This is a genomic window from Streptomyces sp. NPDC087215, from assembly GCF_044744885.1.
Taxonomy (GTDB): Bacteria; Actinomycetota; Actinomycetes; order Streptomycetales; family Streptomycetaceae; genus Streptomyces.
On record NZ_JBIUZD010000002.1, the window covers coordinates 506,264 to 561,890 of the forward strand.

The following is a 55,627-nucleotide window of genomic DNA, read 5'->3' on the forward strand; positions in this document are numbered from 1 at the left end:
TGAATCCAGCACTGGTTGGAACGGTTCACGCGGTGCCGGACGCTCTGGGTCTGTTCCCTGCGGCGCGGGAAGCGACTGGCCCTCATGTTCATGCGGGTCAGCGGCGATGGCGGGTGGATTTCCCCGGAGTGCAGCCCGACTCGTCTGCCGGTCAGACCCCTGACCAGAGGAAACGCAGGTCAGGGGGCTTTTCGTCAGCCTCGTGCCGGGGGCGATGTCAGGGGTGGTGTCAGGGGCGGCGTATCTCGAAGAGGAAGCAGCCGTGTTCCACCGCCCGTACGTGGACCAGGGTCGTCTCCGGGTTCTCGAAGGCTTCCGTGAGGGCTTCGTCCAGGGGCTTCGTGGTGTCGTCCGGGAGGTGGAGGAGACGGCCGCCGGTGATGCGGCCCGCCGTGTCGTAGCGGCGGAGGGTGCGGAGGGCGCCCGCGTGGGTGAAGGGGTACGTCCCCGAGGGGCGCGGGCCCTCGCAGGGGGCCGCGTGGACGAAGACCGGGCCCTGCTCGTCGTACGCCCCCGGTTCCGCGCCCGTCTCCGCCGCCCAGCGGCGCAGCGGGGCGTACGAGACGAGCGCGATCCGCTCGTCCCGCTCCGCGCGCCGCAGGCAGCAGCGCAGCGGCTCCCCGCCCTCGGGCGCGGTGTACGGCGCGCAGGGCCGCCCCGCGTCGTCGGACGTCCGCAGTTCGGCGAGGGCCCCGGCCGGGATCGGGCGGGCCGTGTACGTGGTGGTCAGGGGTGCGGTCTCGGTGCTCATGCCCTCAGGTTCCCGCCGTGCCGCTCCGTCCGCTGGCGTGATTCGGACCTCGCGCTCCGGCCGCCGCCCTTCCGCCGCGCGCAGCCGTTCCGTCAGGACCCGGGCGCGTTCGCGGAGTCCCGGCGGGTCCAGCACCTCGAAGTCGTGTCCGAGCGGCAGGACATGCAGTCGGTGGCCGTCGCCGACGCCCTGACCCAGTGCACCGCGTGCACCGGGTGCCCGAGGGGCCGGAGCCGTTCGACACCGCGCCGGACCGCGCGGGGGGGGGCGTCACCCCGAGCCGGTCGGCCGGTTCGGGGCCCGGCCGCGTGCGGCGCCCCTGGAGCAGCCCGGAGAGGGGAGTGCTCGCTCGGTCGTGCCCCGCCGTCGCCCGTTCCGTCCATGGGCGCGCCTCAGCAGAGACGTGGGGAAGGCGGACCGATTCTGCGCCTCTTCTGTCAGGGTGAGGTCAGGGACCCGGGCCGACCCCTCAGGGCCGCCCGTAGCCCCTCCTCGTACCCGCCCCGCCCCGAACGGAGCCCTCTGATGAGCCGCGCTTTCCAGGTCACCTTCGACGCCCACGACCCCCGGGCGCTGTCCTCCTTCTGGCGTGACGCGCTCGGTTACGTGCACCCCGGACCGCCCGGGGTGGAGCTGCCCGAGGGCGCCGACCCGCTCGCCGCCTGGGACGACTTCCTCGCCCGGATCGGCGTTCCGGAGGACCAGCGCAACACCCGGTCCGCCATCGAGGACCCGGACGGGCACGGCCCCCGGGTGTTCTTCCAGCGGGTGCCGGAGGACAAGGCCGCCAAGAACCGCGTCCACCTCGACGTCCGCGCGGCCCCCGGGCTCACCGGGGAGGCGCGGATGGCCGCCCTGGAGACCGAGTCCGAGCGGCTCGTCGGGCTGGGCGCCACCCGGGTGCGCCGTTTCGATCCCGCGCCCCCGATGAGCGCCGGATTCCTCGTGATGGCCGACCCCGAGGGCAACGAGTTCTGCCTCGACTGAGGCGGCTCCGGCGCCTCCGTACCGCTCGGGCTTCTCCGTCCCTTACGGGGGTCCCCTCTCCTTACGGGCCCCTTGTCCCTTACGGGGACCCGTAAGCCCCTACGGGTTTCTCTCAGGCCAGGACCTCGACCGTCCACCGGGCGTCGCGGTCGTCCGTGCGGACGAAGATCCGCTTGGGCCGTGCGGACCGGTCCTCGAACAGGTCGCGGCCGAGGGCCAGACCGTTCTGGTCGATCGTGTACGTCCCGTCCCGCAGGCCGCTCAGCGAGGTGATCGTGGTGGCGCCGCCCTCGGCGTCCACCCGCTGGATGCGCCAGACCGAGGCGGGGGAGTCGTCGGGGCGGACGGCGACGGGCGCGCGTTCGGTGCCCTCCGTGACGACCGTGCCCTCCGTGCCCTTCGCGGTGAGGCGGAAACCGCCGTCCTCCGAAGTGACCAGCCACTCCACCGCGCGGGACGGATCGTCGGGGCAGGCGATGAGGGCCTCGCCGTCCACCCCGACCGGGGCGCCCTTCGCGTACAGCTTGACGATCTTGCCGGGTTTCGGCATCTCTCCTCCTGGATCCATGGGGCCGATACCCGCACCCTGCCCCCGAGGGCTCGCCGAAGGGCTGGTGAACACACAGGTCATAGGCTGTGTGGCGCTGAGAAGTCGCCGGAGAGGGGACGGCTCCGCGCGCCTCGCGGCAGCATCGGGGACCGGGGACCGGACCAGTTGCCGGAGCCGGAATCCGGGCATGAACCAGGGCGAAGGGGGATGCTGCCCCTGCACCCCGCTGGTGCCGACGACCCGGTCGGCACCGGTGCCGCCGCCATGTCGGTCATCCGGGGCAGCCCGCCGGGGCCGCTCGGCGCGTGTCGCGCGTCCGGGGTCCGGCGCGGTGTACGGCTGGGGCATGACCCTCTCCGTGGACCAGCTCAGCGATCCCGCCGTACGCGCCTTCGTCACGGCCCTCAACGCCAACGACCGCGCGGCCTTCCGGGGCGCCCTGGCGCCCGGCGCGACCATGTCCGACGACGGGTCCGACCGGGACCTGGCGGAGTGGACGGAGCGGGAGGTGTTCTCCTCGGGCGGGCACATGGAGATCGAGTCCGAGGCGGACGGCGGCCTGGAACTCGTCGCCCTCTACCGCAACGACACCTGGGGCGAGATGCGGACCAGCTGGCGCTTCACCGTCACCGACGGCGCCGTCGCCCGCTTCGAGACGGGCCAGGCCTGACGGACCGGTGACCCCGGCCGCCGGGAGACGAAGGGCCGGGAGCGAAGGGCCGGGAGACGAAGGACCGGACGTGCCGGGCGCGTCGGACCCCGGACGTCGTACCCGTAGCCCCCGGCCCGGCGCGGGGACCCGAAGCACCCGACCCGGAGCAAGGCCCCGTCCCGACACTCCCGTCCCCCTGCCCGTCCTGCCCGGCTACCCGTCCGCGAGCATCGGGTCGTACGTCGTGGTCCGGCGGCGCGCGGACATGAAGGACAGGAAGTCGCGGACGAAGGCGGCGCGCGTGTACGTGCCCCGGGCGGCGGAGTCGTCGCGGTGGAACGCGGTACGGAACAGCGTCCGGTACTCGTCCGCGTCGATGGTCCCGTCACCGTTCGCGTCGGTCACGTCGAAGAGGACCTCGGCGACCCGGACGAGCGCGGGCCCCGCGAGCGACGGCACGGCCCCGGCGTACTCCCCGGCACTGATCCGCCCGTCGCCGTTCGTGTCGAGGGCCGTCTGGAGTTCGCGCCACCAGTCGGCGAAGGCCTGGTAGAGCCGGGTCTCCTCGGGCTCGTCCAGATCGAGCCGGGTGGCCAGTTCGCGGGCCATCGCGGCGAGGTCGGGCCAGTCGAGGTACCCGTCGCCCGTCTGGTCGAGGACCTCCCGGAAGAACTCCTCCGCCGAACGCCGTACCCCTTCCTCGGCCCGCGCGGACCCACCCGCCGCCGGGCCCGGCCCCGGCTCTCCGCCCGCCGGGGCGAAGGGGGCGGCGAGCCGGATCAGGGCCCCGGCCCGCTTCACCCGCTCGTGCAGACCGGTGACGGCCCGGACCCGGGGGTCGTCGCTCTCCGGCGACAGCGAGAGCAGCTCGATGACCGCCTCGGCGCGCAGCCAGCCGTCCGGCAGGAAGCGGGCGAGCCCGGCGGCGACGTAGGCGCCCTGCATCAGGGTCCGTGCGCCGGGCGTCTCCGGCAGCCCGGCGCGCCGCCGGTACGACTCCGGCAGGGAGGCGACGGTGAGCGTGCCGATGACCGGCCCGACGAGCGACCGGCCCGCCGCCCAGAGCGTCGGCATCCCGCTGAGCAGCGCCGGTACGGGAAGGTGGTCGAAGAGCCGGTACAGGATGACGCGGGCCGCCTCGGTGTCCTCCAGCACCTCCTCCACGGTCCGGTCGAAGTACGGCCAGAAGTCGTGGAGTTCCTCCGGCAGGTGCCCGGCGCCGTCGCCCATCGCGGAGTGGAAGGCCAGGAACTCGGCGTACAGGCGCTCCATGGTCTCCTGCGCCATCGGCTGGCCGCTCATCCGGAACATGGTGACGGCGCTCTCGAACAGCGTCGCCGTCACCCACGCCCGCGCGCCCGGGTCCATGGCGTCGTACGGGCGGTCCCGGGCGTCGCTCCCGGCCATCCGGGCGTGCAGCCGGTTGAGCCGCGCTGCCTCCCGCCGCCGCACCTCCTCCTCGGCGCCGAACATCCGCCGCATACTCAGGAAGGTGTTCCGCAGACGGCGCCAAGGATGGGCCACGAAGGTCGAGTTGTCGGTCAGGGCCGCGCCGATCTGCGGGTGGGCCGCCTCCAGGACGGTCGCGCGGACCATCGCCAGCGCCCACCGGGGATCGTCGAACATCGTGTCGAACAGCGAGCCCGGCCCGAACAGGGGCGGCCCGTCCGCGTGGGCTTCGGTACGGGTCTGCGTCATTCGGTCTCCGTTCGTCGGGACGGGACACCGCCGAAGCGGCGCTCCCGTCGCGCGTAGGTGTGCAGGCACTCGGCGAAGTGCGCCGCGCGGAAGTCCGGCCACAGCACCTGCGGGAAGAGCCATTCCGCGTAGGCGACCTGCCAGAGCATGAAGTTCGAGATGCGCTGCTCGCCGGAGGTACGGATCACCAGATCCACGTCCGGGGTGTCGGGGAAGGGCAGATGGGCCGCGAACAGATCCTCGGTCAGGGCGTCGGCCGGTGTCCCGCTGCGGATCAGCGAGCGGGCCGCCTCGACGATGTCCCGCCGTCCGCCGTGGTCGAAGGCGACGGTCAGCGTCATGCCCCGGTTGGCTCCGGTCAGCGTCTCCAAGTCGTGGAAGTCACGGGCCAGTTCACGCGGGACGCGGGGGTCCGTCACCCCGAGGAACCGGCATCGGACACCGCGCGCGAGCAGCAGCGGCGCGTGTCTGCGGACCGCCCGGCGCACCAGGCGCATCAGTTGGTCCACCTCGTCCTCGGGGCGGGTCCAGTTCTCGGTGGAGAAGGCGAACAGGCTCAGCCACCCGACACCGGCGGACCTGGCCGCCTCGACGACGTCGATGACCGTGGTCTCGGCCGCCCGGTGGCCCTCGGTGCGGGGCAGCGAACGGCGGGCCGCCCAGCGCCCGTTGCCGTCCATCACACAGGCCACGTGCCGGGGTGCGGCGCGCGGCCCCCGGCCGTCCGCCCGCTCCGCCGCCCCGACGCGCCCGTACGCGCCGCCGTGTTCCGTCATGACCGCCCCCCGCCCCTCGTGCGCCCCCACCCGGACGGGATTGTGGCAGCGCGGGACGGTCGCGGGGGCGTGCGGCAATGAGCTTCACCCTTGGCGCGTACGTCCGGTTGAGGGGGGTCCCGTGAGGTGAGGCCTCGGAACCTCGATGTGATTCCTGGTCACGCAGTGCTCGGGTCGAATGGAGCCATCCCGCCACCGGCGACTCGGAGCACGCACGGCGGCGGCCCCGGGGCGCGGGGGCCCGGGGCCCGGGGCCCGGCGGGGGTCCGTCCGGTCCCGCCGGTGCGTTCGGTGCGGCCGGTCCCGCCGGTGCGACCGGTCAGCCTGGCCCGGCTATCGAGCCGGTCCCGGTCCGGCCCCGGTCCCGGTCCGGCCCCGGCCTGGCCCCGGCGGGTGGGGCGAGACCCGAGAGGCTCGTCATGGCCCCATGGCCCCATGGCCCCATGGCCCCATGGCCCCATGGCCCCATGGCCCCATGGCCCCATGGCCCCATGGCCCCATGGCCCCATGGCCCCCTGGCCCCATGGCCCCCTGGCCGTCTCCCGGCCCCGTCCCGACCGGCGGGCTAGCCGCGCCCGATGTACGGCATCCCCGTCGCCATCACCGTCGCGAACTGCACGTTCGCCTCCAAGGGCAGGGCCGCCATGTGCACCACCGTCGCCGCCACGTCCGCCGCGTCCATCACGGGCTCCGGCGCGAGCCGCCCGTCGGCCTGGAGGATGCCGGTCTGCATACGGGCCGTCATCTCCGTCGCCGCGTTCCCGATGTCCAGCTGGCCGCAGGCGATCCGGTACGGGCGCCCGTCGAGGGACAGGGACTTGGTGAGACCCGTCATCGCGTGCTTCGTCGCCGTGTACGCGATCGAGTGCGGGCGCGGCGCATGGGCCGAGACGGAGCCGTTGTTGATGATCCGGCCGCCCTGCGGGTCCTGCTCCTTCATGAGCCGGAAGGCGGCCTGGGCGCAGAGGAACGCGCCCGTCAGATTGACGTCCACGACCGTCCGCCAGGTGTCCGGGTCGAGGTCCTCGACCGGGACGCCGCCGCCCGCGAACGTACCGGCGTTGTTGAAGAGCAGGTCCACGCGCGCGTACCGGTCCCGTACCGCAGCGAACAGGTCCGCGACCCGTTCCGGAGAGGTCACGTCCGTCGGCATGACCAGGAAGTCGCCGTCCGGAGCGGCTGCGGCCGTCTCCTCCAGGGCCTCCGCCCGGCGCCCCGCGAGGGCCACCGACCACCCGGCCGAGGCCAGGGCGAGCGCCACGCTCCGGCCGATCCCCGACCCCGCTCCCGTCACCACTGCGATGCTCATGGCCGGGCAGCGTACGCGAGACGCACGTCGAGTGGAATCACCATTCCGACAGGCGGATGTCCGGAGCCCGGCGGCGAGCGGGCCCCCTTGGCGGGGTGCGCGGGGTGCGGGGGAGCGCACGGGACCTACGGGCTGTACGTGCCCCTACGGGCACGGCCCCTCGCAGGTCCACGCCCCCCTACGGGTACGGGCCCACGGCGTCCACCAAAGGTCCGGCCGGTCCCTCAGGGGTCGCCGGGTCTCCTACCGGCCTCGAGCCCCCACGGGCAAGCCCCCACGAGCAAGCCCCCACGGGCTCCCAACCCCTAAAGCCCTCCCGCGTCCTCCTGCGGATAGCGGACGCCGATGCGGGTGCGGATCGCGTCGAGGGTCCGCATCACCGCGAGGGAGCCGTCGAGCGGGACGAGCGGGGACTCCGTCTCGCCCGCGCGCAGACAGCGCATCACCTCGGCCGCCTCGTGCCGCAGGGAGTGCGGGTCGTCGCCGGACACGAACTCCTCCGGTTCGTGGCCGTGCCTGCGCAGGGTGAAGCGCTCCGGGTAGAAGAAGCCGCGCGGGACGTCGATCCGGCCCAGCGAGCCCGTCACCGACGCCGTCAGCGGGGTGTCCGCCACGATCGAGCAGGACAGCAGCGCGGAGGCGCCGGTGTCCGCCCAGCCGAGGAGCGCGCCCGTGTTCAGGTCGACGCCCTCGGGGGAGAGCAGCGCGTGGGCGTGGACCGTGTCCGGCTCGCCCAGGAGCAGCTGCGCGAACGACACCGGGTACACCCCGAGGTCCAGCAGCGCCCCGCCGCCCACGGCCGGGTCCCGCAGCCGGTGGTCCGGGGCGAACGGGCCCGCGAGCCCGAAGTCCGCCTGCACCGTCCTGACCTCGCCGATCGCCCCGTCACGGACCAGTTCCGCGAGGCGGCGGACCAGCGGGCTGCAGTACATCCACATGGCCTCCATCAGGAAGACGCCCCGCTCACGGGAGAGCGCGACGAGCTCCGCCGCCTCGCGGGCGTTCAGGGTGAGGGCCTTCTCGCACAGGACCGCCCGGCCGGCCGTGAGGGCGCGGCCCGCGGCCTCCCGGTGCGCGTGATGGGGGGTGGCCACGTAGACCACGTCCACGTCGTCGTCGGCGAAGAGCCCTTCCCAATCGCCGTACGCCCGGGGGATGCCGAACCGGTCGGCGAAGGACTTCGCCGAAGCCCCGGTACGGGACGCCACGGCGACGACCTCCGCGCCGTCGAGCGCCAGCAGGTCGGAGGTGAACCGTTCCGCTATGCCGCCCGTCGCCAGGATTCCCCAGCGAACTGTCTTCCCCATGTTCCCCACCCGTCCCGCAGAGTTCCCGACCATGCCGGTCGAGCTGAGAGCATAGGCAAGGATTCAACGAATGGGAGCTGTCGATGCCGGAGAGCGGTCAGAACACGACGCCGGGACACATAGCCACCGCCGCCCCGGCCCCCGGAAGCCCCGGAGGCGAGGCGGCCGAAGCGCCGGGGACCACCGCGACCGGCGGGACAGCCGGGACCACCACGACAGCCGCGGCCACCGCGACGACCGGGGCCCCCGTCCCGATCGCCCCCACCGCCGCCCGCCGGACCGGCCTCCTCGTCACCCTCGTCCTGGGCGGGCTCACCGCCCTCCCGCCGCTCTCCATGGACATGTACCTCCCGGCGCTCCCGGAGGTCACCGGCGCGCTGGGAGCCCCCGCCGCCACCGTGCAGCTCACCCTCACCGCCTGCCTCGCGGGCATGGCCCTCGGACAGCTCGTCGTCGGCCCCATGAGCGACAGGTGGGGGCGCCGCCGCCCGCTGCTCATCGGCATGGTCGTGTACGTCCTCGCCACCGCCGTCTGCGCCCTCGCGCCCACCGCCGAGCTCCTCATCGGCTTCCGGCTGCTCCAGGGCCTCGCGGGCGCCGCGGGCATCGTCATCGCCCGAGCGGTCGTCCGCGACCTCTACGACGGCGTGGAGATGGCCCGCTTCTTCTCCACCCTGATGCTGATCTCCGGGGTCGCCCCGATCATCGCGCCGCTCATCGGCGGCCAGATCCTGCGGATCACCGACTGGCGGGGCGTCTTCCACGTCCTCACCGTGATCGGCGTCCTCCTCACCTTCGTCGTCTGGCGCTTCCTCGGCGAGACGCTGCCGCCGGAGCGCAGGCACGAGGGAGGCGTGGGCGAGGCCCTGCGCACCATGAAGGGGCTCCTCGCCGACCGGGTCTTCACCGGGTACATGCTGACCGGCGGGTTCGCCTTCGCGGCGCTCTTCGCGTACATCTCGGCCTCGCCGTTCGTCGTCCAGGAGATCTACGGTGCCTCGCCGCAGACCTTCAGCCTCCTCTTCGGCCTCAACTCCATCGGGCTCGTCGCCGTCGGCCAGGTCAACGGAAAGCTGCTGGTCGGCCGGGTCAGCCTCGACAAGGCCCTCGGCTGGGGCCTCGGCATCATCCTGCTCGCCGGAATCGCGCTGCTCCTGATGACCAGCGGAGTCTTCGGCGAGGTCGGGCTCGTACCGGTGGCCGCCGGACTCTTCGTCCTGATGTCCGCGATGGGCCTCGCCATGCCGAACACCAACGCCCAGGCCCTGATGCGCACCCCGCACGCCGCCGGGTCCGCCTCCGCCCTGCTGGGCACCACGTCCTTCCTCGTCGGCGCGGTGGCCTCGCCGCTGGTCGGCATCGCGGGCGAGCACACCGCCGTCCCGATGGCCGTCGTCCAGCTGAGCTGCGGCGTCCTCGCCCTCGCCTGCTTCCTGGGCCTGTGCCAGCCGTGGCGGACGGCCCGCACGAAGACCGCGACGGGGGCATAGGCCCCGGACGGGGGCGGCCTCCCGCTCCCACGGCCCGGCCTCCCGGCCGCTTCCGCCCTCTCCCCGGATGCCTCGGCCGCCCGGCCGCCCGGCCGCTCCCGTCCCACGGCCCGACCTCCCGGCCCACCCGCCGTCCTCATGCGCGCCCCCGCGTGAGGGCCCCCGCGTGAGGGCCCCCGCGTGAGGGCCCCGCCCCTGCGCGACCCCGAGCCACCCCCGCCCTCCACCCCACCGGCCCCGCCTAGACTGTCTCGGTGAACGTCTCCGCCCCCTCCGCCGACTCCCTGCGCGCCGCCCTCGCCGGGCTCCTTGACGGGCTGCCGCCCAACCGGGCCGCCCAGGCCGTCGAGCGGCTGATCGCCAACTACCGGGGCACCACCCCGACGGACGTCCCCGTGCTGCGCGACCGCTCCGACGTCGCCGCCTACGCCGCCTACCGGATGCCGGCGACCTTCGAGGCGGTACGCGGCGCCCTCGGCGCCCTGCGCGGGGCCGCGCCCGACTGGGAACCCCGTACCCACACCGATGTCGGCGGCGGCACGGGCGCGGCGAGCTGGGCCGTCGCCGAGGCGTGGGGGGAGCGTCCGCCGCGCACCACCGTCCTCGACTGGGCCGAACCCGCCCTGGCGCTCGGCCGTGAACTCGCGGCCGGTGCCCTGGACGCCGAGTGGCGCACCGCCCGGATCGGCGGCGCGCTCCGCCTGGCGGACACGGACCTCGTCACCGTCTCGTACGTCCTCAAGGAACTCACCCCCGCCGACCGGACGGCGCTGGTGACCGAGGCGGCGCGGGCGGCCGGGACCGTGGTGGTCGTCGAGCCCGGCACCCCCGACGGGTACGAGCGGATCATCGCGGCCCGCACCCTCCTCGTCGACGCCGGGTTCACCGTCGCCGCGCCCTGCCCGCACAGCGGGGCCTGCCCGATCGAGCCCGGCACGGACTGGTGCCACTTCGCGGCCCGGGTCAGCCGGTCCTCGCTGCACCGGCAGGTGAAGGGCGGCTCGCTGCCGTACGAGGACGAGAAGTACGCGTACGTGGCGGCGACCCGGTTCCCGGTGACGCCCGCCGTCTCCCGTGTCACCCGCAGGCCGCAGATCCGCAAGGGCCTGGTCCTGCTCGAACTGTGCGGCCCGGACGGCCTCGCCCGCGAGACGGTGACCAAGCGCCACGGCCCGCTCTACAAGCAGGCCAGGGACACCGAGTGGGGCGACGTGTGGCCGCCGGAGGACATGGACTGAACCCGCCGCCCGGTTCACGGCCGGGGCTCACCCCTCGGCGGTGAGTTCCAGGCAGGCGGGGAGGGCGCGGAAGACGCGTCCGACGTCCCGCAGCAGGGCCCGCGGGCCGCCCCGGCCGCCGGTGCCGACCCAGTCGCGTGCGGCGATGTCCCAGCCGGTGGCCGTGAGTTCCGCGAGGACCCGGGGCCTGAGGTCGTCCGGCGGCAGCCCGAGGGCGGCGGTCAGCAGGTCCCCGGTCCGCCGGGCGCCCCCGGCCCGGTGGAGCGCCAGGGGGGCGAGCAGCGCGGGTTCCCCGAGGGCGAGCCGCCGGGTGGCCGCGTACCGTCCGGTCCACTCCGGGCCGAGCGCGGTGACCGTTCCGCACAGGGTCTCCCGGAGTTCCCCGAGGACCGGGCCGGACAGGGCGCGGCGGCCGAGGGCGGCGGCGAAGGCCGACCACAGCTCGGCCTCGGCCTCGGTGGCGGCGGCCTCCTTCGTGGGGAAGGTGCGGAAGAAGGTGCTCTTCGAGACCTCCACGGCGTCCACCAGATCGTCCACCGTCGTCGCGTCGAGTCCGCGCTCGGCGAAGAGGCGCAGCGCGGTGTCGGCGAGGGCGCGGCGGGTGCGGAGCTTCTTCCGCTCCCGGAGCGGCAGCGGGCGGGCGTCGGCGGGGACGGGGGGAACCATGGCCGCACCCTATCCGCGAAGAACACCCTTTCCACCCCTCTGACCTGGGTAGTTGCCCGCGCGGGGAGGGGCAGGTCCGGCCGTCCCCGTGAGGGCGGCCGTCCCCGCGCGGGCGGGTGTCCTACGGGCGCAGCTCCTGGGTGCAGCACTTCACGCTGCCGCCGCCCTTGAGGAGTTCGCCGAGGTCCATCCCCAGGGGTTCGAAGCCGCGTCGGCGCAGTGGCTCGAAGAGGCCCACGGCCGCCTGCGGCAGCAGTACGTGACGGCCGTCGCTCACCGCGTTGAGCCCGAGGGCCGCCGCGTCCTCGGCCGACGCGACCAGCGCGTCCGGGAAGAGCCGGGCGAGCACCGCGCGGCTGCCGGGCGAGAAGGCGTCCGGGTAGTACATGACCTCGTCCGCCGCGTCGTCCAGGACGCACAGCGCGGTGTCCAGGTGGTAGTAGCGCGGGTCCACGAGGTCCAGTCCGACGACCGGGCGGCCGAAGAACTCCTGCGCCTCGCCCTGGGCGAGCGGACTGGACCGGAAGCCGCGCCCGGCCAGGATCCAGGAGGCGGTGACGGCGAAGTCGCCCTCGCCCTCGTTGACGTGCTCCGGGACCCGTACGGCGTCGTCGGCCCAGCCGTTCCCGTGGAACCACGCCAGGTGCCGGGCGGCCTCCGCCTCGCGCTCGGGGTGGGCGAACCGGGCGCCCAGCACCCGGCCCCCGACGACCGTGGCGCCGTTGGCGGCGAAGACCATGTCCGGCAGGGCGGGATCGGGCGCGAGCAGCTCGACGGTGTGGCCGAGTGCCCGGTAGCGGTCGCGCAGGTCCTCCCACTGGGTGAGGGCGAGCGGCAGGTCGACCGGTTTCGTGGGGTCCATCCAGGGGTTGATGGAGTACGTCACCGTGAAGTGCGCGGGTGGGCACATCAGGTAACGGCGGGGCGAGGGCACGCGCGGGGTGGTGCGCAAGGAGGGCTCCTCACGGACGGGCGGACGGAAGGGCCGGTGGGCGGAGGTTCCGCCGGATCGGTGGACCCCATGGTCCGCCTTCGGAGCCGCGCGCGCTGTGGACCGTTCGGGTGGTTCACCCCCACCCGGCCCCGTAGGGGACCGGGTGCCTCCGCCCGCACGGGACAGGGCGGCCCGCGCTCGTACGGGACCGAGTCCCCCCGACCCTCACGGGACGGACCGAGCCGCCCACGTCCGGCAGGGGGGACCCGCTCCGCCCGTACGGCGACGGCCCACCGCCCGTGAGACGGGTCACCCCACCCGTAGGGGTCGGCCCTGCCCCTACGGGGTCCCTCCCACCCCCACGGGATTCCCCCGCCCCTACGGGGTCCCTCCCGCCCCCACGGGATTCCCCCGCCCCTACGGATCCCCCGCCCACCCGAAGCCATCACGCGAGACGGCGCGTCTCGTCCGCTGGTAGATTGGCTTCATGTCCGACACCAAGGCCCCCGACGCCTCACGCCGCAGCGAGCGTTCCCGACGTGCCATCTTCGACGCCGCCCTCGCGCTCGTCTCCGAGAGCGGCTACGCGAAGACCACCGTCGAGGGCATCGCCGCCCGCGCGGGCGTCGGCAAGCAGACCATCTACCGCTGGTGGCCCTCCAGGGCGGCCGTGCTCCTCGACGCCTTCCTCGACCTCCAGGACCGGGCGGCCGAGGCCCACGGCGGCGACGCCGGGAGCGGCATCCCCGACACCGGGGACCTCGCCGCCGACCTCCGGTACGTGCTGCGCGCCACCGTCGACGAGCTGAACGACCCCGCCGTCGACGGCCCCACCCGCGCCCTCGCCGCCGAGGGGATCGTCGACCCCGAGCTGGGCGCCCGCTTCACCGAAGCCCTGCTCGAACCCCAGCTCCAGCACTACGTCCGCCGTCTGGAGGCCGCGCGGGCCGCCGGTGAGATCGACCCGGACGTGGACCCGCGCACCGCCCTCGAACTCCTCGTCGGCCCGCTCCACCACCGGTGGCTCCACCGCACCCTGCCGCTGACCCACGCCTACGCCGACTCCCTCGTGGACCTCGCCCTGCGCGGCCTCGCGCCCAGGCCCTGACGCGTCTCGCGGTACCCCGGTTCCGCACTCCGGTCACCCGGGGCGCAGGATGGTGGGACCATGGGCAGAGCCGAACGGGCGAGCATGAGGTGTGAGGGGATAGATGGGCGACGGCATCGGCCGCTACCGCGGCACGGAGAGCAAACTCGCACAGTGGCTGCGCAGGCGCCCCGGACGCACCGCGGCCGACGACGGGAACGACCGCGAGAAGCTGCTCCTGGCCGTCGCCGCCGCGGGGATGCCCCTGGCCCCCGCCGCGTACCCCGTCGGCTACAGCTGTTCCTGTGAGCGGATCGGCTGTCCCACCCCCGCCCGGCACCCCGTCTCCTTCGCCTGGCAGACGCAGTCGACCACCGACCGCGCCCAGATCGAGCGCTGGGCGCGCAACGAGCCCGAGGCGAACTTCATCACCGCCACCGGCATGGTCCACGACGTCCTCGACGTGCCCCTCGCCGCGGGCCGCGCCGCCCTGGAGCGACTGCTCGCCGAGGGCGTCGAGGTCGGCCCGGTCGCCGAGTCCGCCGACCTCGACACCGTCGGCGGCCGGATGCTCTTCTTCACCGCGACCCGGGGCACCCCCGAGGACGAGGACGAGTGGTGGCCGTGCGAGCTGGACTGTCATCCGGAGACCATGGACGAGCATCCGGGACTCCGCTGGCACTGCCGGGGCAGTTACGTGCTCCTGCCCCCGGCCCGCCTCCCCGGTGACGAGAGCGCCCACCCGGTCGTCGCCTGGCTCCGGGGCCCCGAGCACCCGCTGCCCGACCCGCTGAACCTCCTGGAGACCCTCCAGGACTTCTGCGCCCGCCATGTCGCCGAGCGCGAGGCGGACGGTGACGGCGAGCACTCCGACCACGAGATCGCCTGGCCGCTGACCCGCTGACCCGTTGATCCACACCGGCCCCACCCGGCGCGCACGGTTCGCGCACGGTTCGTCCACGGCCCGTCCGGTGGACGGCGACCGTCGCGCTACGAGCCCTGCGCCCCCACCACGCCCTGGAGCCGGGCGAGGACCGTGACCCCGTCGTCTTTCCGGCCCGTGCCGCCCGCCGGACGCACCAGGGCCACCTGGTCGGAGACCCACTCCTTGGTGACGGTGTTCTTGACCTGGCCGGTCAGCAGCGCCTTGACGTCGGGATCGACCTTCGGCCGGTAGCCCGGCGCCGCCGTCTGCCGCTCGAAGGACCGGGTGGAGAAGAAGACGAACGCGCCGCCGTCCTTCGTCCGCAGCCCGAACGGGGCGAAGTCGCCCCGGTCCGTGGCCTGGTCCAGGTACTGGGTGACGAGCCCCGGCCGCTGGGCCGCGCCCTGCCGCCGCTCCCGCAGCAGGGACGTGTGGGGCCCGGCGGCGAACGGCCCCGGACCGCCCTTCCGGAGGGCGGCGACGTACTCCTCGCCGAGCTTCCCCGGCGCGACCGCCAGACCGTCGGCGTCCGCCGCGACCGGCACCGCGAACCCGCCCTCCTCGGCGAACACGGGCACCTGGGACGACCCGAGGATCACCAGATGCGCGGCCTCCCACGGCTGCCGGGGCCCGTCGCGCACGAAGAGCAGCAGCCAGCGCTGGTCGCCCGCGCCCCGGTCGACGTCCACATCGGGATCGGTGTCCGCGACGAACCAGCGCGGCCAGCCCGCCTTGCGGGGCAGGACGAACCGCGCGTCCGTCAGTTCCAGGGGCCGGTGGCCCGTGTTCCCGCCCGGCTGGGTGGCCGCCCGCGCGCGCAGCCCCGCCTGGTTGATCTCCCCGAGCGGACCGGTGACCCGGCTCGCGGACAGGGCGGGGTCGTTGGCCTTGTCGGCCCGGTTGTAGGCCGCGGTGAAATCGGCGAGGGCCCGCGCCGCCTCGGCCTCCGTCGCCGGGGGCAGCAGCGCCAGCTCACCGTGGACGGTGACGCAGCCGCCCGCCGTCAGAGCCAGGACGACGGCCGTGGCCGCCGCGCCCAGGAGCCGTGTGTGCCGCCGCGCCGACGACCGCTCACGCGCTCGTTCCGGCGTTCGCCCCAGCCTCAGCCGTCTCATCGGTCGCCTTCTGCTTCTTCACCCGCGCGGACGGACCCGACCCTATCGGGGCGAGGAACAGCGCGAGCGTCGGGACCAGATACAGCGCCCACACCGTGACCTGGAGGACCGTCGGGTCCGGCTGGAAGTTGAACACGCCCTTCAGGAGCGTGCCGTACCAGCTGTCCGGCGGGATCGTCGCCGAGACGTCGAAGGCCCTGTCCGCGAGACCGCCGAGGAAACGTGCCTCCTGGAGGTCGTGGACGCCGTACGCGAGGACGCCCGCCGCCACCACGACCAGCATCCCGCCGGTCCAGGTGAAGAACTTCGCCAGGTTGATCCGCAGCGCGCCCCGGTAGAACAGCCAGCCGAGCAGCACCGCCGTGAGCAGGCCCAGGAGCACCCCGGCCAGCGGCGCGTAGGTGCCGTCGGAGGAGGCCCGTACCGACGCCCACACGAAGAGCGCCGTCTCCAGGCCCTCGCGGCCCACCGCGAGGAAGGCGGTGGCGACCAGCGCGCCCGTGCCCATCTGCAGGGCCGCGTCCAGCCTTCCGTGCAGCTCCGACCTCAGGTGCCGGGCCGTGCGCCGCATCCAGAAGACCATCCAGGTCACCAGGACGACGGCGACGATCGACAGCGAGCCGCCGAGCAGTTCCTGCGCCTCGAACGTCAGCTCCTGGGAGCCGAATTCGAGACCCGCGCCGAAGGCGAGGGCCACGGCGACGGCCACCCCGATGCCGATCCAGATCGGCTTCAGGGCGTCCCGGCGGCCGGTCTTCACCAGATAGGCGATGAGGATGCAGACGACCAGGCTGGCTTCGAGGCCCTCGCGCAGGCCGATCAGATAGTTACCGAACACGTCGGTGCTCCTTCTCCGTCAGCTCCGTCAGGAGAACAGCGCCCGGCCCCACCAGTCGTCCTTGTCCCGGACGCCCGGCGGGACCGCGAACAGCGCGGAACCCACGTGCTGGATGTATTCGTTGAGGGCGTCCGCGCGGGCCAGCGAGGTCTGCACGGGGATGAAACCGGTCCGGACGTCCTTCTGGTACGCCAGGAAGAACAGGCCCGCGTCCAGGCGCCCGAGACCGTCCGTGCCGTCCGTGAAGGAGTAGCCGCGCCGCAGGATCGTCGCCCCGGCGTTGGTGTCGGGGTGCGCCAGCCGGACGTGCGAGTCCGGCTTCAGCGCCTTCAGGAACGGCTCGTCGTGCTCCTTGGCCTTGCCGACGGCCGCGCCCTCCTTCTTGTCGCGGCCGAAGACGTCCTCCTGCTCGACGAGCGAGGTGCGGTCCCAGGTCTCGATGTGCATCCGGATGCGGCGGGCCACCAGGTACGAGCCGCCGTCCATCCAGGCGGCACCGCCCCGGGCGTCCTCGCCGGAGACCCAGACGTGCTCGTCGAGCCGTCCGGTCTCGGTGCCCGCGATGTTCCGGGTGCCGTCCTTGAAGCCGAAGAGGTTGCGGGGGGTCTGGGCGTCCGGGGTCGTCGAGGACGTCTTGCCGAAGCCGAGCTGCGACCAGCGCACGGCGACCTTGCCGAAGCCGATCCTGGCCAGGTTGCGGATGGCGTGCACGGCGACCTGCGGGTCGTCCGCACAGGCCTGGACGCAGAGGTCGCCGCCGCTGCGGGCCGGGTCGAGGTTGTCACCGGGGAACCGGGGCAGTTCCACCAGGGCGGCGGGACGGCGGTCCTCCAGACCGAAGCGCCCGTCGAAGAGCGAGGGCCCGAAGCCGAGGGTGAGGGTGAGCCGGGACGGCTTGAGGCCGAGGGCCTCGCCGGTGTCGTCCGGGGGAGCCTCCGGCAGCCCGCCGTACGCCCCCTCTCCGACCTCGGCACCGGCCGTCATCCGCTCGGCGGCCCGGGTCCAGTCCTTGAGGAGCCGGACGAGTTCCGCGCGGTCCTCCGTCGTCACGTCGAAGGAGGCGAAGTGCAGCCGGTCCTGGACGGCGGTGGCGATGCCCGCCTGGTGCGCCCCGTGGAACGGCACGGCCGCGCCGCTGTCGGCCACCGGGGCCCGGGTGTCCCCGCGGTGGACCAGGGCGGCGGCGCCCCCGGCCGCGGCGGCACCGAGCGCGAGCCCCGCACCGCCCCAGCCGATGACACTGCGGCGGGAGGGCGCGGGAGCCCCGGCCGCCTCCGGTGCGTCCGTCTCGTCTGCCATGCCCGCCGTCCCCGCCATGTCCGCCGTCCCCGCCATGTCCGCGTTCCCGTCCCTGCCGACCCGGCGACTACTTGACGACGGCGGCGGCGAGCTTGGAGAGCGGCTCGGCGAGGGCGTTGACGCCGTCGGACAGCTCCTTGCGTTCGGCCTTGCCGACCTTGTCGTACGAGGTGAAGTCGTAACCGCTCTTGTCGGCGCGGTACTTGTCGAGGAGCGTGTTCAGCGCGGCGAACTGCTTGTCGAGTTCGGCGACGAGCTCCGGGTCGTTCTTCTGAGCGACCGGCTTGAGCAGGTCGAAGGACTTCTGCGCACCCTCGACGTTCGCCTTGAAGTCGACGAGGTCGGTGTGCGAGTAGCGCTCCTCCTCGCCGGTGACCTTGCCGCTGGCGACCTCGTCCAGGAGCTCCTTGGCGCCGTTGGCCATGGAGGTCGGGGTGATCTCGGCCTTGCCGACCCGCTTCACCCAGTCCGCGAGGTCCTTGTCGAGGGTGTCGGCGAGGCCCTTCTCGGCGGTGCCGATCTTCTTGTCGTGCCAGAGCGCCTTCTCCAGGCGGTGCCAGCCGGTCCAGTCCTTCGCCGGGTCCTGGCCCTCCTCCAGACCGTCCTCGCGGACGTCGACCTTGGGGTCGATGTCGCCGAAGGACTCCGCGACCGGCTCGGTGCGCTCCCAGCCGATGCGGGACTCGGCGTAGGCCTTCTTCGCGGCCTCGACGTCACCGGCGCGGACGGCGTCGGTGAAGACCTTCGCCTTGGGGAGGGTCGCCTCGGCCTGGGCCTGCACGTACTGGCGGTAGGCGGCGACGGCCGCGTCCATCTCGGGGGAGCGCTCGGGGCCCTTGGCGCCGCCGCCGGTGGCCCTGACCTGCTGGCGGATGCCGTCGCCCTTCATGCCGGGCTTGCAGGCGATCTCGTAGTCGCCGGCCTTGATCTCGGCGGTCAGGCCCGCCTTGGTGCCGGGGCCTATGTTCTCGCGCTCGGTGACGATCCGGTCGTCCGGGTAGAGGACGTAGACCTCGGTGACCTTGGAGCCGCGGTTCTCCACGTTCAGCTTCACGTGCCCGGCCGGGAACTCCTTCTTCGAGACCTCGCAGGAGTCGTCCTTGGCGACGACGGTGATCGTGCCGTCGCCCGCCTCCGCGCCGCTCTTCTGGGTGCAGCCCGTGACGGCGGCCAGAGCCGCCGCGGTCGCGGCGGCGGTGACGACGGAGAGGCGGACGGCTCGCATGGGGACTCCAGGAACACGGGACGGCTGAGGCGGACCTAACTTAACCGAGGCTTACCTCAGCCATACCCGCCCGTCCAGTGATTCACCTCTCAGCTCCGACAGACCGGACACGAGGGGATAACGAGGGTTCCACGGGGTCTTCATGGCAAGGTCAAGGGACGGTCAAGGGTGGGCGCATTGCTGGGTATTGTCCTGATTCCGATTACTCGGAAGTACGTTTCGGTACGACGAGCGGAACGCCGGTCCCCGGGTGCGGGAACACCTCCACCGGCTGCCGGTACACCCGGCTCAACAGCTCCGCGTCCAGCACCTCCGACGGGGGGCCCTCGGCAGTGATCCGGCCGCCGTGCAGCACCCCGATCCGGTCCGCGTGCGCCGCCGCGAGCCCGAGGTCGTGCAGTACGACCACCACCGCGTCCCCGGCCGCCGCCCGCTCCCGGCAGACCCGCAGGACCAGTTCCTGGTGCCGCAGGTCCAGGGCCGCGGTCGGCTCGTCGAGCAGCAGCAGACCGGTCCGCTGGGCGAGGACCCGGGCCAGCGCGACCCGCGCCCGCTCGCCGCCGGAGAGCCCGGAGAAGGGCCGCCCGGCGAACTCCTCGACCTCGGTGGCCGCCATCGCCGCGGCGACGGCCGCCTCGTCCTCGTCCTCCCGCTCGGTGCCCGCCCAGGGCGCCCGGCCCATCCGTACGACCTCGCCGACCGGGAACGGGAAGGCGAGCGCCGCGGACTGCGGCAGCACCGAGCGCCGCAGGGCCAGTTCGCCGGGGGACCAGTCGCCCGCGGGGCGGCCCCCGATCCGTATCTCCCCGGAGGCGGGGGCGATGTCGGCGGCCAGCGCGCCGAGCAGGGTCGACTTCCCGGCCCCGTTCGGGCCCACCAGGGCCAGCACCTCCCCGGCCCGCACCCGGACGCCGACCCCGTCGAGCACCGCCCGCCGCCCGAGCGAGACCCGCAGGCCGACCGCCTCGGCGACCACCTCGCCGGGAGCGGCGGGGGAGGGCAGCGCACGCGTGCGCCGCTCGGGAAGCAGGGCGCGCAGCCGTACGGCCGCCAGGGAGGCCACTGATGCCTTGGACGCCTTGGACGCCTTGGGCGTCATGGATGCCCGGGGCGTCACGGCCGTCACAGATGCCTCGGCCGCGCCGGTCGCCCCGGATGCCTCGGGCACCTCGTCCACCTCGTCCACCTTGTCCACCTCAGCCGTACCGGCCGCACCGGTCGTCCTGGATGCTGCGGATGTCATGCCCAACCACCTTGCCTGCGACGGGTCCTGCGCAGCAGCCAGAAGAAGAACGGGCTGCCGATGAGGGCGGTGAGGACGCCCAGGGGGAGTTCGGCCGGAGCCGCGACCGTACGGGCCGCGAGGTCGCCGGCGGTGAGGACGACCGCCCCGCCGAGCGCGCTGCCCGGCACCAGGAAGCGGTGCCCGGGGCCGTTCGCCATCCGCAGCAGGTGCGGGACGAGCAGCCCGACGAAGGTGATGATCCCGGCCACCGCGACCGCCGCCGCCGTGAGCAGCGCGACCACCAGGATCAGCGCGATCCGCAGCCGCTCCACGTCCACGCCCAGGTGCCGGGCGGGCCGTTCGCCGAGGGCGAGCAGGTCGAGCCTGCGGGCGTAGAAGGGGGCGACGGCCAGACCGAGGAGGGCGCACGGCAGTACGGCGAGGACCTTGGGCCAGGTGGCCTGGGCGAGCGAACCGAGCTGCCAGAAGGTGATCTGGGTGACCTGCGCGTTGTCGGCGAAGAAGATGAAGAGGCCGATGAGGGCGCCCGCGAAGGCGTTGACCGCGATGCCGGTGAGGATCAGCGTCACGACTTCCGTACGGCCGCCGGAACGGGAGAGCGCGTACACCAGGAGCACGGTCGCGAGCCCGGCGACGAAGGCGCAGAAGGACACCGTCCAGTTGCCGAGGAAGGTGAGTCCGAGCGAGATGGCGCCGACCGCGCCGACGGCCGCGCCCGCCGAGATGCCGATGACGCCCGGCTCGGCCAGCGGATTGCCGAACACGCCCTGCATGAGGGCGCCCGCGCAGCCGAGCGAGGCACCGACGAGGACGGCGAGGACGACCCGGGGGAGCCGGATGTTCCACAGGACGCTCTCGGCGGTCCGGTCGAGCGCCTGCCCGCCGAGCCCGATCCGGTGCTGGACGGAGGACAGGACGTCGCCGAGCGGGATCTCGTACGCCCCGATCCCGGCGGAGAGCAGGGCAAGCAGCAGCAGGACGCCGAGCAGACCGACGGTGAGGAGGGGCGTGGTGCGGCGGGCGGCGCGGCTCCCGGGGGCGGGTCCGGCGGCCTTCGCCGCGGCCGGTGCGGGGGCGGGGTCCGCGGCCTTCGCCGCGGCCGTTCCGGGGGCCGCCCCCGGCGGGGGCGCCGTCCCGGGTTCCGGCGGGGTCTCCTGGAGCGCGGTCACTTGCCCTCCCCGTACAACTGGGCGACCAGGGACTTCAGGACCCGGTCCGTGCGCGGGCCGTAGTTGAGGAGGACGCCGTCGTCGACGCTGACGACCCGGCGGTCCGCCCCGGCGGGGGTCTCGGCGATGCCGGGGATCTTCACCAGGCCGTCGACCCCGCCGACGGAGCCGAGGCCCTTGCTCATGACGAGGATCGCGTCGGGCGCGGCCTTCGCCAGGGCTTCGCTGGTGATGGCGGTGAAGTCCTTGGTCAGACCGGACTCCTTGCCCGCGTCGACCGCCCCGGCGGCCTCCAGGAGGGAGCTCGCGCCGGACTCGGCCCCGCCGAGGAGGTAGACGGCGGCCGAGCCCCGGAGGTACAGGAACGCCACCCGGGGGTGCTCGGCGCGGGCCGGGATCCCCTTCCGCACGGCGTCGATCCGCTCCTGGGTGCGCTTCTTCAGCGTCTCGCCGGAGCCGGGCACGCCGAGGGCGGCGGCGACCGCGCCGATCCGGGTGCCGACGTCCGCGAGCCCCTTGGCGGGGGCCACGACGACGAGCGGGACGCCCGCGTCCCGGATCTGGGCGATGGCCTCGGCCGGTCCCGTGGTGCCCTCGGCGATGACCAGGGTGGGCCGCAGCGAGAGCACGCTCTCGGCGGAGACGTCATGGGCCCGGGTCACCACCGGGAGCCCGTCGGCCTGTTCGAAGGTCGCGGTGACGTCCTTGGCGACGACGTGCCCGCCGAGGCCGAGGGTGAAGACGATCTCGCTGAGGGAGCCGCTGAGCGGGACGACCCGCTCGGTGGACGTGACGGTGACCCTGCGGCCGTCGGCGGAAGGGACGGTGACGGGGAGTCGGGGCGTGGCCGGGTCGGCGATCGGCTCGACCCGGTCAGGGCCGGTGGAAGCCGGACCGGACGCACTTGCTCCGGTTCCGTTTCCCGCTCCGTCCGGGCCTGCTCGGTCGCTCCCTCCGCCACAGCCTGTTGCCGCGAGGGCAAGCGCGAGCACTGCTGTCAGTGCTCCCGCGAGGCGAGTTCTGCGCACCGGACACCGTCCTGTCTTCGTTCCGCTTCGTAGGTCCATGAGCTTGACCGCCCCGGAGGGCTCCCCCCTGGGCCGGATGTAGCTTAGGTTAGCCTTACCTCAGTTCCTAGTCCTCGGAGGGGTTCCATGCCGCTGCCCAGACCTGCCCGCGTGCTCGCCGTGACCCTGTTCACGGCGCTGCTCGCCGCCCTCCTTCCCGCAGGTGCCGCCCACGCGGAGAGCCGTACGGTGCAGGGCGGACGGCTCGACTGGGGCATCAAGTCCTCCTTCCAGAGCTATGTCACCGGGCCCATCGCCCAGGGCAGTTGGGGCCTCACCGGCGGAGCCGCCACGGTCGGCGGCAGCCAGTTCCGCTTCCACTCGGCCCGGGGCTCGTACGACCCCGCCACCGGCGCCTTCGAAGCCGCCTTCTCCGGCGGCGTCCGCTTCACCGGCCACCGCAAGCCCGACGGCGGCAACGAACTGGACCTCAGCATCAGCCGCCCCCGGATCGTGATCAGGGACGGCCGCGGCACCCTCTACGCCGACATGGCGAGCAAGGCCAAGGGCAGCGGCCGGACGACCAGTTCCGCGCAGGTCCCGCTCGCCACCCTCGCCGTCGGCGGCATCGACATGCGCGGCGGCGGCAGCCCCGTCTCCCTCACCGGCGTGCCCGCCACCCTCACCGCGCAGGGCGCCACCGCCTTCGCCGGGTACTACCCGGCGGGCACCCGGCTCGACCCGGTCAGCCTCACCGTCGACGTCAGGGCCCCGAGGGCCACGGCCCCCAGCACGGCGCCGACCACCGCCCCGCCCGCCCCGACCGGCTCCACGAGCCCCTCGGCCACCAAGGCCCCCACCACCGGGAGCCTCCGCGCCGCCGCCGTGGACTGGGGCGTCCGCCGCACCTTCCGCGAGTACGTCACCGGCGCCGTCTCCCAGGGCCGGTGGACCTTCGCGGACGGCGCCCAGGACGGCGGCGCGCTCTTCCGCTTCCCCTCGGGCAAGGGCGCGTACGACCCCGGGAAGGGCACCCTCGACGCCGCCTTCGCGGGCAGCGTCCGCTTCACCGGCGCCCACCTCGACCTCACCCTCGGCAAGGTCACGGTGAAGGTCACCGGCGGCACCGGCACCCTCAGCGCCGACGTCACCAGCGCCGGGAAGACCGACCGGGCCGTCCCCCTCGTCACCTTCACCGCCCGGAACCTCACCCCGAGGAACGGCCTCGCCGTCGTCACCGAGGCCCCCGCCACCCTCACCGAGGGCGGCGCCGAGGCCTTCGGCGGGATGTACCGCGCCGGGACCGCGATGGACCCGGTGTCCCTCGCCGTCGCCGTCGACGCCGGGGCCGCCCTGCCCGCGCTCCCCGACCTCGGCAGCGACGCCGCCCCGTCCGCCGCCCCGTCCGCCTCCGCCGCCCCGGCCGCCCCGGCCACCCCGTCAGCCCCGGCGGCCCCGGCGTCCGCCGCTGCCGGGGCCTCCGCGCCGTCCCTGGGCCTGTACCTCGCGATCGGCGCGGGCGTCCTGCTCGTCGCCGCGCTCGGCGTCCTCGTTGCCGTACGCCGCCGTCGTACCGGCGGCGACAGCCCCGCGGCCTGAGCCTCCCGAACCTCCCTCCCGCGCACCCCCCTTCGCGCACGCGTCCCCCACTAGGAGAAACCCGTCATGGCCATCCCCTTGCGCCGATCCGTCACCCTGGCCGCCGCCGTCGCCACGGCCGCCGCCCTGGGCGCGGGCGCCGTCGCCCTCGCCCTGCCCGCCGCGGCCGAGGGCGCGCCGCCGATGACGCTGGTCGACGGCACGCTCGACTGGGGCGTCAAGCAGTCGTTCCGCTCGTACCTCGCCCAGCCGTTCGCCCACGGCAGGACCACGGTCGGGGAAGGCGCCCGCCAGGCCGAGGGCAACGGCGTCTTCACCTTCGTCGAGGGCACCGGTACGTACGACACGGGCACCCACGGCACCGCCAACTCCTTCAAGGGCACGGTCCGCTTCGAGGCCCACCAGGGCGCCCTCGACATCCGCGTCTCGGACGTCAGGCTGAGGACGAAGGGCTCGGCCGCGCCGACCGGCGAGATCATCGCCGACGTCGTGACCAAGGAGAAGGACGGCTCCTTCACCACCCACGACGACATCGACTTCGCGGCCCTCGACATGAGCCAGGTCAGGCCGGGCCGGGGCGCGGACGGCGCCATGATCTTCAAGGACATACCGGCGAAGCTGACGAAGGACGGCGCGGCGGCGTTCGCGGGCTTCTACAAGGAGGGTGACGCCCTGGACGCGGCGACCCTCACGGTGAAGGTCGGCAGCCGCCCGACGACCCCGCCGACCACGCCCCCGCCGACGACGGAGCCTCCGACCACGCCGCCGACGACCCCGCCGACGACGGAGCCCCCCACCACGCCGCCGACCACGCCTCCGACGACGGAGCCGCCCACCACGCCCCCCACCACGCCTCCGCCCACCACTCAGCCCCCGACCACGCCTCCGCCCACCACGCCTCCGCCCACCACTCAGCCCCCGACCACGCCCCCGCCCACCACGCCCCCGCCCACCACGGCCCCTCCGACGACCGCCCCGCCCACCACCGAGCCCCCCGCCACGACGGTCGACGGCAAGCTGACCTGGGGCGTGAAGCAGAGCTGGCAGCGGTACGTCGGACAGATCTGCGGCGGCAAGATCACCGCGGCCGACGGCGCGGAGCGGAACGGCGCCGCCTACGACTTCGGCTTCCTCAAGGCCGACCTCGACTCCGACGCCCGCAAGCTCGACGCCTCCTTCTCCGGCAAGGTCTCCTTCGTCTGCGACGCGCACGGCATCGACTGGACCGTCGGCGGCCTCCAGGTGAAGGCGTCCGGCACCACCGGCACCCTGCTCGCCGACGTCACCGGCGCGCAGGGCGCCCGGAAGGGCGTGGCCCTCGCCTCCCTCGACCTCTCCAAGGCCGACTGGGCCGCGGACAAGGGCGTCGTGACCCTCGCCGGGATCCCGGCGACGCTGACCGAGGCCGGTTCGGCGACCTTCAGCGCCCCGGGCGGCCAGGGCGGCTACCTCGCCGGCACCGAGTTGGACCCGCTGACCGTCAGCATCGCGCTCGACGGCGACGCCACCCTGCCCCCGGGCACCGGCGGCACGGGCGGCGACGGAGGCACGGACGGCTCGGGCGGCACCGGCGGCGACGGCTCCGCCACCACGGGCGGCGGAAGCTTCGGCGGCGGAACCGTCGGCGGCGGAGGCACGGTCGGCGGCGGCAGCGTGGGCGGCTCCTCCCCGACGGGCGGCTCCGGCGCCCTCGCCGCCACCGGCTCGGACGTCCCGACCACCCTCCTCATCACCGCCTCCGCCCTCACCGTGGCGGCGGGCGCGGGTGTCGTCGTCGCCGTGCGCCGCCGAGCGCAGGGCTCCTGAACCACCACCCCGACACGGCAGGGCCGCACCCGTTCTCCGGGTGCGGCCCTGCCGCCTTCTCCTGGATGCTTCAATTCCGCCATGAACACGACCGCGTACGGCACCGCCACCGAGATCGACGTCCTCCGGGTCTTCTGTGCGGGCGACGGCCGGTACGGCAACGCCCTCGGAGTCGTACGGGACGCCCGCACCCACCCCGACGAGACCTCCCGGCAGGCACTCGCCAGGGAACTCGGATTCAGCGAGACGGTGTTCGTGGACGACCCGGAGCGCGGGATCGTCGACATCTACACCCCCGGACTGCGGCTGCCGTTCGCCGGACACCCGCTCGTCGGCGCCGCCTGGCTGCTCGACCTGGAGGTCGTCCAGCCGCCCGCGGGCGAGGTGTGGGTGCGCGGCGACGGCGAGTTCACCTGGATCGAGGCGCGCGCCGAGTGGGCGCCGCCGAGGACCCTGCGCCAGTACGGCTCCGCCGCCGAGGTCGAGGCCCTCGCCGTGCCCGAGCCGGGGGAGTGGATCTACGCCTGGGCCTGGGAGGAGGAGGCGGCGGGCCGGATCAGGGCGCGGGCCTTCCCCGGACGCGGCGACGGCATCGACGAGGACGAGGCGACCGGCGCGGCGGCGCTGCTGCTCACGGCGGAGCTGGGCCGGGCCCTGAACATCACGCAGGGCCGGGGTTCGCAGCTGCTCACTGCCCCCGGCCCTGACGGAATCGTGGAACTCGGCGGACGGGTCCGCCTGGAGGGAACGCTCACGCGCTGAGCGGGAACTCACCGCCCAGCTGCCCGAAGAGGGCACTGTTGAAGTCGAAGGCGCGCTTGCACTCGTCGACGATCCGCTGCTTCTCCAGGTCGTCGGCGTCCACCCCGTCGAGCAGCTCCCGGTAGGCGCGCTTGAACGCGGCGGGGTTGGCGATGCCCTCGAAGACGTAGAAGCGGACGCCGTCGCCCTTGCGGTCGAAGCCCCAGGTGCGCTCCGCCTTGTCGCGGATGATCTGACCGCCCGACAGGTCGCCGAGGTAGCGGGTGTAGTGGTGGGCGACGTATCCGGCGGGCCAGTCGCGGGCGCACTCGGTGATCCGCTCGGCGTAGGCGACGGTGGCGGGCAGCGGGGAGACCCCGGCGCGCCAGTCGGGGCCCCGCAGATGGGCCAGGTCCCGCTCCAGGGCCTCGGTGCGGAACAGCTCGGGCTGGACGAAGGGCCCGGCGACCGGGTCCGCGCGCAGGGCCTCCGCGCCCTCCTCCAGGGCGCGGTACACGAACCACAGCTGCTCGGTGTAGCGGGCGTAGGCGTCGACGGCGAGCCGCCCGCCGAGCAGGTCACCCATGAAGGACGACGTCTCCGCCTCGGTGTGCTGTTCGTGCGAAGCCGTGCGGATGAGCGTCGAGAAAGGGGTGTCCAAGACATGCCTCCGGGACCGATGGGACGGGAACCAGTGACGATCCTGCCAAGTTAGGCTTGCCTAAGTCAACTGGTTCCCGACGTCCTGTCGGTAAAAGGAATACCCCGTGTGAGGGTCAGGGCAACGTCAGGATCTCGGCCCCGTCGTCGGTCACCACGAGCGTGTGCTCGAACTGGGCGGTCCGCTTCCGGTCCTTGGTCACCACGGTCCAGCCGTCGTCCCACAGGTCGTAGTCGTGGGTGCCGAGCGTCAGCATCGGCTCGATCGTGAAGGTCATGCCCTTCTTGATCTCGGTGGTGTGGTGGGGCGAGTCGTAGTGCGGCACGATCAGACCGGAGTGGAACGACGAGTTGATCCCGTGCCCGGTGAAGTCCCGCACGACGCCGTAGCCGAAGCGCTTGGCGTACGACTCGATGACCCGGCCGATGATGTTGATCTGACGGCCCGGCCGCACTGCCTTGATCGCCCGGTTCAGGGACTCCCGGGTCCGCTCCACGAGCAGCCGCGACTCCTCGTCGACGTCGCCGCAGAGATAGGTGGCGTTGTTGTCGCCGTGGACTCCGTGGATGTACGCCGTGACGTCCAGGTTCACGATGTCGCCGTCCCGCAGGACGGTCGAGTCCGGGATGCCGTGGCAGATGACCTCGTTGACCGAGGAGCACAGCGACTTCGGGAACCCGCGGTAACCCAGCGTGGACGGATAGGCGCCGTGGTCGCACATGAACTCGTGCGCGACCCGGTCGAGCTCGTCGGTGGTGACCCCCGGAGCGATGTGCTTGGCGGCCTCCTCCATCGCCTGCGCGGCGATGCGGCCGGCGATCCGCATCCGCTCGACGGTGTCGGAGTCCTGCACCTCGGGCCCGGTGTACGGGGTCGGGGCGGGCTTCCCGACGTACTCGGGGCGGCGGATGGAGCCCGGGACGGAACGATGGGGGGAGAGTTCCCCCGGTACGAGAAGCGACTGGCCAGACATGCCAGCGAGTCTAACGACCGGGTCTGGGGCAGCATGGTCCCGAGGGAAGGAGCCGACGACGATGGCCCTGTTCAAGAAGCGCACCGTGGGCAAACCGGGCGAATGGTACTACTGCCTGGAGCACAAGAAGGTCGAAGAGGGCCCCGAGTGCCCGGCGAAGAACCGCTTCGGCCCCTACGCCAGCCGCGAGGAGGCCGCCCACGCCATGGAGACCGCCCGCGAGCGGAACCTGGAGTGGGAGACCGACCCCCGCTGGCACGACAAGAACCGTACGGAGGGCGACCCGGACTAGCCGGACCGCGCGGGAAGGGCGCCGGGGCGGTCCGGGGCGGTGGCGGTGGGCGGTCCGGGCGGTTCCGGTCGGTCCGGGCGGGCCGTTCAGACGGGGTCCGGCGCTCCCCGGCGTTCCGGCGTCTCCTGGTGGTCCGGGGCTTCCCGGTGGTCCGTCCTCCGGGCCGCGTCCTGCTGGGCGCGGCGCCGCCGCGAGTCCTCGTCCGTGGCGGAGTCGTACGTGAGGAGCTTCGGCAGCGCAAGACAGAGCAGGCCCACCGAGGCCACACAGGCCACACCGCCCGTCCAGACCGCCGTCCGGGTGCCGGTCCAGCCCGCCATCGCACCCGCCCTGACCTGGCCGAGCTGCGGACCCACGCTGTACGAGAGCACCTCGATGCCCGCGAGCCTGCCGCGCAGCTCCTCCGGGATCGTCTGGTTCCAGATGGTCGCCCGGCCCAGCCCGCTCAGCATGTCCCCGGCCCCGGCGAACGCCAGACAGACCAGCACCGCCCACACGTTCCCGAACCAGCCGGCCGCCGCGATCGCCACACCCCATCCGGCGGCCCCGCCGACCACGAGCAGCCCGTGCCGCCGCACCCCCGACGTCCAGCCGCTGGTCAGCCCCAGCACCAGCGAGCCCACCGAGCCCGCCGCGTACATCAGCCCCAGCGACCAGTCGGCGTCCAGTTCGTCCGCGAGGAACGGGAAGATCGCGTTCGGGAAGGCGAAGAACATCGCCGCCATGTCGACCGCGTACGTCCCCAGGAGCACCGGCCGCGACCAGGCGTACCGCGCCCCCTCCGCGATGCCCCGCAGCGAGGGCTTCTCCGCGTCGTGCGCCGGAGGGGCCGGGGAGAGCCTGGTGCACAGCAGCACCGACACGGCGAAACCGGCGATCGTCACCCCGTACGCGGGCGCGTGCCCCGCGTACGCCACGACCAGGCCCGCCAGCGCCGGGCCCGCGATCGAGCCCATCTGCCAGCGCAGCGAGTTCAGCGCCGCCGCCGCCGTCTGGTGCTCGTGCGGCACGATCCGGGCCAGCAGCGAGTCCAGCGCCGGGCGCTGGAGGCCCGCGAGCGCCGAGACGCCCGCCGCGACCACGTACAGCGGCCAGAGCAGCGGTTCCGGGAGCAGCGCGTTGACCAGCAGGAGCAGGGCGAGCAGCCCGAGGCCCGCCTCCGTCGCCAGGATCACCTTCCGCCGGTCCACCGCGTCGGCGAGCGCCCCGCCGTACAGGCCGAACACCACCAGCGGCACCAGTTCCACCGCGCCCATCGCGCCGACCGCGAGCGGTGAGCCCGTCAGCTCCTTGATCTGGAGCGGCAGGGCGATCATCGCCATGGCGCCGCTGAAGTACGTGACGAGGCCCTGGACCCACAACAGCCGGAAGTCGGCGGAGGCGCGCCAGGGCGCGAGGTCGGGCAGCAGGGCGGAGAGTCTGGCGAGCGCGGGGGACACGAGGGGCCATGTTCCGACTCCCCGGGTACTCCGGGCAACCGATTAAGGAGCCATCCGGGTCACCCCCCGCCCGCCACTTGGGCTCCACCAGTCACTCGGGCGCCAGCTGTCACCCGGGCGCCCCCGTCACTTCGGCGTCAGCTGTCACCCGGGCTCCGCTAGCCACTCGGGCCCCAGCTGTCACCCAGGGACCCACCTGCCCCCAGGACTCCGCTGGTCACTCGGGCCTCAACTGTCACTCGGGCTCCGCTGGTCCCCCAGACCTCAGCTTTCACCAGAGCCCCACCCGCCCCCCTGGGCTCCACCAGCCCTTGGGCCCCAGCCGTCACCCCGGCCGCCAGCCGTCCCGGGCGGTTCAGGCCCCCGGTCGGTGGCGCCTACCCCTCACCACCGGTTCGGCGGCGGGGCCGTCAGGCGGTCCGCCAGGTCCGCCAGGCGGTCGCGGAAGCGGCGGGCGCCCCGGGGCGACGGCAGGCTGTTCTCCCCGGCCGCCGCGCTCACCAGGTGCTGGACCGTGTCCAGGTCCACCTCCGACCCCTCCGTCACCGTCAGCGTCTCGTGCGCGAGACCCCGCACCTCCGGGTCGCCGCCGTCCAGCGACAGCACCGTCGCCCCCGCCCGCCGGGCGTCGTGCACCCGCTGGAGCAGCCCCTCGTGCGGCCGCTCCGGCGCCACCATCAGCAGCGTCTCCCCGCGCCCCGCCGCCTCCAGCCGCCCCAGGCCGACCGCCAGATGCGCCGGGGCGCCCGGCAGCACCCGGTGCCGCACCAGCGTCGGCGCCAGCTCCGGCTGCCCCGACCAGGCGGCCTCGTCGACCAGGTGCGCGGTCAGGTGCCACGGCTCGTACTCCTCCGTGCCGACCAGCAGCAGCCCGCCCCGGTGCGGGACCACCGACGACCGGAGCGCCCCCGCGAACCGGCGGGCCGCCCCCGGCCACTCCGTCCCGGCGAGCACTTCCCGCAGCAACGCGACCCTCACGGCATCCATGCGCCCGCATTCTGCCCGGCACCGGAGCCGCCGCGCGGGCGGTCGCACGGGTTCCACCCGTACGGGGCTCCCGGCACCCGACCGGTCGGTAATGTCGGCCCCATGACTTCCTCCAGCGACCCCACCGCACCCGCCGCCCCCGCCAAGGCGGCGGCCAAGGACCCCTGGGACCTCCCCGACGTCTCCGGCCTGGTCGTCGGCGTCCTCGGCGGCACCGGCGACCAGGGCCGGGGCCTCGCCTTCCGGCTCGCCAAAGCCGGCCAGCGGGTGATCATCGGCTCCCGCGCCGCCGACCGCGCCCGGGAGGCCGCCGCCGCGCTCGGCCACGGCGTCGAGGGCGCCGACAACGCCGAGTGCGCCCGCCGCAGCGACATCGTGATCGTGGCCGTCCCCTGGGACGGCCACGCCAAGACCCTGGAGTCGCTGCGCGAGGAGCTCACCGGCAAGCTCGTCGTCGACTGCGTCAACCCGCTCGGCTTCGACAAGCAGGGCGCCTACGCCCTCAAGCCCGAGGAGGGCTCCGCCGCCGAACAGGCCGCCGCGCTGCTCCCCGGCTCCCGGGTCGCCGCCGCCTTCCACCACCTCTCCGCCGTCCTCCTCCAGGACGCCTCCCTGGAGGAGATCGACACGGACGTGATGGTCCTCGGCGAGGAGCGCGCGGACGTCGAGATCGTCCAGGCCCTCGCCGGGCGCGTCCCCGGGATGCGGGGCGTCTTCGCGGGGCGGCTGCGCAACGCCCACCAGGTCGAGTCGCTCGTCGCCAACCTGATCTCGGTGAACCGCCGCTACAAGGCCCACGCCGGGCTCCGCGTCACCGACATCTGAGCCGGTCCCGGCGGGGCGGGCCGCATGGGGGACACTGGACGGGCACAGCAGCCGTACCCGGACAGGAGCCGACCCCCATGCCCCGCCTCGCCCTCTACGCCCTCGTGGTCTGCGCCCTGGCCGTCGCCGCGGCCGTCGTCTCCTTCGTCGAGGGCAGCTTCCTCGGCGTCGTCTGGGTCCTGATCGCCGGACTCTCCTCCAACATGGCCTGGTACTACATCCGCCGCGCGAAGGTGGAGAAGGCCGCCGCCGGACCCGCCGACGCCTGACCCCCCCGGGGGCCTCGCGGGGACCCCGCCGGATCAGCCCGCCGTCCAGGCGCGGAGGGCCGCGACGTCCGCGAAGGCCGCGACGTTCTTGTCGTGGGGCGTGTCGGTGTACTGGTGGAAGGTCCAGGCGGTCTGGACGCGGGGGTGCCCGGCGGGCACGTAGTCCGCGATCCAGAGGCCGTCGCAGGCGTACGACGTGGTGTCCACGTTCAGCCAGAAGTCGCGGTTCGTGTAGAGCACCACCTTGTTGCGCGGCTTGAGCCGCTTCACCTCGCGGAGGAAGGCGTCCTTCTCGGCGCAGCTCGCGCGGGTGCCGTCGCCGGTCGTCTCCCAGTCCACGGCCAGCAGGTCGCCGTCCTTCGCGGACGCCTTGGAGACGAAGTACGCGGCCTGTGCGGCGAGGTCGCCGGGCCAGAGGAAGTGGTAGAAGCCGACGACCAGACCGCCGTCACGGCCCGTCTTGGTCTGGTTGGCGAGCCTGGGGTTGACGTACGTACGGCCCTCCGTCGCCTTGATGAGGACGAAGGAGAGACCGTCGGTGTCGTAGGAGGACTGGAACGCGCTCACGTCGATGCCGTACAGCATGGGATTCCTCGTCGTGCCTGGGCCGGGGAGGGACTGTCTGCTGGCTACCCCGCCCCACCGGGGACGATCCCCTGCCCGCACCTCGAACGTCCGCGCGGGTCCGTCCCCCGTGCGAGGGGCGCCGTACGGGGGACGGACCCGGGAAACCGTGCGCCGTGGTGCCGCGTGAGCGGGGACCCGTCCATGCCGTGACGGGCCGAGGGTCCTGTGTGATCGGTCCCGCCGAGGACCACCAGTACGGCAGTGGCGGCGGGGTCCGTGCCGGACGACCGCGGACCAGAAGCCCCGTGTCCGCCGACCCCTGTGGGAACGATCAGGTCCGGTTGACGGCCCTCGTACGGGGACGGCCGACGGGATACGGGATCGGATACTGGCCCTCGACGCAGGGCGCAGATACGGATGATGAGGAGCGCGACCGATGGGCAGCGACAGCGACAATCGCATAGGACCGCCCGGTTTTGGCAGCGAACGCGACATGCTGCGGGCTTTTCTCGACTACCACCGAGCGACCCTCGCCATGAAGTGCGAAGGGCTCACCGACGAGGAGCTGCGGCAGCGGTCGATGCCGCCGTCCACGCTTTCGCTGCTCGGTCTGGTGCGGCACATGGCGGAGGTGGAGCGTGCCTGGTTCCGCCGAGTGTTCGAGGACAACGACGCGCCCATGGTCTGGTCCGACAAGATCGACTTCCAGGCGGCGTACGACGCGAGTGCGTCGACCAGGGACGAGGCGTTCGTGGCCTGGGACGCCGAGGTGGAGAACTCGCGCCGCGTCGAGCGGGAGGCCGAGTCCCTGGACCAGGCCGGGTACCAGCCACGATGGGGCGAGGAGGTTTCGCTGCGGATGGTGATGGTGCACGTGCTTCTGGAGTACGGCCGCCACAACGGGCACGCGGACCTTCTGCGTGAAGGTGTCGACGGGACCGTGGGCGCCTGAGTCCGCGGGAGCCGTCGATCTCCACATGCTGATCCGTTCCGGAGGATCGCCCCCGGGGTGGGAAGGAGGAAGTCCGACGTCGGCGTGTGACGACAGGGTCGGACTCCCTCGCCACCGCACCCCGTGTGAAGACCGGCGACCGGCCGAAGGACCCACCGCACCTGGCGCCCTGGCGTCCGGCGGCCGGGACCGCCCCGCGACTGAGACCGACTACGGCCACTGACCCCTCGGAATCGATCATCTAGACCCCGCAGAACTGCGGCGCCGACTCCCAGAAGCGGAACAGCTGCGAGCCGCAGTAGCGGGTGAGCTCCGGTACTCCCAGCGAGCGCAGCAGCGTGTCCACCAGGTCGAAGAAGGCCCCGTTGACCGCCGGGACGAACAGCAGCGCGATCACCACGAAGAAGCCGTACGGGGCGAACGGCTCGACCTGCCGCTTCACCTTGTACGACAGCCAGGGCTCCAGGATGCCGTAGCCGTCCAGGCCCGGCACCGGGAGGAGGTTCAGGAGCGCGGCCGTCACCTGGAGGAACGCCAGGAACGCCAGCGCGAACTGGAAGGCGACCGGCACCCCGTCCAGCGCGCCCAGCCAGAACGGGGCCGTGCAGACCACCGCGAACAGCACGTTCGCCAGCGGGCCCGCCGCCGAGATCACACTGTGCTTCCAGCGGCCGTGGACCCGGCCCCGCTCGATGAAGACCGCACCGCCCGGCAGACCGATCCCGCCCATGATCACGAACAGCACGGGCAGCACCACACTGAGCACCGCGTGGGTGTACGCCAGCGGGTTCAGCGTCAGGTACCCCTTCGCGCCGACCGTGATGTCCCCGCCGTGCAGGGCCGTGCGGGCGTGCGCGTACTCGTGCAGACAGAGCGACACCACCCACGCCGAGGTCACGAAGAGGAAGACCGCGAGGCCGGGCGAGGCGGCGAAATCCGTCCACACCGCCCACCCCGTGACGGCCATGACGGCGACGATCGCCAGGAAGACGGGACTGATCCGCCGCTCGTGGCGCCGGTTGGTGGCCGTGGTCATCTCGGAAGCTCCAGGGGACGGGGTCGTACGGTGCCTGATGTGCGGGAAACGTACCGGGTCACGAGCCGAGTTCCGGAACCGGGCACCGGCTCGCGGACAATGGGTCCGTGCGCTACTCCGTTCTCGGCCCGACCCTCGCCCACGCGCCCGACGGCACCGACGTGCCCGTCGGCGGCCCCCGGGTGCGAGCGCTGCTCACCGTCCTCGCCCTGCGCGCCGGGCGGACCGTCCCCGTGTCCGAGCTGGTCGACGAGGTCTGGCACGGCGACGAGCCGCCCGCCGACGCCGTCGCCGCCCTCCAGGCCCTCGTCGGACGGCTCCGCAAGGCCCTCGGCCGCGACCGGATCGTCTCCGACGGCGGCGGCTACCGGCTCGACGCCCGGCCCGAGGACGTCGACGCCCGCCGCTTCGAGCACCTCGCCTCGGACGGGGTCACCGCGCTCGGCGCCGGAGACCCGGCGAAGGCCGCCGCCCTCCTCGACGAGGCCCTCGGGCTCTGGCGCGGCCCCGCCCTCGCCGACCTGCCGGACCGCGACGCGGAGGCCGCCCGCTGGGAGGCCCGTCGCCTCGACGCCCGCCGCGCCTCCCTCGGCGCCGCCCTCGCCCTCGGCCGGGCCCCCGCGGCCCTCCCCGAACTGACCTCCCTGTGCGCCGCCCACCCCCTGGACGAGCCCCTCCAGGCCCTGCGCATCCGCGCCCTGCGGGACACCGGACGCGCCGCCGAGGCCCTCGCCGCCTACGAAACGGTCCGCCGCGCCCTCGCCAACCGCCTCGGCACCGACCCCTCCCCGGCCCTGCGCGCCCTGCACGCCGAACTGCTCGCGGCCCCGGAGCCGCCCGTCACCCGCACCGGACCCGCGCCCGCCCGCGCGGACACCGCCCTGCCGGAGCCCGCCGCCCCGCCGCCCGGGAACCTGCGGGCCCGGCTCACCAGCTTCGTCGGACGCGACGAGGAGATCGCCGCCCTCCAGGAGGACCTGCGGACCGCCCGGCTCGTCACCCTCCTCGGCCCCGGCGGCGCGGGCAAGACCAGGCTCTCCCAGGAGGCGGCCGAACGCGGCGCGGGGACCGGCGCCTGGCCGGACGGCGTCTGGGTCGCCGAGCTGGCCGCCGTCACCGACCCCGAGGCCGTCGCCGAGGCCGTCCTCGTCGCCGTCGACGCCCGCGAGACGGTCCTGCGCGGCGCGGGCGCCGAGGAACTCAGAACCGGGGACGACCCCGTCGCCCGGCTCGTCGAGCACTGCGCGGACCGCCGGATGCTCCTCCTCCTCGACAACTGCGAACACCTCGTCGGCGCCGCCGCCGCACTCGCCGAGACCCTCCTCGCCCACTGCCCCGGCCTCCGCGTCCTCGCCACCAGCCGGGAACCCCTCGGCGTCCCCGGAGAGACCCTCCGGCCGCTCGGCCCGCTGCCCGCCGCCACCGCCCTGCGGCTCCTCGGCGAACGCGGCGCCGCCGCCCGCCCCGGCTTCCGCGTCGAGGACGACCCCGAGGCGGCGGCCGAGATCGTCCGCCGCCTCGACGGACTCCCGCTCGCCGTCGAACTCGCCGCGGCCCGGCTCCGGCTGCTCACCCCCCGCCAGATCGCCGACCGCCTCGACGACCGCTTCCGGCTCCTCACCTCCGGCTCCCGGACCGTCCTGCCCCGGCAGCAGACCCTGCGCGCGGTCGTCGACTGGTCCTGGGACCTCCTCGACGAGGACGAACGCGCGGTCCTGCGCCGGCTGTCCGTCTTCACCGGCGGCTGCGACCTGGAGGCGGCCGAGGCCGTCTGCGGCGACGACACGGGCACCGACGTCCTGCACGCCCTCGGCTCGCTCGTCGACAAGTCCCTCGTCGTCTCCGCGCCCGACGGCCCCGGGATGCGCCACCGGCTCCTGGAGACCGTCGCCGAATACGCGCGGGAACGGCTGGCCGAGACCGGGGAACGCGCCGGGGTCGAACGCCGCCACCTCACCCACTACCGGGAACTGGCCCGCCGCACCGACCCCGAACTCCGCGGCGCCGGACAGATGGCCGCCACGGCCCGCTTCGGCACCGAGTACGGCAACCTGCGCACCGCCCTGCGCCGGGCCGTCGACGCCCGTGAGGAGGACGAGGCCCTGGTCCTCGTCCACTCCCTGCTCTGGTACTGGCAGATGCGCGACCTGCGCACCGACGCCCTGCACTGGGCGCGGGCCGTCGCCGCCCTCGGACCCGACCCGTTCGCCCCGCCCGCCCCGCCCGTCGTCCCGCTCCACGCACCGTGCACGGCCACCCCGCCGCCGCTCTCCACCGAGCAGCGCTGGGAGGCCAGACGCGGGGTGCGGCTGGTCGAGCTGATCAACATGAACCACGAGACCAGCCGCTGGACCACCCCCGAGGGCACCGCCCGGCTCCGCGAGATGACCACCGGCTACGACCCCGGACTGCCCCAGACCTGCCGTCTCCCCGGCTCCTTCGCCTTCTTCGCGGTCCTCCTCATCGGAGACCCCGGCCGGATGCACGACCTGCTCGACACCAGCGTCGACGCCTGCCGCGGATACGGCTACGAGTGGGACCTCGCCAACGCCCTCCAACTGCGCGCCAACATGCTCGCCAACCGGGGCGACCAGGCCGCCGAAGCCATCCGCGACGCCGACGAGAGCCTGGAGATCTTCGTCCGGCTCGGCGACTCCTGGGGCGCGGCCGAAGCCCTCTCCTCCCGCGCGGAGGCCAGGGAACGACGGCTCGAATTCGACCTGGCAGCAGCCGACTTCGCCGCCGCCATCGGCTACGCGGAACGGATCGGCGCCCAGGCGCAGACGGCGCTCCTGCGCGCCCGGTACGCCGGGACGCTCATCGAGACCGGACGCCTCGCCGAGGGCGAGGCGATCCTGCGCGACATCCTCGACGGCCCCGCGGGACGCGTCCACGAAGCCCAGCTCGGCACCCGGATGTTCCTCGGGCTCGCGCTCGGCCGCAGCGGCCGCACCGCCGAGGCGCGCGAACACCTCCTCGCGCTGCGGCGGGACTTCGACACCGTCTCCCTCTCCCTCTTCGAGGGCTTCACCCTGGGCTGCCTCGGCTGGCTCGACGCCCTGGACGGCTCGTACGACACCGCGCTCGGCCTCGCCGTACAGGGGTACGAGCGGTCGCTCGAAACCCTGTCGATGACGGTCGCCCCGCAGATGCCCGCGAACCACCTGGTCGTCGCAGCCTGGGCGCTCGGCGGGCTCGGCGGGCCGTGGGCGCGGACCGGCGCGGTGCTGCTCGGGGCCAGGGGCGGGCTGCTCCCGCAGGGCTACCTGCTGCCGCCCGCCGAGGTGGAGAACCTGCGACGGGCCACCGGGACCGTCCGGTCCGCCCTCGGCGACGAGGACTTCGCGGCGGCACGCGCCGAGGGCGGCGGCCTCTCTCTCGAAGAGGCCGCCGCCCTGCTCGGTCGCGCCGCCGACGCGATCAGTGGGCGCGCCGAGTCCTGATCCCCCGCTCACCCCCGTGACGGACTCAGGTCTTCTTGCGGAACTTGGCCACCGCGAGCGGCGCCGTGATCACCGTGATCGCCAGGGACCAGCCGAGGGTCATCCACACGGAGTGGGCGACCGGGCCGCCGTTGACCAGGTTGCGGGCGGCGTCGGCGAGGTTCGACAGCGGGTTGTACTCGGTGAACGCCTCCAGCCAGCCGGGCATCGAGGTCGGCGGGGCGAAGATCGACGAGCCGAACTGGAGCGGCATCAGGACCAGCATCGCCATGCCCTGGACCGCCTGGGCGGTCTTCACGGTGAGACCCAGCAGGATGAAGATCCACATCAGCGACGCTCCGAAGACCATCGACAGGGCGATGGCGGCGAAGAGGTGCAGGACCGAGGTGTGGATGGTCAGACCGAGGAGGAAGCCCATGCCGAGCAGGATCGCGGTGGCGATCAGCATCCGGCCGACCTCGACGACGATCTTCGCGATCAGGACGGAGGACCGGGCGATCGGCATCGTCCGGAACCGGTCCATGACCCCCTTCTTGAAGTCGTCGTTGATGCCGACGCCGACGGCCATCGCGATGTTCATGCCCATCATCGCCATCAGGCCCGGGGTCACGTAGTTGACGTAGGCGTCGTTGTTGCCCTTGCCCGCGATCGCCCCGCCGAAGACGTACACGAACAGCAGGATGAAGATGATCGGCATCAGGACGGCGTCGAACATCGACTCGGGGTCCTGCTTGATCTGGAGCGCGTTGCGCCGGGCCAGGGCCCCGATGTGGCGCAGGTTCCCGCGCAGGCCTATCCGGCCCTCCGCGACGGGCGCGCGCCGCGCCGGGGCCGGGGCCGGAGTCCGGGCCGGGGAGCCGCCGGGGGACTTGGTGACCGTGGTCGTGCTCATGCGGCGACCTCCTCGTGGATCTCGTCGGAATCGGCGGTCTTCTGGCCGGTGATCGCGAGGAACACCTCGTCCAGGCTGGGCAGATGGGTACCGATGTGGGCGATGCCGAAACCGCGCGCGCCGAGCAGCGCCACCACGGCCGTCAGCTGCTCGTCGGCGAGGATCGGCACGTACAGCGCGCCCTCGTCGGCGACGATCGTCGAACCGGCGACGCCGTCGAGACCGGTCTCGCGGAGCGCGGCGGCCATCGCGGGCAGCTGCCCCGGGTCGATCGGCCGCACCTTCAGGGTCCGGCCGCCGACCTTGGCCTTCAGCTCGTCCACCCCGCCCCGGGCGATGACCTTGCCCCGGTCGACGACGGTCAGCTCGCTCGCGAGCTGCTCCGCCTCCTCCATGTACTGGGTGGTGAGCAGGACGGTGACGCCCTCGGCGACCATCCGCTGGACCTCGTCCCACACCTCGTTGCGGGTGCGGGGGTCGAGGCCGGTGGTCGGCTCGTCCAGGTAGAGCACGGCCGGGCTGCCGATCATCGAGGCGGCGAGGTCGAGACGGCGCCGCATCCCGCCGGAGTAGTTCATCACGGGCCGCTTGGCGGCCTCGGTGAGGGAGAAGCGCTCCAGCATCTCGTCGGCCCGGCGGCGGGCGGCGGGGCGGGAGAGGTCGAGCAGCCGCCCGATCATGTAGAGGTTCTCCCAGCCGGACAGCTTCTCGTCGACCGAGGCGTACTGCCCGGTCAGACCTATCGTGCGGCGCAGCTGGCGGGGGTGCTTCACCACGTCGTACCCGGCGACGACGGCGGTCCCGGAGTCCGGGACGAGGAGGGTGGACAGACAGCGGACGAGGGTGGTCTTCCCGGCGCCGTTCGGCCCGAGCACGCCGAGGACGGTGCCCTCCCGGACGTCCAGGTCGACCCCGTCGAGGGCCTTGGTGGCGCCGAAGTGCTTCACGAGGCCCCGGACCTCGACGGCGTTGGTGTGTGATCGCGTCATGTCCCCCATGGAACACGGCGCCACCGACAACGCCCCGACAGACGGCCGACAGCCCCGCCGACACCGGCCGCCGGGGCTGTCGGCGGGCTGTCGGCGGGGAGTCACGGCCGCGCTCCGGGGCCGGGACGGCGGACGGCCGGGGCCCGCGCGTGCGGGCCCCGGCCGTGGCCGAGGGCCCGCCGATGGGGGATGTCGGCGGGCCTCCGGGTGGTGCCGCGGTGGTCAGTGGCACCGGTGGTGCCGCGGTGGTCAGTGGAAGGTGTGCTCCTCGGCGGGGAACGCCCCGCCGCCGACGTCCTCGGCGAAGGCGCGGGCGGCGTCGCCGAGCGTCCCGCGGAGGTCGGCGTACTGCTTGGTGAAGCGCGGGACCCTGCCACCGGTGAGCCCGGCCATGTCGGTCCAGACGAGGACCTGGGCGTCGGTGTCGGGGCCCGCGCCGATGCCGACGGTCGGGATGTGCAGCGAGCGGGTGACCTCGGCGGCCAGTTCGGCCGGTACGAGTTCCAGGACGACGGCGAACGCGCCCGCGTCCTGGGCCGCCTTGGCGTCGCGGAGCAGCTGGTGCGCGGCCTCGTCGGAGCGGCCCTGCACCCGGTAGCCCATGGTGTTCACGGACTGCGGGGTGAGGCCCAGGTGGGACATGACGGGGATGCCCGCCTGGACGAGCAGTTCGGTCTGCGGCAGCGAGCGCTCGCCGCCCTCCAGCTTGATCGCGCCGACCCCGGCGTCCTTCACGAGCCGGGTGGCGTTGCGCAGGGCCTGGACGGGCCCCTCCTGGTACGAGCCGAAGGGCAGGTCGCCGACGACGAGGGCCCGCCGGGTGCCCCGGACGACGGCGGCGGAGAGCAGGGCCATCTCGTCCATCGTGACGGGCACGGTGGTCTCGTAGCCGAGGTGACAGTTGCCCATGGAGTCGCCGACGAGGAGGACGGGGATGCCCGCCTCGTCGAAGACGGAGGCGGTCATCGCGTCGTAGGCGGTGAGCATGGGCCACTTCTCGCCGCGGGTCTTGGCGGCGGCGATGTCGTGGACGGTGATGCGGCGCGTGCCCTTGCCGCCGTACAGTGCCCCGCTGCTGTCGGCGGGTGGTTTCTGGGCAGCCTGAAGCGTCATGGCGAACGGCTCCTTGTGTCATCTCGAGGCGCCCTGACGGCGTCCCCGGACCACATCCATGGTGGCACCTCGCCCGGCGGCCGGGGAAGTGGGCCGTAGTGGCGCTGTTCACACCGGCGGGTCGCGGGGTGCCCTCCGACCGGGTCACGGGCCGTACGGCCCCGACGCCGACGGGTCGTACGGCTCCGACGTCGACGTGCCGTACGGTCCCGGCGCCGTACGGCCCCCGCCCCGGTCGGGGCCCGGCGCCGGGCCCGGCTCCGGTCTCGCGCGGTGCGGGAGTGGCGCGGGAGGCGCCCCACGTAAAACCTCGGTCAGCTTTTTCGATACGAGACGGTCTCGTATCGAAATGGATCTTAGAGTGATGCTCATGTCACAACCGTCCACCGCACCCGCCGCACCGGCGGGGCCGCACGTCCCCGAGACCGTCCACCGGCGCCGCTGGGCCGTCCTCGGCGTCCTGATGCTCAGCCTGCTGATCGTCGTCCTCGACAACTCGATCCTCAACGTGGCCGTCAGGACGATCGCCGCGCCCGCGCCCACCGGCATCGGCGCCACCCAGAGCGAGCTGGAGTGGTCGATCAACTCCTACACGCTCGTCTTCGCCGGTCTCCTCTTCACCTCCGGCCTGCTCGGCGACCGCCTCGGCCGCAAGAAGGTCCTCCTCTTCGGCATCACCGTCTTCGGCATCGGTTCCGCCCTCGCCGCCCTCTCCGGCTCCCCGGGCGAGCTGATCGCCTACCGGGCCGTCATGGGCCTCGGCGCCGCCTTCGTGATGCCCGCCACCCTCGCCGTCCTGATGAACGTCTTCGAGCGCGACGAGCAGCCCAAGGCCATCGGCATCTGGGCGGGCAGCGTCGGCCTGGCCATCGCGATCGGCCCGATCACCGGCGGCATCCTGCTCGAACACTTCTGGTGGGGATCGATCTTCCTCATCAACGTGCCCGTCGTGCTCCTGGCCCTCGCCCTGATGGCCTGGCTCGTCCCCGACTCCCGGGACCCGAACCCCGGCAAGGTCGACATACCGGGCGTGCTCCTCTCCGTCGTCGGCCTCGTCCTCCTCGTGTACGGGATCATCCGGGGCGGCGAACTGGCCGACTTCACCGACGCCACCGCCCTCGCCCCGGCCCTCGGCGGCCTCGCGGTCCTCGCCCTCTTCGTCCTCCACGAGCGGCGCAGCGACCACCCCGCCATCGACATGACGTACTTCAGGCGGCCCGCGTTCTCCGCCGCCGTCGCCGCCATCGCGCTGGTCTTCTTCGCGCTGATGGGCGTCACGTTCTTCTCCGCCTTCTACCTCCAGAGCGTGCGCGGCTACAGCGCGCTCCAGTCGGGCCTGCTCATCCTGCCGCTGGCCGTCGCGCAGATGGTGTTCGCGCCCCGCGCCCGGCTCGTCGTCGAGCGCTTCGGCGCCCGGGTCGTCTGCACCGGCGGAATGCTCCTGGTCGCCCTCGGCCTCGCCGCGTTCGCCTTCTTCGACGCCGACACCCCGATCTGGGTGATGGAGGTCGTCTTCTTCGTCCAGGGCACGGGCATGGCGCACATCATGCCGCCGGTCACGGTGGCGATCATGCAGGCGCTGCCCCGGGAGAAGGCGGGCTCCGGCTCGGCCGTCAACAACACCTTCCGGCAGGTCGGCGGGGCGCTCGGCGTGGCCGTCCTGGGCTCGGTCCTCTCCTCCACCTACCGGGGCGAGATCGAGGGGCACCTCGGCGCGGTACCGGCCGCCCTGCGCGGAACGGCGGGCGAGTCGATCGAGGCCACCCTCGCCGTCGCGCGGAAGCTGGGACCGGCGGGCCGCGACCTGATCGCCCCCGCGTACGACGCCTTCCTGAGCGCCATGCACGTCACGGCCGTCGCCTCCGCCCTGATCGGCCTCGTCGGCGCCGCCGTCGTCGCCGCCTTCCTGCCGGGCCGCGCCCCGGCGACCGCCGCCACCGGCCCGCAGGACGGCGCCCCGGGGGCCTCGGTGCCCGCGCCGGGCGCCGGGGCGGGAGAATCGGCCCGACGTCGGTAACCGAACGAGAGGCGGAGCGCACGTGTCGCGGCAGGACGGCGGGACCCCGGAACCCCACGACGCCGGACGACGGTCCGGGGCGCCCGGCGAGAGCCCCGGTCCGGCACCGGCCGACCCCCCGTCCGCCGCGCACGGCGCGCCGTGCGACGCCCTCCCCGAGGCGGCCGGTGCCCGACGGGGCAGGCCGCGCAGCGAGGGCGTCGAGGCGGCCGTCTTCGACGCGGTCGTCGGGCTCCTCGACGAGGGGCTGCCGCTCGCCGAGCTGTCCGTCGAGCGGATCGCCCGCACCGCCGGGGTCGGCAAGGCCACCCTCTACCGCCGCTGGGCGGGCAAGGAGGAACTCCTCGTCGACCTGCTCCGCTCCATCGAGCCCCCGGACCCGGTGCTGCCCGGCACCTCGGTCCGGGCGGACCTCGTGGCCCTCCTGGAGTCGATGCGCGAACGCGGGGTCGCCAAGCGGAACTCCGCCCTGCTCCACAACGTGTTCGCGCAGATGCAGCTCTACCCCAAGCTCTGGGACGCGTACCACCACACCGTCATCGAGCCCCGCCGCCGCCTCGCCCTGGACGCCGTCCGGCGCGGCATGGCGGGCGGCGAGATCCGCGCCGACCTCGATCCGGAGTTCGTCAACGACCTCCTCACCGGCCCGCTGCTGCTGCGCACCGTCATACGCCCCGGCGGCTCTCTGGAACCGGGCCTGGCCGAACGGGTCGTCGACACCGTCCTGGAAGGACTCCGTCCGCGCCGCTGACCCGGCGGCACCCCGGTACGGACCCGGACGAATGTGCGCGTTCTGTCACAGCCCCGCTGTTCATGTCACCTGCAGGAACTCGCCACGCGCCCGTGTCGTCCCTGGGGGAGTACGACGGACCCGTCATCGCCTAGTGTCGACACCGGGTCACGGGGCAAGACAGCACGGCGGCAAGGCAGTGAGGACAGTGCGATGGCACGGGTGGACATGACGGAGACCGAGCACGGCGGCACCGGGAACGGCCCGGCCGCCTCCCGATTCCGGACCACCCTCGAACGGCTCCGGGGCAGCCGGGGCATCTGGCGCCGGGGCATCCTGCTCGCCCTCTGCTCGGTGGCCCTCACGGTGCTGATGGTCTTCCACTCCGACATCCCCAACCGGATCGGCAACCTCGGCAGCCTCACCGAGACCTTCCTGCCCTGGCTCGGCGTCTTCGTGCCGCTGCTGCTGGTCCTCGCGCTGGTCCGCCGCTCCGCCACCGCCCTCATCGCCCTGCTCCTCCCGGCCGTGGTGTGGCTGAACCTCTTCGGCGGACTCGCCGCCGACAAGTCCGTCCCCGGCGGTGACCTGACCGTGGCCACCCACAACGTCAACGCGGACAACCCGGACCCCGAGGGCACCGCCCGGCTGCTCGCCGACTCCGGCGCCGACGTCCTGGCCCTGGAGGAACTGAAGGGCGACATGGTCCCCACGTACCGCAAGGGACTCGCGGAGGCGTACCCGTACCACTCCGTCCAGGGCACCGTCGGCCTGTGGAGCAAGCTGCCGCTGCGCGCCGCGCAGCCCGTCGACATCCGGCTCGGCTGGACCCGCGCCATGCGCGCCACCGTCGTCACCCCCAAGGGCGACATCGCCGTGTACGTCGCCCACCTGCCGTCCGTACGGGTCAAGCTCAACGCGGGCTTCACCGCCAACCAGCGCGACACCAGCGCCAACGCCCTCGGCGAGGCCATCTCCCACGACCCGAACGAGCGGATCGTCCTCCTCGGCGACCTCAACGGCACCATGAACGACCGCGCGCTGAACGCCGTCACCTCCCAGCTCCGCTCCACCCAGGGCGCGGCGGGCGACGGCTTCGGCTTCAGCTGGCCCGCCTCCTCCCCGCTGGCCCGCATCGACCAGATCATGGTCAAGGGCGTCGAGCCGATGTCCTCCTGGGCCCTCCCCGCGACGAAGAGCGACCACCTCCCGATCGCCGCCCGCGTCCGGCTCTGAAGCGGAGCCGCCGCGCACCGGCCCGCCGCCGAGTCCGCCCCCACCCCCGTCTCCCGGGGGAAACCCGCCCTTCATCCCCCCGAAGCCACCGGGAGGGAACCGTCTGAGAGCCTTTGTTCCGACGAAGAACTATCTTCAGGAAAGGCTCCCCCCATGCCCCTGGCGCTGCTCGCGCTCGCCGTCTCCGCCTTCGGCATCGGCACCACCGAATTCGTGATGATGGGCCTGCTGCCCCAGGTCGCCGACGACCTCGGCACCTCCGTCCCCACCGCCGGACACCTCGTCTCGGCGTACGCGATCGGGGTCGTCGTCGGCGCCCCGCTGCTCACCGCCCTCGGCTCCCGCATCCCCCGCAAGCGGATGCTGCTCCTGCTCATGGCCCTCTTCACGGTCGGCAACCTGGCCTCCGCGCTCGCCCCCGACTTCGGCTGGCTCCTCGCGGGCCGGGTCCTCGCCGGACTCCCGCACGGCGCCTTCTTCGGCCTCGGCGCGGTCGTCGCCACCCGGCTCGTCCGCGAGGACCGGCAGGCCCGCGCGGTCGCCACGATGTTCCTCGGCCTCACCGTCGCCAACATCCTCGGCGTCCCCGCCGCCACCCTGCTCGGGCAGCGCCTCGGCTGGCGCGCCACCTTCCTCGTCGTCGCCGTCATCGGCCTGCTCGCCGTCGCCGCGCTCGCCCGCCTCGTCCCCCGGCTCCCCGCCGACGAACGCGGGGGACTGGGCCGCGAGGTGCGCGCCCTCGGCCGCCCCCAGGTCCTGCTCGGCCTGCTCACCGCCGTCTTCGGCTTCGCGGGCGTCTTCGCCGTCTACTCCTACCTGGCCTCGATGACCACCGAGGTGATGGGCTTCGGGGACTCCACCGTCACGCTCGTCCTCGCCCTCTTCGGCCTCGGCATGACCGGCGGGGCGCTCGCCGCCGGACCCCTGACCGACCGGGCCCCGCGCCCCACCCTGTACGGCTCGCTGGCCGCCCTCCTCCTCGCGCTGCTCGCCTTCCGCTTCACCGTCCACGTGCCCTGGCTGGCCCTGGTCACCGTCGTGGTCCTCGGCGCGGTCGGCTTCATGACGACCACCCCGCTCCAGATGCTGGTGATGCGCAAGGCCGAGGACGCCCCGACCCTCGCCTCCGCCTCCCAGCACTCCGCCTTCAACCTCGCCAACGCGGGCGGCGCCTGGGCGGGCGGCGCCGCCGTCGCCGCCGGATGGGGCTGGACCTCCCCGGCCCTGGTCGGCGCGGGCCTCACCGCCGCCGGTCTGGTGATCGCCGTCACGGCGGGCCTCCTCGACCGCCGTACGCCGGAGGGGGCCTCCCGCGTCGTGGCGGGAAGCCCCCTCAAGGCGGCAGGACCGGCGGTCAGCCGGCCGGGCTCTCCCGCCAGCGGTTCGTGATCGGCAGCCGCCGGTCCTTGCCGAAGCCCTTCGCGGAGATCTTGGTGCCCGGCGGGTACTGGCGCCGCTTGTACTCCGCCGCGTCCACCATCCGCAGCGTCCGGGTCACCAGCTCCTCGTCGAAACCGGCGGCCACGATCTCGTCCCGCCCCCGGTCCCGGTCCACGTACAGGGCGAGGACCGCGTCCAGGACCGCGTAGTCCGGCAGCGAGTCCGTGTCCAGCTGCCCCGGGCGCAGCTCCGCGCTCGGCGGCTTCGTGAGCGAGTTCTCCGGGATCGGCGGGGTCCGGCCGCGCTCCGCCGCCGCCCGGTTCCGCCAGCGCGCCAGCCGGAACACGTCCGACTTGTAGACGTCCTTGATGGGCCCGAACGCGCCGACGGAGTCGCCGTACAGCGTCGAGTAACCCACCGCCAGCTCGGACTTGTTGCCCGGCGCGAGGACGATGTGGCCCTCCTGGTTGGAGATCGCCATCAGCGTCGTGCCGCGCAGCCGCGACTGGAGGTTCTCCTCCGCGAGCCCCGTCAGGCCCAGCGTCGCCATGTACGCGTCGAACATCGGCTCGATCGACACCGTGCGGTAGTGCAGCCCGGTGCGCCGGGCCAGCTCGGCGGCGTCGTCGCGCGAGTGGGCCGAGGAGTACGCGGACGGCATCGACACCCCGTGGACGTTCTCCGCGCCGAGCGCGTCACAGGCGACGGCCGCGACCAGCGCCGAGTCGATGCCGCCGGACAGCCCGACCAGCACCGAACGGAAACCGTTCTTCGCCACGTAGGCGCGCACCCCGATGACCAGCGCGGAGTACACCTCCTCCTCGTCGTCGAGCCGGTGCGCCAGGCCGCCCGTCAGCTCCGGCTCGTACGGCGCCAGGGGCTCCTCCGAGAGCACCACCCGGTCGATCCGCAGCCCGTCGTCGACCACGCCCTCCGGCGCGTCCGGGTCGGCGGCCGGAAGCTCCAGGTCCAGGATCACGCTGCCCTCCGCGAACTGCGGGGCCCGCGCGACCACCTCGCCCGCCGCGTCCACCACGATCGAGTCGCCGTCGAAGACCAGCTCGTCCTGGCCGCCGGTGCTCGCCAGGTACGCGGTCACGCACCCCGCCTCCCGGGCCCGCCCCCGGACCAGTTCGAGCCGGGTGTCGTCCTTGTCCCGCTCGTACGGCGAGGCGTTCACCGACAGCAGCAGTCCGGCCCGCGCCGCCCGCGCCGCCGGGACCCGGCCGCCGTCCTGCCACAGGTCCTCGCAGATCGCCAGGGCCACGTCGACCCCGTGCACCCGGACGACCGGCAGGGTGTCGCCCGGCACGAAGTAGCGGTACTCGTCGAAGACGCCGTAGTTGGGCAGGTGGTGCTTGGCGAAGCGCAGCACCACCGCGCCGCCGTACAGCACGGCGGCGGCGTTCTCCGGCGAACCGGCCGGACGGCCGAGCCGGGGCACGGCCCGCTCGGACCGGTCCAGATAGCCGACGACGACCGGCACCTCCCCGAAGCCCTCGTCCGCGAGGCGGCGGGCCAGCGCGCGCAGCGCCGTCCGGGACGCCTCGACGAACGAGGGCCGCAGCGCGAGGTCCTCGACGGGATACCCGGTCAGCGCCATCTCGGGGAACGCGACGAGGTGCGCGCCCTGCCCGGCGGCGTGCCGGGTCCAGTGCACGATCGCCTCGGCGTTCCCGGTGACGTCTCCGACGGTCGAGTCGATCTGATTCAGCGCGAGGCGTAGTTGAGGCACACGGCCAGTCTAATCGTCAGACCGACGCGATGTCCTGGGAAAGCGGGGGTGCGCGACCGGCGGCTACTTCACCGGGCCGCTCCAGATCACCGTGTCGTACCGCAGCATCTCCGGCTCCAGCTCCACCTGGATCTCCTTGTCCGCGCCGGCCGGCAGGGCGAAGGCGAAGTCGCTGGTGGCCCGCTTGCCCGGCAGCACCGTGCCCCGGAACATCTCGGTCGCCCGGCTCCCGTCGAAGATCGCCCCCGCCTCGGCGCCCTTCGCGTCCTTCGCCGTCGGCAGCGCCGAGGCGACGTTCAGGGCCCGGTCGCCGCCGTTGACGATGGTGATGGTGAACTGGACCGCCGTCTGGCCCTTCTCGTACCCGGCGGCGAAGGCGTCGGGGCGGTAGTGGCGGGGCGCGGAGACGGTGACCTTCACCCCGTCGTCGTAGGTGTGGGTCTTCCCGAACGCCAGCACGGCGGGGCCGGTCGGCTCGGGCTCGGGCGTGGGCTTCGTGGCGGAGCCGGGGGCGGCGGACGCCCCGCCGGGGGTCTCGGACGCCTCGATCTGGAGGATCCCGCCCTCGTCCTCGATCGTGTTCACCGCCAGGGCGATGACGACCAGCCAGACCGCCGAGACGAGGAGGCTCACGGAACCGAGGACGATGCCCGCGACGGACTGGGCCCGGTCGTTCGTCTCGCCCCGCTTGGCGCGGCCGAGACCGACGATGCCGAGGACGAGGGCGACGACGCCCATGATCCCGCCGAGCCAGAAGAGGAACGGGACGATCGCGAAGACCAGTCCCACGATGCCGACGACCAGGGCGCCGACCCCGAGCGCCGTACGGGCGGGCGGCGCCTGGAACGGCGGCGGCGGACCCCAGGCGGGCGGTCCGGGGGTGTGCGTGGGCGTGGTCATACGAGTCCTCCGAGCTGGTCAGAAGATCCGACGTTAGACGGTTCGCACAGGGCCTGGCCAGCGGATTCGTCGCCGATGCGGCATTGTGACCCGCTGCTGGGAGGGGTCGAGGCGCCCGCCCGCCCCCGAATGCCGGTCCCAGCCCCGTACCGGGGCGTATCCGACATCCCGTCAGCTTCCGCTTCCGCCGCACCCGGCCATCCGCCCCGGTCCGCCCCGGTCCGCCCCCGCCCGCCCGACTGCCCGATCCAGCCCGCCCTACCCAGCCAGCCAGCCCGCCCGACCGACCGCCCGACCCAGCCCGACCGCGCACCGGGTGCCGACCGGGCGCCGACCGGCACCCCGCCCCGCCCCGAGGGCCACCGCACGCCCCGCCCCCGCCTCCCCGCCGCTCGACATGCGGGCCCGGCGCGACCCGCCGATCATGGCCCCATGACGACCACTGACGGTCCGGCGGAGTCGGAGCGGGCCGCCGGGGACGGTCCGGCGGCCCTTCAGGACGAGGGCACCAAGAGGCAGTTCATCTCCTGGCTGACCCTCGCGTTCATGACCACCGCGTCCGTCGCCAGCCTCCGGCCCTCGCCGACCATGGCCATCTACGGCCTCGCCGCGATCTTCCTCTATCTGCTGCCCGCCGTCGTCTTCCTGCTCCCCACCGCCCTTGTCGGCGCCGAGCTGGCCTCCGGCTGGAGCGGCGGCATCTACCGCTGGGTGAGCGAGGCGCTCGGCAAACCGCTCGGCTTCCTCGCGGTCTGGTGCCAGTTCGCCATGACCATCGCGTACTACCCGAGCCTCCTCGCGTACGTCGCCTCCACCTTCGCGTACGTCATCGACCCCTCCCTCGCCGAGAACGGCCCCTACGTCGCGATCGTCATCGTCGTCGTCTACTGGTCCGGGGTCCTGATCTCCTCACGCGGCACCCGGACGATCGCCGGACTGTCCTCCTTCGGCCTGATCATCGGCACCCTCGTCCCCGGGGTGCTCCTCGTCGTCCTCGGCATCGTCTTCCTCGGCCAGGGCAACCCCTCCGCGCAGCCCATGAGCCCCGACCACTGGCTGCCCCCGTGGACCGGCCTCGCGAGCCTGGTCCTCATCGTCAACAACTTCCTGTCCTACGCGGGCATGGAGATGAACGGCGTCCACGTCTCCTCGCTGCGCGACCCCGGGCGCGAGTACCCGAGGTCCATGTTCCTCGCCACCGGCCTGGTCCTGCTGATCTTCATCCTCCCGGCCCTGGCCATCGCCTGGGTCATGCCGTCCTCGCAGCTCAGCCTGACCGCCGGTCTGATGCAGGCGTTCCAGGCGTTCTTCGACCACTTCTCCATCGGCTGGATGACGAAGGTCGTCGGCGTCATGCTGGTCTGCGCGGCCCTCGGCGGGATGCTCACCTGGCTCTCCGGACCCGCCAGGGGACTCGTCCTGCTCTCCCGGCAGGAGGGCTATCTGCCGCCCCCGCTCCAGAAGTTCAACAAGGACGGCGCACCCCGGAACATCATGGTCGCGCAGGGCGTCGTCACCACCCTGATCGGCGTCCTCTACGCCTTCAGCGACGACGTCTCCAGCGCGTACTGGATGTTCTCCGTCGTCACGGTGCAGATCTACCTCATCGCGTACCTGCTGATGTTCGTCGCCGTGGTCAAGCTCCGCGGGACCCGGCCCGAGGTCGAACGGGGCTTCCGCGTGCCCGCCGTCGCCTGGGTCGCGGGCACCGGCTTCGTCGCCTCGGTCGCCGCGCTCGCCATCGGCTTCGTCCCGCCGGAGCAGTTCGGCGACCAGCCGCTCTGGCGCTATCTGCTGATCGTCGGCGGCGGACTGCTGGTCCTCGGCCTCGTCATCCCGGCGGCCCTCCTCAAGTACCGCAAGCCCAGCTGGATCCACCCGGATCACAGGCAACCTTCCGACGCGATCTGACGTCCCACCCGATATGCCCGCAAAGGTCACCCGCGCCGCCGCCGTCCTGCTCGCCCTCGGCGCACTCGCGTACACCACCTGGGTCGTCGAAGTCGTCGTCCGGACCGGCCTCGACCCGATCCGGACGTACGTCTCCGAGCTCGCGGCCCAGGACCAGCCGCTCGGCGGCCTCTTCCGCGCCACCGACCTCGCGGCCGGCACCCTCGTCCTGGCGGGCGCGCTCGCGGGCCTCCTCACCACGACACGGCGGTACGGGACCGGGGCAGGGGCCGGGACGACCGCAGACGGCTCCCCGCCCGGAGCCGGAACGGCCGCACCCGGGTCCGCACCCGGGTCCGGGACGGGCTCCGGCGGCTCCTCGTCCCGACGCCGACGGCCCTGGGAGGTCGTCGGCTGGGCCGCCCTCGCGCTCTTCGGCGCCGCCACCGTCGCCGACTCGCGCCTCCCGCTCAGCTGCGCCCCGACCGTGGACCCCGCGTGCGCCGCCCGCGAGACCGCCGGGCTCGTGCCCGCCACCCATACGGCCCACGCCGTCAGCTCCAGTCTCGCCATGACCGGCGCGCTGGTCGCCATAGTCGCCCTGACCGTCGCCGCCCGCCGCCACGGACGTCTGCGGCCCCTCGCCAGGACCGGCCCCGTCCTCGTCGTCCTGGAGTTCGCCGCCACCGCCTGGACCCTCGTCGCCGTCGCCGCCTTCGAGGCGGGGAAGGGCATCTGGTCGCTGGGCGCGGGCCAGCGGCTCCAGGTCCTCCTGGTCGCCGTCTGGATCGGGGTCCTCGCGTACGCGCTGGCCACCGAGGACCGCCGGGAGCGCCCGTGACCTTCGTCCGGATCGCCGGAACCGTCCACCACGTCACCGTCGAGGGCGCGGGACCCGTCTGCGTCCTCGCCGCGGGCCTCGGCCTCAGCTGGTTCGACTGGGACCCCGTCGTGCCGCTCCTCGCCCCGCACCGCACCGTCGTCCGCTTCGACCGGCCCGGACACGGCCTCTCCGCCCCCGCCGCCTCGCCGCCCACCGCAGAGGGCGAGGCCGACCGCATCGCCGCCCTCCTCGACGCGCTCGGCCACCCCGGACCCGTCACCGTCGTCGGGCACTCGATCGCCGGGTTCCACGTGGAGGGCTTCGCCCGGCTCCACCCCGGCCGGACCGCCGCCCTCGTGCTCGTCGACTCCTCCGTGGAGGAGCACCCCCGCCCCGCCCGCCTGCCGGGGGCCGTCCCGCGCGCCCTCGGAGCCGTACTCGCCGCCGCCGGCATCCCCGCCGCCCTCGGCCCCGCGCTCCGCCGCGCGGCCGTCCGCCACGACCCGGCCCCCGCCGAGCTCGTCCGCCGCGTCTACCGCACCTCACGGGTCTTCCGGGGCACCCTCCTGGAGAACTCGCGCTACGGAGCCGTCGCCGCCGGACTCGACGCCCTGCGGGCCGCCCACCCGCTCCCGCCCGGCCTGCCCGTCACCGTCCTCGCCGCGCCCGACGGCTCCGCCCGCTGGGAGGCCCGCCAGCGCGCGCTGGCCCGACGGCTCGGCGCCCGCTACGAGGCGGCCGTGCCGTCGGGCCATCTGGTCATGCTGGACCGCCCGGACGCGGTGGCGGACGCGGTCCTGCGCACCGGCGGGACCGGGGGGCCCGGAAGGGCCGGGTGACTCCGGGTCCGGCTCCGGACCCGGACCCGGACCCGGACCAGGGGAATCCCGCCGGTCCGGTCAGGAAGCCGCGTAGACGCTCGCGCAGAACCCCTTGATCTGCTCGTCCGACAGGTGCTGCGCCAGATCGGCCTCGCTGATCATGCCGACGAGCCGCTTCTCCTCGATCACCGGCAGCCGCCGGATCTGATGGCTCTGCATCTCCTCCAGGACGGCGCCGACGTCCGCGTCCGCCTCCACCCAGCGCGGGGTGCCCTTCGCCATCTCCCCGCAGGTCACCTTCGCCGGATCGTGCCCCATGGCCACACAGCCGACGACGATGTCCCGGTCCGTGAGGATGCCGCAGAGGCGTTGGTTCTCGTCGGCGATGGGCAGCGCGCCCACGTCCAGGTTCCGCATCAGCTGGGCGGCGCGGTCGAGCGTCTCGTGTGCCGGGATCCACTGGGCCCCGGGGTGCATGATGTCCTTCGCCGTGGTCATGGGGGGAACACCTTTCGTCGGACGCGGTCAGGCGTACGTCCCCGAGCACCCCCATTCTCGGCGCGCGACGGGGCCCCCGCGACCGCAGTGGTCACGGGGGCCCCGTCGTACGCGGACCGGCGCGGGGCCTCAGGCGCCGCGCTTCCTCAGCATGTCCGCCATCAGCGCCATCTCGGACCGCTGCCCGTCGACCATGCCCTGCGCGAGGTTCCGCTCGACGTCCACCGAGCACTTCTGGACGCAGCCCTCGGCCATGTGGACCCCGCCCCTGTGGTGCTCGGTCATCAGCTTCAGGTAGAGCACCTCGGCCTCGCGCCCGTCGGCCTTCCGCAGCTCGTCCAGCTGCGCGTCGGTCGCCATCCCCGGCATGAGGGCCCCGTCGAGCGGGCCCGTGTCACCGGAGGCGCCCATGCCCATCCAGGCCATCGGCTCGGTCCCGGACTCGGTCTTGGGCAGCCCCCACAGATCCAGCCAGCCGAGCATCATGCCCCGCTGGTTGGCCTGGGTGTTGGCGATGTCGTACGCGAGACGGCGCACCTCCTCGTTCCGGGTGCGGTCCCGGACGATGAACGACATCTCGACGGCCTGCTGGTGGTGGACGGACATGTCCCGGGCGAACCCGGCGTCCGCCGACAGGGAGACGGGGGTACGGGGCGCCTCCTCACCGCCCGTGGCGACGGTGACCGCGCCCCCGGCGAAGAGCAGCGCGAGGGCGACGGCGGTGACCGCCGCGCCCTGCGTGCGGTTCAGCCTCACTGGCCCATCCCGGCGCCGCCCATGCCGTCCTCACCGACGCCACCGGTGCAGGCGGCCCCGGGCTCGGGGGTCTGCGCGCCCTGGACGTACTTGGTGAAGAAGGCGTCGATCCGGGGGTCGCTCGCGTTGTCCACGGTGACCTGCTTGCCCCACGCGGTGAGCATGAGCGCCCCGGCCTGGTCGTCCACCGGGCTGATCATCGTGTACTTGGTCTTGCCGACCTTCTCCTCCAGCTTCTTCACGTCGTCGGGGGAGGCCTTCTTGTTGTACGTCACCCAGACGGCGCCGTGCTCCAGGGAGTGCACCGCGTTCACCTCGGCGATCGTCTTCTTGTAGACGACGCCGTCGCAGTTCGCCCAGACCGGGTGGTGGTCGCCGCCGACCGCGGGCTTCATGTCGTACTTCACGGCCGTCTCGACGTGGTTGCGGCCGAGCTTCTTCGCGTCCCAGGACTTCTCGGCGGCGATCGGCGCCTTCGCGGCGGCGTCCTTCGCGTCCTGCTCGTCGGACTTCTTCATCAGCACGACGGTGCCGAAGCCGACGAGGCCCAGCACGACGACACCGGAGATGCCGATCGTGATCAGTCGGTTGCGGCGCTCGCGGGCCTGCTCGGCGCGGCGCATCTCCTCTATTCGGGCGCGGCGGTCGGCGGTGGCGGAGCGGTTGGCGGCCATGGTGGTGTCGTCCTTCTTCGGGGGTGGGGTGGAGTTCGGTGCGGGACGTGCGGGGCGGGAGCCCGCCGCCGTCACGTCCGGAGAACTTGAAGGACGTACGGGTCGGGTGCGCGGGGCTGGGCGGCCGAACGCACCGCCCGGCCCCCGTCCACCGACGGTGCGGAGCGCGGCGGCCCGTCCGCCGCGTGCGGCGGGGGATCGAGCGGGGGCGCGCTGAGCACCGCGGGGGAGAGGGACGGGAAGAGGGAGCAGCCGCCGCGGTCGTACGGACAGACGTACTCGGCGGCGGAGACCCCGGCGAAGGCCCCGGCCGGGGCGGTGGCCGCCCGGGAGGCCCGTTCGGCGGGGGTGCCGTGGTGGCGTTCCGCGCCCGGTCCCGCGCCCAGACAGAAGAAGAGCGCGGCGAGGAGCGTCGCCACGGCACTCATCAGTGCCACGGGACGCGCGTGCCGGGACGGGCGTTCGAGCCGTGGGGCCCCCATGTGCGCAGATCGTAGTGGGCGCGGACGCTCTGTGGGCCGAACGGGGTACCTCTCGGTACCGGCGGGACGATGGCGGGACGGCGTACGGCACCGGGGCACGGGTGTTCTCCCGTTACCTGAGTCACACCCGAGCGGGCACTATGGGTGTGCAACGTGCGCGAAACCATGTGGTGGGATGCTCAGGTGCCCCCCGACGTTGCCCGAGGCGGTGGGAGCAGGCGGCCTGACCAGCGAGGATGGGTGTGGAAATGGACAAGCAGCAGGAATTCGTGCTCCGTACGCTCGAAGAGCGCGACATCCGCTTCGTACGTCTGTGGTTCACCGACGTGCTCGGTTTCCTCAAGTCGGTCGCCGTGGCACCGGCCGAACTGGAGCAGGCGTTCGACGAGGGCATCGGTTTCGACGGCTCCGCGATCGAGGGCTTCGCCCGGGTCTACGAGTCCGACATGATCGCCAAGCCGGACCCGGGCACCTTCCAGATCCTGCCCTGGCGCGCCGAGGCACCCGGCACGGCCCGGATGTTCTGCGACATCCTCATGCCGGACGGCTCGCCGTCCTTCGCGGACCCGCGCTACGTCCTGAAGCGGGCCCTCGCCAAGACCTCGGACCTCGGCTTCACCTTCTACACCCACCCCGAGATCGAGTTCTTCCTCCTCAAGGACAAGCCCCTCGACGGCACCCGGCCCACCCCGGCCGACAACTCGGGCTACTTCGACCACACCCCGCAGAACGTCGGCATGGACTTCCGCCGCCAGGCCATCACGATGCTCGAATCGATGGGCATCTCGGTGGAGTTCAGCCACCACGAGGGCGCCCCCGGGCAGCAGGAGAT

53 protein-coding genes (2 of these 53 cut by a window edge) are annotated in these 55,627 nt (G+C 73.6%); 22 read left to right on the forward strand and 31 right to left on the reverse strand.

The features are described from left to right. On the reverse strand, positions 1–29 hold the 5' end (the start) of the coding sequence (locus tag ACIO92_RS06910) for a hypothetical protein (RefSeq protein WP_366441440.1). Its footprint begins 289 nt before the window's first position; only the first 29 of its 318 coding nucleotides appear in the window; it begins with the start codon at positions 27–29; its stop codon lies off the left edge, out of view. A 200-nt stretch (positions 30–229) separates the two neighbouring features. Then, the gene (locus ACIO92_RS06915; RefSeq protein WP_402279611.1) at positions 230–751 is read right to left on the reverse strand and encodes a DUF1203 domain-containing protein; all 522 of its coding nucleotides are present in this window, start codon (positions 749–751) and stop codon (positions 230–232) included. 525 nt (positions 752–1,276) lie between these two features. Between ACIO92_RS06915 and ACIO92_RS06920 the strand changes: the two genes are divergently transcribed. Further along, complete coding sequence (locus ACIO92_RS06920) at positions 1,277–1,738, forward strand: VOC family protein (RefSeq protein WP_366441442.1); 462 nt, start codon at positions 1,277–1,279, stop codon at positions 1,736–1,738. 112 nt (positions 1,739–1,850) lie between these two features. Here ACIO92_RS06920 and ACIO92_RS06925 read toward each other — a convergent pair whose 3' ends face one another. Further along, a complete protein-coding gene (locus ACIO92_RS06925; RefSeq protein WP_366441443.1) occupies positions 1,851–2,288 on the reverse strand; it encodes a hypothetical protein in 438 nt (145 codons plus the stop codon). 346 nt (positions 2,289–2,634) lie between these two features. On the opposite strand from ACIO92_RS06925, the gene ACIO92_RS06930 reads away from it, so the two are divergent. Then, positions 2,635–2,958 (forward strand): nuclear transport factor 2 family protein, encoded by a 324-nt coding sequence (locus ACIO92_RS06930; RefSeq protein WP_401235922.1) that lies wholly within the window; start codon positions 2,635–2,637, stop codon positions 2,956–2,958. 195 nt (positions 2,959–3,153) lie between these two features. Here ACIO92_RS06930 and ACIO92_RS06935 read toward each other — a convergent pair whose 3' ends face one another. The 4 genes from ACIO92_RS06935 to ACIO92_RS06950 all read right to left on the reverse strand — a co-directional run bounded on the left by ACIO92_RS06935 (position 3,154) and on the right by ACIO92_RS06950 (position 8,030). After that, on the reverse strand, positions 3,154–4,638 hold the full coding sequence (locus tag ACIO92_RS06935) for an oxygenase MpaB family protein (RefSeq protein WP_402279606.1): 1,485 nt from the start codon (positions 4,636–4,638) through the stop codon (positions 3,154–3,156). Next, positions 4,635–5,318 carry a polyprenyl diphosphate synthase gene (gene uppS, locus ACIO92_RS06940; RefSeq protein WP_401235954.1) on the reverse strand — a complete coding sequence of 228 codons (684 nt, stop codon included), beginning with the start codon at positions 5,316–5,318 and terminating at the stop codon, positions 4,635–4,637. The genes ACIO92_RS06935 and uppS overlap by 4 nt, the downstream gene beginning before the upstream one ends. Positions 5,319–5,979: 661 nt before the next feature. Continuing rightward, positions 5,980–6,723, reverse strand: coding sequence for an SDR family oxidoreductase (locus ACIO92_RS06945; protein ID WP_402279603.1), 744 nt, complete (start codon positions 6,721–6,723; stop codon positions 5,980–5,982). A gap of 305 nt (positions 6,724–7,028) precedes the next feature. Continuing rightward, complete coding sequence (locus tag ACIO92_RS06950) at positions 7,029–8,030, reverse strand: Gfo/Idh/MocA family protein (protein ID WP_401235916.1); 1,002 nt, start codon at positions 8,028–8,030, stop codon at positions 7,029–7,031. A gap of 83 nt (positions 8,031–8,113) precedes the next feature. On the opposite strand from ACIO92_RS06950, the gene ACIO92_RS06955 reads away from it, so the two are divergent. Together ACIO92_RS06955 and ACIO92_RS06960 are read left to right on the forward strand one after the other, a co-directional pair. Then, positions 8,114–9,520 (forward strand): Bcr/CflA family multidrug efflux MFS transporter, encoded by a 1,407-nt coding sequence (locus ACIO92_RS06955; RefSeq protein WP_402279600.1) that lies wholly within the window; start codon positions 8,114–8,116, stop codon positions 9,518–9,520. Positions 9,521–9,774: 254 nt separating this feature from the next. After that, complete coding sequence (locus tag ACIO92_RS06960; RefSeq protein WP_401235913.1) at positions 9,775–10,758, forward strand: small ribosomal subunit Rsm22 family protein; 984 nt, start codon at positions 9,775–9,777, stop codon at positions 10,756–10,758. 27 nt (positions 10,759–10,785) lie between these two features. Here ACIO92_RS06960 and ACIO92_RS06965 read toward each other — a convergent pair whose 3' ends face one another. Next, positions 10,786–11,424: a helix-turn-helix domain-containing protein gene (locus ACIO92_RS06965; protein ID WP_366441451.1), complete on the reverse strand. Its 639-nt coding sequence runs from the start codon at positions 11,422–11,424 to the stop codon at positions 10,786–10,788. 121 nt (positions 11,425–11,545) lie between these two features. After that, on the reverse strand, positions 11,546–12,376 hold the full coding sequence (ddaH, locus tag ACIO92_RS06970; RefSeq protein WP_366441452.1) for a dimethylargininase: 831 nt from the start codon (positions 12,374–12,376) through the stop codon (positions 11,546–11,548). 469 nt (positions 12,377–12,845) lie between these two features. On the opposite strand from ddaH, the gene ACIO92_RS06975 reads away from it, so the two are divergent. Both ACIO92_RS06975 and ACIO92_RS06980 read left to right on the forward strand, forming a co-directional pair. After that, positions 12,846–13,466, forward strand: coding sequence for a TetR/AcrR family transcriptional regulator (locus ACIO92_RS06975; RefSeq protein ID WP_366441453.1), 621 nt, complete (start codon positions 12,846–12,848; stop codon positions 13,464–13,466). 103 nt (positions 13,467–13,569) lie between these two features. Beyond that, the gene (locus tag ACIO92_RS06980; RefSeq protein ID WP_366441454.1) at positions 13,570–14,349 is read left to right on the forward strand and encodes a bifunctional DNA primase/polymerase; all 780 of its coding nucleotides are present in this window, start codon (positions 13,570–13,572) and stop codon (positions 14,347–14,349) included. 86 nt (positions 14,350–14,435) lie between these two features. Here ACIO92_RS06980 and ACIO92_RS06985 read toward each other — a convergent pair whose 3' ends face one another. From ACIO92_RS06985 to ACIO92_RS07015, 7 genes are all read right to left on the reverse strand, one after another. Further along, positions 14,436–15,485 carry a hypothetical protein gene (locus ACIO92_RS06985; protein ID WP_402279594.1) on the reverse strand — a complete coding sequence of 350 codons (1,050 nt, stop codon included), beginning with the start codon at positions 15,483–15,485 and terminating at the stop codon, positions 14,436–14,438. Next, positions 15,442–16,323 (reverse strand): iron uptake transporter permease EfeU, encoded by an 882-nt coding sequence (efeU, locus tag ACIO92_RS06990; protein ID WP_402279591.1) that lies wholly within the window; start codon positions 16,321–16,323, stop codon positions 15,442–15,444. The genes ACIO92_RS06985 and efeU overlap by 44 nt, the downstream gene beginning before the upstream one ends. A gap of 27 nt (positions 16,324–16,350) precedes the next feature. Then, on the reverse strand, positions 16,351–17,622 hold the full coding sequence (gene efeB, locus ACIO92_RS06995) for an iron uptake transporter deferrochelatase/peroxidase subunit (protein WP_402279588.1): 1,272 nt from the start codon (positions 17,620–17,622) through the stop codon (positions 16,351–16,353). 67 nt (positions 17,623–17,689) lie between these two features. Beyond that, positions 17,690–18,847, reverse strand: coding sequence for an iron uptake system protein EfeO (gene efeO / locus ACIO92_RS07000; protein ID WP_366441458.1), 1,158 nt, complete (start codon positions 18,845–18,847; stop codon positions 17,690–17,692). 202 nt (positions 18,848–19,049) lie between these two features. Next, positions 19,050–20,090 (reverse strand): heme ABC transporter ATP-binding protein, encoded by a 1,041-nt coding sequence (locus tag ACIO92_RS07005; protein ID WP_402279585.1) that lies wholly within the window; start codon positions 20,088–20,090, stop codon positions 19,050–19,052. Beyond that, positions 20,087–21,262: an iron ABC transporter permease gene (locus ACIO92_RS07010; protein WP_366441460.1), complete on the reverse strand. Its 1,176-nt coding sequence runs from the start codon at positions 21,260–21,262 to the stop codon at positions 20,087–20,089. Before ACIO92_RS07010 ends, ACIO92_RS07005 begins: the two co-directional genes overlap by 4 nt. After that, positions 21,259–22,329, reverse strand: coding sequence for an ABC transporter substrate-binding protein (locus ACIO92_RS07015; protein ID WP_366441461.1), 1,071 nt, complete (start codon positions 22,327–22,329; stop codon positions 21,259–21,261). The genes ACIO92_RS07010 and ACIO92_RS07015 overlap by 4 nt, the downstream gene beginning before the upstream one ends. Positions 22,330–22,416: 87 nt before the next feature. Here ACIO92_RS07015 and ACIO92_RS07020 point away from each other — a divergent pair, with 87 nt between their 5' ends. The 3 genes from ACIO92_RS07020 (at position 22,417) to ACIO92_RS07030 (ending at position 26,436) form a co-directional block, all read left to right on the forward strand. After that, positions 22,417–23,868 carry an HtaA domain-containing protein gene (locus ACIO92_RS07020; RefSeq protein WP_402279581.1) on the forward strand — a complete coding sequence of 484 codons (1,452 nt, stop codon included), beginning with the start codon at positions 22,417–22,419 and terminating at the stop codon, positions 23,866–23,868. A gap of 66 nt (positions 23,869–23,934) precedes the next feature. Continuing rightward, positions 23,935–25,674 carry an HtaA domain-containing protein gene (locus tag ACIO92_RS07025; protein WP_402279579.1) on the forward strand — a complete coding sequence of 580 codons (1,740 nt, stop codon included), beginning with the start codon at positions 23,935–23,937 and terminating at the stop codon, positions 25,672–25,674. An 81-nt stretch (positions 25,675–25,755) separates the two neighbouring features. After that, entirely contained in the window at positions 25,756–26,436 is a 681-nt protein-coding gene (locus ACIO92_RS07030) for a PhzF family phenazine biosynthesis protein (RefSeq protein ID WP_366441464.1), read from the forward strand. On the opposite strand, the gene ACIO92_RS07035 is transcribed toward ACIO92_RS07030, so the two are convergent. Next, positions 26,426–27,076: a biliverdin-producing heme oxygenase gene (locus ACIO92_RS07035; RefSeq protein ID WP_366441465.1), complete on the reverse strand. Its 651-nt coding sequence runs from the start codon at positions 27,074–27,076 to the stop codon at positions 26,426–26,428. The two genes, ACIO92_RS07030 and ACIO92_RS07035, sit on opposite strands and share 11 nt — an antisense overlap. A 115-nt stretch (positions 27,077–27,191) precedes the next feature. Beyond that, positions 27,192–28,049, reverse strand: a complete 858-nt coding sequence (gene map / locus ACIO92_RS07040) for a type I methionyl aminopeptidase (RefSeq protein WP_351779760.1) — start codon at positions 28,047–28,049, stop codon at positions 27,192–27,194. Positions 28,050–28,110: 61 nt separating this feature from the next. Here map and ACIO92_RS07045 point away from each other — a divergent pair, with 61 nt between their 5' ends. Beyond that, positions 28,111–28,341 carry a hypothetical protein gene (locus ACIO92_RS07045; protein ID WP_366441466.1) on the forward strand — a complete coding sequence of 77 codons (231 nt, stop codon included), beginning with the start codon at positions 28,111–28,113 and terminating at the stop codon, positions 28,339–28,341. Between the two features lie 86 nt (positions 28,342–28,427). Here the strand turns inward: ACIO92_RS07045 and ACIO92_RS07050 are convergent, their stop codons facing one another. Together ACIO92_RS07050 and ACIO92_RS07055 are read right to left on the reverse strand one after the other, a co-directional pair. Further along, a complete protein-coding gene (locus ACIO92_RS07050; protein WP_366441467.1) occupies positions 28,428–29,780 on the reverse strand; it encodes an MFS transporter in 1,353 nt (450 codons plus the stop codon). 384 nt (positions 29,781–30,164) lie between these two features. Then, positions 30,165–30,767, reverse strand: coding sequence for a hypothetical protein (locus ACIO92_RS07055; RefSeq protein WP_351779752.1), 603 nt, complete (start codon positions 30,765–30,767; stop codon positions 30,165–30,167). 102 nt (positions 30,768–30,869) lie between these two features. On the opposite strand from ACIO92_RS07055, the gene npdG reads away from it, so the two are divergent. Both npdG and ACIO92_RS07065 read left to right on the forward strand, forming a co-directional pair. Continuing rightward, the gene (gene npdG / locus ACIO92_RS07060) at positions 30,870–31,592 is read left to right on the forward strand and encodes an NADPH-dependent F420 reductase (protein ID WP_366441468.1); all 723 of its coding nucleotides are present in this window, start codon (positions 30,870–30,872) and stop codon (positions 31,590–31,592) included. A gap of 77 nt (positions 31,593–31,669) precedes the next feature. Then, complete coding sequence (locus tag ACIO92_RS07065; RefSeq protein ID WP_366441469.1) at positions 31,670–31,861, forward strand: hypothetical protein; 192 nt, start codon at positions 31,670–31,672, stop codon at positions 31,859–31,861. 33 nt (positions 31,862–31,894) lie between these two features. Here ACIO92_RS07065 and ACIO92_RS07070 read toward each other — a convergent pair whose 3' ends face one another. After that, positions 31,895–32,446 carry a GH25 family lysozyme gene (locus ACIO92_RS07070; RefSeq protein ID WP_366441470.1) on the reverse strand — a complete coding sequence of 184 codons (552 nt, stop codon included), beginning with the start codon at positions 32,444–32,446 and terminating at the stop codon, positions 31,895–31,897. Positions 32,447–32,864: 418 nt separating this feature from the next. On the opposite strand from ACIO92_RS07070, the gene ACIO92_RS07075 reads away from it, so the two are divergent. Then, a complete protein-coding gene (locus ACIO92_RS07075) occupies positions 32,865–33,380 on the forward strand; it encodes a DinB family protein (RefSeq protein ID WP_366441471.1) in 516 nt (171 codons plus the stop codon). A 241-nt stretch (positions 33,381–33,621) separates the two neighbouring features. Here ACIO92_RS07075 and ACIO92_RS07080 read toward each other — a convergent pair whose 3' ends face one another. After that, positions 33,622–34,416, reverse strand: coding sequence for a site-2 protease family protein (locus ACIO92_RS07080; RefSeq protein WP_402279570.1), 795 nt, complete (start codon positions 34,414–34,416; stop codon positions 33,622–33,624). 107 nt (positions 34,417–34,523) lie between these two features. Here ACIO92_RS07080 and ACIO92_RS07085 point away from each other — a divergent pair, with 107 nt between their 5' ends. Continuing rightward, positions 34,524–37,859 (forward strand): BTAD domain-containing putative transcriptional regulator, encoded by a 3,336-nt coding sequence (locus tag ACIO92_RS07085; RefSeq protein ID WP_402279567.1) that lies wholly within the window; start codon positions 34,524–34,526, stop codon positions 37,857–37,859. 25 nt (positions 37,860–37,884) lie between these two features. Here the strand turns inward: ACIO92_RS07085 and ACIO92_RS07090 are convergent, their stop codons facing one another. From ACIO92_RS07090 to panB, 3 genes are all read right to left on the reverse strand, one after another. Beyond that, positions 37,885–38,751, reverse strand: a complete 867-nt coding sequence (locus tag ACIO92_RS07090) for an ABC transporter permease (RefSeq protein ID WP_402279564.1) — start codon at positions 38,749–38,751, stop codon at positions 37,885–37,887. Continuing rightward, on the reverse strand, positions 38,748–39,749 hold the full coding sequence (locus ACIO92_RS07095) for an ATP-binding cassette domain-containing protein (RefSeq protein ID WP_366441475.1): 1,002 nt from the start codon (positions 39,747–39,749) through the stop codon (positions 38,748–38,750). The genes ACIO92_RS07090 and ACIO92_RS07095 overlap by 4 nt, the downstream gene beginning before the upstream one ends. 240 nt (positions 39,750–39,989) lie before the next feature. Beyond that, positions 39,990–40,853 (reverse strand): 3-methyl-2-oxobutanoate hydroxymethyltransferase, encoded by an 864-nt coding sequence (panB, locus tag ACIO92_RS07100; RefSeq protein WP_366441476.1) that lies wholly within the window; start codon positions 40,851–40,853, stop codon positions 39,990–39,992. A gap of 370 nt (positions 40,854–41,223) precedes the next feature. Between panB and ACIO92_RS07105 the strand changes: the two genes are divergently transcribed. The 4 genes from ACIO92_RS07105 (at position 41,224) to ACIO92_RS07120 (ending at position 46,225) form a co-directional block, all read left to right on the forward strand. Beyond that, a complete protein-coding gene (locus ACIO92_RS07105; RefSeq protein ID WP_402279559.1) occupies positions 41,224–42,870 on the forward strand; it encodes an MFS transporter in 1,647 nt (548 codons plus the stop codon). A gap of 22 nt (positions 42,871–42,892) precedes the next feature. Next, positions 42,893–43,621 carry a TetR/AcrR family transcriptional regulator gene (locus ACIO92_RS07110; RefSeq protein WP_366441478.1) on the forward strand — a complete coding sequence of 243 codons (729 nt, stop codon included), beginning with the start codon at positions 42,893–42,895 and terminating at the stop codon, positions 43,619–43,621. 192 nt (positions 43,622–43,813) lie between these two features. Next, entirely contained in the window at positions 43,814–44,836 is a 1,023-nt protein-coding gene (locus ACIO92_RS07115) for an endonuclease/exonuclease/phosphatase family protein (protein WP_366441479.1), read from the forward strand. A 153-nt stretch (positions 44,837–44,989) separates the two neighbouring features. Continuing rightward, positions 44,990–46,225, forward strand: a complete 1,236-nt coding sequence (locus ACIO92_RS07120) for an MFS transporter (protein ID WP_402279555.1) — start codon at positions 44,990–44,992, stop codon at positions 46,223–46,225. On the opposite strand, the gene ACIO92_RS07125 is transcribed toward ACIO92_RS07120, so the two are convergent. Together ACIO92_RS07125 and ACIO92_RS07130 are read right to left on the reverse strand one after the other, a co-directional pair. Beyond that, complete coding sequence (locus ACIO92_RS07125; protein WP_366441481.1) at positions 46,191–47,951, reverse strand: NAD+ synthase; 1,761 nt, start codon at positions 47,949–47,951, stop codon at positions 46,191–46,193. The two genes, ACIO92_RS07120 and ACIO92_RS07125, sit on opposite strands and share 35 nt — an antisense overlap. 63 nt (positions 47,952–48,014) lie before the next feature. Continuing rightward, positions 48,015–48,851 carry a DUF4190 domain-containing protein gene (locus ACIO92_RS07130; protein WP_402055572.1) on the reverse strand — a complete coding sequence of 279 codons (837 nt, stop codon included), beginning with the start codon at positions 48,849–48,851 and terminating at the stop codon, positions 48,015–48,017. Between the two features lie 432 nt (positions 48,852–49,283). Here ACIO92_RS07130 and ACIO92_RS07135 point away from each other — a divergent pair, with 432 nt between their 5' ends. The 3 genes from ACIO92_RS07135 to ACIO92_RS07145 are packed head-to-tail and all read left to right on the forward strand — an operon-like array spanning position 49,284 to position 52,403. Continuing rightward, entirely contained in the window at positions 49,284–50,762 is a 1,479-nt protein-coding gene (locus ACIO92_RS07135; RefSeq protein WP_366441483.1) for an APC family permease, read from the forward strand. A 13-nt stretch (positions 50,763–50,775) separates the two neighbouring features. After that, the gene (locus tag ACIO92_RS07140; RefSeq protein ID WP_366441484.1) at positions 50,776–51,582 is read left to right on the forward strand and encodes a DUF998 domain-containing protein; all 807 of its coding nucleotides are present in this window, start codon (positions 50,776–50,778) and stop codon (positions 51,580–51,582) included. Next, the gene (locus tag ACIO92_RS07145) at positions 51,579–52,403 is read left to right on the forward strand and encodes an alpha/beta fold hydrolase (RefSeq protein WP_401235879.1); all 825 of its coding nucleotides are present in this window, start codon (positions 51,579–51,581) and stop codon (positions 52,401–52,403) included. Before ACIO92_RS07140 ends, ACIO92_RS07145 begins: the two co-directional genes overlap by 4 nt. A 60-nt stretch (positions 52,404–52,463) precedes the next feature. On the opposite strand, the gene ACIO92_RS07150 is transcribed toward ACIO92_RS07145, so the two are convergent. The 4 genes from ACIO92_RS07150 to ACIO92_RS07165 all read right to left on the reverse strand — a co-directional run bounded on the left by ACIO92_RS07150 (position 52,464) and on the right by ACIO92_RS07165 (position 54,795). Continuing rightward, on the reverse strand, positions 52,464–52,883 hold the full coding sequence (locus tag ACIO92_RS07150) for a CBS domain-containing protein (protein ID WP_366441486.1): 420 nt from the start codon (positions 52,881–52,883) through the stop codon (positions 52,464–52,466). A gap of 129 nt (positions 52,884–53,012) precedes the next feature. Then, entirely contained in the window at positions 53,013–53,633 is a 621-nt protein-coding gene (locus tag ACIO92_RS07155; protein ID WP_401235952.1) for a DUF305 domain-containing protein, read from the reverse strand. A gap of 2 nt (positions 53,634–53,635) precedes the next feature. Beyond that, complete coding sequence (locus ACIO92_RS07160; RefSeq protein ID WP_366441488.1) at positions 53,636–54,313, reverse strand: DUF3105 domain-containing protein; 678 nt, start codon at positions 54,311–54,313, stop codon at positions 53,636–53,638. A 71-nt stretch (positions 54,314–54,384) separates the two neighbouring features. After that, complete coding sequence (locus ACIO92_RS07165) at positions 54,385–54,795, reverse strand: hypothetical protein (RefSeq protein ID WP_402279548.1); 411 nt, start codon at positions 54,793–54,795, stop codon at positions 54,385–54,387. 248 nt (positions 54,796–55,043) lie between these two features. Here ACIO92_RS07165 and ACIO92_RS07170 point away from each other — a divergent pair, with 248 nt between their 5' ends. After that, on the forward strand, positions 55,044–55,627 hold the 5' end (the start) of the coding sequence (locus ACIO92_RS07170) for a glutamine synthetase family protein (RefSeq protein WP_351779696.1). 778 nt of this gene lie beyond the right edge of the window; the window shows 584 of its 1,362 coding nt (coding positions 1–584); its start codon is at positions 55,044–55,046; its stop codon lies beyond the right edge, outside the window.

Coding starts and splice junctions, on each gene's coding strand:
- ACIO92_RS06965 (WP_366441451.1), bottom strand. CDS start 11,424: ATGGTTCCCCCCGTCCCCGCCGACGCCCGCCCGCTGCCGCTCCGGGAG.
- ACIO92_RS07015 (WP_366441461.1), bottom strand. CDS start 22,329: ATGGACCTACGAAGCGGAACGAAGACAGGACGGTGTCCGGTGCGCAGA.
- uppS (WP_401235954.1), bottom strand. CDS start 5,318: ATGGACGGCAACGGGCGCTGGGCGGCCCGCCGTTCGCTGCCCCGCACC.
- ACIO92_RS07020 (WP_402279581.1), top strand. CDS start 22,417: ATGCCGCTGCCCAGACCTGCCCGCGTGCTCGCCGTGACCCTGTTCACG.
- ACIO92_RS07065 (WP_366441469.1), top strand. CDS start 31,670: ATGCCCCGCCTCGCCCTCTACGCCCTCGTGGTCTGCGCCCTGGCCGTC.
- ACIO92_RS07075 (WP_366441471.1), top strand. CDS start 32,865: ATGGGCAGCGACAGCGACAATCGCATAGGACCGCCCGGTTTTGGCAGC.
- ACIO92_RS06955 (WP_402279600.1), top strand. CDS start 8,114: ATGCCGGAGAGCGGTCAGAACACGACGCCGGGACACATAGCCACCGCC.
- ACIO92_RS07055 (WP_351779752.1), bottom strand. CDS start 30,767: ATGGATGCCGTGAGGGTCGCGTTGCTGCGGGAAGTGCTCGCCGGGACG.
- ACIO92_RS06920 (WP_366441442.1), top strand. CDS start 1,277: ATGAGCCGCGCTTTCCAGGTCACCTTCGACGCCCACGACCCCCGGGCG.
- ACIO92_RS07105 (WP_402279559.1), top strand. CDS start 41,224: ATGTCACAACCGTCCACCGCACCCGCCGCACCGGCGGGGCCGCACGTC.
- ACIO92_RS07080 (WP_402279570.1), bottom strand. CDS start 34,416: ATGACCACGGCCACCAACCGGCGCCACGAGCGGCGGATCAGTCCCGTC.
- ACIO92_RS07115 (WP_366441479.1), top strand. CDS start 43,814: ATGGCACGGGTGGACATGACGGAGACCGAGCACGGCGGCACCGGGAAC.
- ACIO92_RS07005 (WP_402279585.1), bottom strand. CDS start 20,090: ATGACATCCGCAGCATCCAGGACGACCGGTGCGGCCGGTACGGCTGAG.
- ACIO92_RS06925 (WP_366441443.1), bottom strand. CDS start 2,288: ATGCCGAAACCCGGCAAGATCGTCAAGCTGTACGCGAAGGGCGCCCCG.
- ACIO92_RS06980 (WP_366441454.1), top strand. CDS start 13,570: ATGGGCGACGGCATCGGCCGCTACCGCGGCACGGAGAGCAAACTCGCA.
- ACIO92_RS07090 (WP_402279564.1), bottom strand. CDS start 38,751: ATGAGCACGACCACGGTCACCAAGTCCCCCGGCGGCTCCCCGGCCCGG.
- ACIO92_RS07070 (WP_366441470.1), bottom strand. CDS start 32,446: ATGCTGTACGGCATCGACGTGAGCGCGTTCCAGTCCTCCTACGACACC.
- ACIO92_RS06930 (WP_401235922.1), top strand. CDS start 2,635: ATGACCCTCTCCGTGGACCAGCTCAGCGATCCCGCCGTACGCGCCTTC.
- ACIO92_RS07130 (WP_402055572.1), bottom strand. CDS start 48,851: ATGACCACGCCCACGCACACCCCCGGACCGCCCGCCTGGGGTCCGCCG.
- ACIO92_RS07045 (WP_366441466.1), top strand. CDS start 28,111: ATGGCCCTGTTCAAGAAGCGCACCGTGGGCAAACCGGGCGAATGGTAC.
- ACIO92_RS06935 (WP_402279606.1), bottom strand. CDS start 4,638: ATGACGCAGACCCGTACCGAAGCCCACGCGGACGGGCCGCCCCTGTTC.
- ACIO92_RS07165 (WP_402279548.1), bottom strand. CDS start 54,795: ATGGGGGCCCCACGGCTCGAACGCCCGTCCCGGCACGCGCGTCCCGTG.
- panB (WP_366441476.1), bottom strand. CDS start 40,853: ATGACGCTTCAGGCTGCCCAGAAACCACCCGCCGACAGCAGCGGGGCA.
- ACIO92_RS07160 (WP_366441488.1), bottom strand. CDS start 54,313: ATGGCCGCCAACCGCTCCGCCACCGCCGACCGCCGCGCCCGAATAGAG.
- ACIO92_RS07135 (WP_366441483.1), top strand. CDS start 49,284: ATGACGACCACTGACGGTCCGGCGGAGTCGGAGCGGGCCGCCGGGGAC.
- ACIO92_RS07030 (WP_366441464.1), top strand. CDS start 25,756: ATGAACACGACCGCGTACGGCACCGCCACCGAGATCGACGTCCTCCGG.
- ACIO92_RS06915 (WP_402279611.1), bottom strand. CDS start 751: ATGAGCACCGAGACCGCACCCCTGACCACCACGTACACGGCCCGCCCG.
- ACIO92_RS06950 (WP_401235916.1), bottom strand. CDS start 8,030: ATGGGGAAGACAGTTCGCTGGGGAATCCTGGCGACGGGCGGCATAGCG.
- ACIO92_RS07025 (WP_402279579.1), top strand. CDS start 23,935: ATGGCCATCCCCTTGCGCCGATCCGTCACCCTGGCCGCCGCCGTCGCC.
- ACIO92_RS07140 (WP_366441484.1), top strand. CDS start 50,776: ATGCCCGCAAAGGTCACCCGCGCCGCCGCCGTCCTGCTCGCCCTCGGC.
- ACIO92_RS07150 (WP_366441486.1), bottom strand. CDS start 52,883: ATGACCACGGCGAAGGACATCATGCACCCCGGGGCCCAGTGGATCCCG.
- efeB (WP_402279588.1), bottom strand. CDS start 17,622: ATGGCAGACGAGACGGACGCACCGGAGGCGGCCGGGGCTCCCGCGCCC.
- efeO (WP_366441458.1), bottom strand. CDS start 18,847: ATGCGAGCCGTCCGCCTCTCCGTCGTCACCGCCGCCGCGACCGCGGCG.
- ACIO92_RS06975 (WP_366441453.1), top strand. CDS start 12,846: ATGTCCGACACCAAGGCCCCCGACGCCTCACGCCGCAGCGAGCGTTCC.
- ACIO92_RS06945 (WP_402279603.1), bottom strand. CDS start 6,723: ATGAGCATCGCAGTGGTGACGGGAGCGGGGTCGGGGATCGGCCGGAGC.
- map (WP_351779760.1), bottom strand. CDS start 28,049: ATGTCTGGCCAGTCGCTTCTCGTACCGGGGGAACTCTCCCCCCATCGT.
- ACIO92_RS07120 (WP_402279555.1), top strand. CDS start 44,990: ATGCCCCTGGCGCTGCTCGCGCTCGCCGTCTCCGCCTTCGGCATCGGC.
- ACIO92_RS07095 (WP_366441475.1), bottom strand. CDS start 39,749: ATGGGGGACATGACGCGATCACACACCAACGCCGTCGAGGTCCGGGGC.
- ACIO92_RS06985 (WP_402279594.1), bottom strand. CDS start 15,485: ATGAGACGGCTGAGGCTGGGGCGAACGCCGGAACGAGCGCGTGAGCGG.
- npdG (WP_366441468.1), top strand. CDS start 30,870: ATGACTTCCTCCAGCGACCCCACCGCACCCGCCGCCCCCGCCAAGGCG.